This is a genomic window from Afipia sp. MLSD5-FHT05B12 (assembly GCF_058793355.1).
In genome coordinates this window covers 229,694-287,364 of sequence record NZ_JBXAFS010000002.1, presented here as the reverse complement: position 1 = coordinate 287,364, position 57,671 = coordinate 229,694, and the positions used below count along the sequence as shown (strand labels likewise).

50 protein-coding genes (2 of these 50 running past the window's edge) are annotated in these 57,671 nt (G+C 58.8%); 14 read left to right on the top strand and 36 right to left on the bottom strand.

The window, feature by feature from the left end:
* On the top strand, positions 1-1,145 hold the 3' portion of the coding sequence (locus AC1Q6J_RS03600) for an ArnT family glycosyltransferase (protein ID WP_492277964.1). The gene continues 295 nt to the left of window position 1, outside the view; 1,145 of the gene's 1,440 nt are visible here — the last part of the coding sequence; its start codon lies beyond the left edge, outside the window; it ends in the stop codon at positions 1,143-1,145.
* Between the two features lie 2 nt (positions 1,146-1,147).
* Here AC1Q6J_RS03600 and AC1Q6J_RS03595 read toward each other — a convergent pair whose 3' ends face one another.
* The 15 genes from AC1Q6J_RS03595 to AC1Q6J_RS03525 form a co-directional block, all read right to left on the bottom strand.
* A complete protein-coding gene (locus AC1Q6J_RS03595; RefSeq protein WP_492277963.1) occupies positions 1,148-1,876 on the bottom strand; it encodes a class I SAM-dependent methyltransferase in 729 nt (242 codons plus the stop codon).
* A gap of 44 nt (positions 1,877-1,920) precedes the next feature.
* Positions 1,921-3,360, bottom strand: coding sequence for a glycosyltransferase (locus AC1Q6J_RS03590; RefSeq protein WP_492277962.1), 1,440 nt, complete (start codon positions 3,358-3,360; stop codon positions 1,921-1,923).
* A gap of 92 nt (positions 3,361-3,452) precedes the next feature.
* A complete protein-coding gene (locus tag AC1Q6J_RS03585; protein ID WP_492277961.1) occupies positions 3,453-4,658 on the bottom strand; it encodes a glycosyltransferase in 1,206 nt (401 codons plus the stop codon).
* A gap of 4 nt (positions 4,659-4,662) precedes the next feature.
* Positions 4,663-6,597, bottom strand: coding sequence for an asparagine synthase (glutamine-hydrolyzing) (gene asnB, locus AC1Q6J_RS03580; protein ID WP_492277960.1), 1,935 nt, complete (start codon positions 6,595-6,597; stop codon positions 4,663-4,665).
* 54 nt (positions 6,598-6,651) lie between these two features.
* Entirely contained in the window at positions 6,652-7,575 is a 924-nt protein-coding gene (locus tag AC1Q6J_RS03575; RefSeq protein WP_492277959.1) for a class I SAM-dependent methyltransferase, read from the bottom strand.
* 2 nt (positions 7,576-7,577) lie between these two features.
* Complete coding sequence (locus tag AC1Q6J_RS03570) at positions 7,578-8,522, bottom strand: glycosyltransferase family 2 protein (RefSeq protein WP_492277958.1); 945 nt, start codon at positions 8,520-8,522, stop codon at positions 7,578-7,580.
* Positions 8,523-8,525: 3 nt separating this feature from the next.
* Positions 8,526-9,992 carry a capsular polysaccharide export protein, LipB/KpsS family gene (locus AC1Q6J_RS03565; protein ID WP_492277957.1) on the bottom strand — a complete coding sequence of 489 codons (1,467 nt, stop codon included), beginning with the start codon at positions 9,990-9,992 and terminating at the stop codon, positions 8,526-8,528.
* Positions 9,993-10,012: 20 nt separating this feature from the next.
* Entirely contained in the window at positions 10,013-11,236 is a 1,224-nt protein-coding gene (locus tag AC1Q6J_RS03560) for a polysaccharide pyruvyl transferase family protein (RefSeq protein ID WP_492277956.1), read from the bottom strand.
* On the bottom strand, positions 11,226-12,047 hold the full coding sequence (locus tag AC1Q6J_RS03555; RefSeq protein WP_492277955.1) for an SDR family oxidoreductase: 822 nt from the start codon (positions 12,045-12,047) through the stop codon (positions 11,226-11,228). Before AC1Q6J_RS03555 ends, AC1Q6J_RS03560 begins: the two co-directional genes overlap by 11 nt.
* Before the next feature lie 8 nt (positions 12,048-12,055).
* Positions 12,056-13,078: a nucleotidyltransferase family protein gene (locus AC1Q6J_RS03550; protein ID WP_492277954.1), complete on the bottom strand. Its 1,023-nt coding sequence runs from the start codon at positions 13,076-13,078 to the stop codon at positions 12,056-12,058.
* 26 nt (positions 13,079-13,104) lie between these two features.
* Entirely contained in the window at positions 13,105-14,271 is a 1,167-nt protein-coding gene (gene neuC, locus AC1Q6J_RS03545) for a UDP-N-acetylglucosamine 2-epimerase (RefSeq protein WP_492277953.1), read from the bottom strand.
* The gene (gene neuB / locus AC1Q6J_RS03540) at positions 14,268-15,269 is read right to left on the bottom strand and encodes an N-acetylneuraminate synthase (RefSeq protein ID WP_492277952.1); all 1,002 of its coding nucleotides are present in this window, start codon (positions 15,267-15,269) and stop codon (positions 14,268-14,270) included. The genes neuC and neuB overlap by 4 nt, the downstream gene beginning before the upstream one ends.
* Positions 15,266-15,886: an acetyltransferase gene (locus AC1Q6J_RS03535; protein ID WP_492277951.1), complete on the bottom strand. Its 621-nt coding sequence runs from the start codon at positions 15,884-15,886 to the stop codon at positions 15,266-15,268. The genes neuB and AC1Q6J_RS03535 overlap by 4 nt, the downstream gene beginning before the upstream one ends.
* Positions 15,883-17,043 (bottom strand): LegC family aminotransferase, encoded by a 1,161-nt coding sequence (locus tag AC1Q6J_RS03530; RefSeq protein WP_492277950.1) that lies wholly within the window; start codon positions 17,041-17,043, stop codon positions 15,883-15,885. Before AC1Q6J_RS03530 ends, AC1Q6J_RS03535 begins: the two co-directional genes overlap by 4 nt.
* Before the next feature lie 10 nt (positions 17,044-17,053).
* The gene (locus AC1Q6J_RS03525) at positions 17,054-18,055 is read right to left on the bottom strand and encodes an NAD-dependent 4,6-dehydratase LegB (protein WP_492277949.1); all 1,002 of its coding nucleotides are present in this window, start codon (positions 18,053-18,055) and stop codon (positions 17,054-17,056) included.
* 514 nt (positions 18,056-18,569) lie between these two features.
* On the opposite strand from AC1Q6J_RS03525, the gene AC1Q6J_RS03520 reads away from it, so the two are divergent.
* Complete coding sequence (locus AC1Q6J_RS03520; protein ID WP_492277948.1) at positions 18,570-20,069, top strand: capsular polysaccharide export protein, LipB/KpsS family; 1,500 nt, start codon at positions 18,570-18,572, stop codon at positions 20,067-20,069.
* Here AC1Q6J_RS03520 and AC1Q6J_RS03515 read toward each other — a convergent pair.
* Genes AC1Q6J_RS03515 through AC1Q6J_RS03505 form a run of 3 tightly spaced genes read right to left on the bottom strand, consistent with a single transcriptional unit; the run spans position 20,066 to position 22,756 of the window.
* Complete coding sequence (locus tag AC1Q6J_RS03515; RefSeq protein WP_492277947.1) at positions 20,066-21,088, bottom strand: GNAT family N-acetyltransferase; 1,023 nt, start codon at positions 21,086-21,088, stop codon at positions 20,066-20,068. The two genes, AC1Q6J_RS03520 and AC1Q6J_RS03515, sit on opposite strands and share 4 nt — an antisense overlap.
* A 31-nt stretch (positions 21,089-21,119) precedes the next feature.
* The gene (locus tag AC1Q6J_RS03510) at positions 21,120-21,842 is read right to left on the bottom strand and encodes an acylneuraminate cytidylyltransferase family protein (RefSeq protein ID WP_492277946.1); all 723 of its coding nucleotides are present in this window, start codon (positions 21,840-21,842) and stop codon (positions 21,120-21,122) included.
* Positions 21,839-22,756: a Gfo/Idh/MocA family protein gene (locus tag AC1Q6J_RS03505; protein WP_492277945.1), complete on the bottom strand. Its 918-nt coding sequence runs from the start codon at positions 22,754-22,756 to the stop codon at positions 21,839-21,841. The genes AC1Q6J_RS03510 and AC1Q6J_RS03505 overlap by 4 nt, the downstream gene beginning before the upstream one ends.
* Before the next feature lie 107 nt (positions 22,757-22,863).
* Between AC1Q6J_RS03505 and AC1Q6J_RS03500 the strand changes: the two genes are divergently transcribed.
* A complete protein-coding gene (locus tag AC1Q6J_RS03500; protein WP_492277944.1) occupies positions 22,864-23,574 on the top strand; it encodes a class I SAM-dependent methyltransferase in 711 nt (236 codons plus the stop codon).
* 67 nt (positions 23,575-23,641) lie between these two features.
* Positions 23,642-24,478 (top strand): class I SAM-dependent methyltransferase, encoded by an 837-nt coding sequence (locus AC1Q6J_RS03495; RefSeq protein ID WP_492277943.1) that lies wholly within the window; start codon positions 23,642-23,644, stop codon positions 24,476-24,478.
* Here the strand turns inward: AC1Q6J_RS03495 and AC1Q6J_RS03490 are convergent.
* The 4 genes from AC1Q6J_RS03490 to AC1Q6J_RS03475 form a co-directional block, all read right to left on the bottom strand.
* Positions 24,475-26,217 (bottom strand): ABC transporter ATP-binding protein, encoded by a 1,743-nt coding sequence (locus AC1Q6J_RS03490; protein ID WP_492277942.1) that lies wholly within the window; start codon positions 26,215-26,217, stop codon positions 24,475-24,477. The genes AC1Q6J_RS03495 and AC1Q6J_RS03490 overlap by 4 nt on opposite strands.
* A gap of 51 nt (positions 26,218-26,268) precedes the next feature.
* Positions 26,269-26,787 carry a transcription termination/antitermination protein NusG gene (gene nusG / locus AC1Q6J_RS03485; RefSeq protein ID WP_492277941.1) on the bottom strand — a complete coding sequence of 173 codons (519 nt, stop codon included), beginning with the start codon at positions 26,785-26,787 and terminating at the stop codon, positions 26,269-26,271.
* Positions 26,784-27,446 carry a winged helix-turn-helix transcriptional regulator gene (locus AC1Q6J_RS03480; RefSeq protein ID WP_492277940.1) on the bottom strand — a complete coding sequence of 221 codons (663 nt, stop codon included), beginning with the start codon at positions 27,444-27,446 and terminating at the stop codon, positions 26,784-26,786. Before AC1Q6J_RS03480 ends, nusG begins: the two co-directional genes overlap by 4 nt.
* Positions 27,447-27,580: 134 nt before the next feature.
* Positions 27,581-28,654, bottom strand: a complete 1,074-nt coding sequence (locus AC1Q6J_RS03475; RefSeq protein ID WP_492277939.1) for an acyltransferase family protein — start codon at positions 28,652-28,654, stop codon at positions 27,581-27,583.
* Between the two features lie 159 nt (positions 28,655-28,813).
* Between AC1Q6J_RS03475 and AC1Q6J_RS03470 the strand changes: the two genes are divergently transcribed.
* Positions 28,814-29,935, top strand: a complete 1,122-nt coding sequence (locus tag AC1Q6J_RS03470) for a glycosyltransferase family 4 protein (RefSeq protein ID WP_492277938.1) — start codon at positions 28,814-28,816, stop codon at positions 29,933-29,935.
* A 6-nt stretch (positions 29,936-29,941) separates the two neighbouring features.
* Here the strand turns inward: AC1Q6J_RS03470 and AC1Q6J_RS03465 are convergent, their stop codons facing one another.
* Positions 29,942-30,313 carry a hypothetical protein gene (locus AC1Q6J_RS03465; RefSeq protein WP_492278154.1) on the bottom strand — a complete coding sequence of 124 codons (372 nt, stop codon included), beginning with the start codon at positions 30,311-30,313 and terminating at the stop codon, positions 29,942-29,944.
* 237 nt (positions 30,314-30,550) lie between these two features.
* Between AC1Q6J_RS03465 and AC1Q6J_RS03460 the strand changes: the two genes are divergently transcribed.
* A complete protein-coding gene (locus AC1Q6J_RS03460; RefSeq protein WP_492277937.1) occupies positions 30,551-31,399 on the top strand; it encodes a class I SAM-dependent methyltransferase in 849 nt (282 codons plus the stop codon).
* Positions 31,400-31,417: 18 nt separating this feature from the next.
* Positions 31,418-32,431, top strand: coding sequence for an MraY family glycosyltransferase (locus AC1Q6J_RS03455; protein ID WP_492277936.1), 1,014 nt, complete (start codon positions 31,418-31,420; stop codon positions 32,429-32,431).
* A gap of 1 nt (position 32,432) precedes the next feature.
* Here the strand turns inward: AC1Q6J_RS03455 and AC1Q6J_RS03450 are convergent, their stop codons facing one another.
* The 4 genes from AC1Q6J_RS03450 to rfaD are packed head-to-tail and all read right to left on the bottom strand — an operon-like array spanning position 32,433 to position 38,121.
* On the bottom strand, positions 32,433-34,358 hold the full coding sequence (locus tag AC1Q6J_RS03450; RefSeq protein ID WP_492277935.1) for an SDR family NAD(P)-dependent oxidoreductase: 1,926 nt from the start codon (positions 34,356-34,358) through the stop codon (positions 32,433-32,435).
* Between the two features lie 2 nt (positions 34,359-34,360).
* Positions 34,361-35,632, bottom strand: coding sequence for an O-antigen ligase family protein (locus tag AC1Q6J_RS03445; RefSeq protein WP_492277934.1), 1,272 nt, complete (start codon positions 35,630-35,632; stop codon positions 34,361-34,363).
* Complete coding sequence (gene rfaE1, locus AC1Q6J_RS03440; RefSeq protein ID WP_492277933.1) at positions 35,629-37,101, bottom strand: D-glycero-beta-D-manno-heptose-7-phosphate kinase; 1,473 nt, start codon at positions 37,099-37,101, stop codon at positions 35,629-35,631. The genes AC1Q6J_RS03445 and rfaE1 overlap by 4 nt, the downstream gene beginning before the upstream one ends.
* 39 nt (positions 37,102-37,140) lie before the next feature.
* Complete coding sequence (gene rfaD, locus AC1Q6J_RS03435) at positions 37,141-38,121, bottom strand: ADP-glyceromanno-heptose 6-epimerase (RefSeq protein ID WP_492277932.1); 981 nt, start codon at positions 38,119-38,121, stop codon at positions 37,141-37,143.
* Between the two features lie 203 nt (positions 38,122-38,324).
* On the opposite strand from rfaD, the gene waaF reads away from it, so the two are divergent.
* From waaF to AC1Q6J_RS03420, 3 genes are all read left to right on the top strand, one after another.
* Positions 38,325-39,398, top strand: a complete 1,074-nt coding sequence (gene waaF / locus AC1Q6J_RS03430; RefSeq protein ID WP_492277931.1) for a lipopolysaccharide heptosyltransferase II — start codon at positions 38,325-38,327, stop codon at positions 39,396-39,398.
* 78 nt (positions 39,399-39,476) lie between these two features.
* Positions 39,477-40,070 (top strand): D-sedoheptulose 7-phosphate isomerase, encoded by a 594-nt coding sequence (locus AC1Q6J_RS03425; protein WP_492277930.1) that lies wholly within the window; start codon positions 39,477-39,479, stop codon positions 40,068-40,070.
* Entirely contained in the window at positions 40,067-40,594 is a 528-nt protein-coding gene (locus AC1Q6J_RS03420; RefSeq protein ID WP_492277929.1) for a D-glycero-alpha-D-manno-heptose-1,7-bisphosphate 7-phosphatase, read from the top strand. Before AC1Q6J_RS03425 ends, AC1Q6J_RS03420 begins: the two co-directional genes overlap by 4 nt.
* Positions 40,595-40,719: 125 nt before the next feature.
* On the opposite strand, the gene waaC is transcribed toward AC1Q6J_RS03420, so the two are convergent.
* On the bottom strand, positions 40,720-41,676 hold the full coding sequence (waaC, locus tag AC1Q6J_RS03415) for a lipopolysaccharide heptosyltransferase I (RefSeq protein WP_492277928.1): 957 nt from the start codon (positions 41,674-41,676) through the stop codon (positions 40,720-40,722).
* 211 nt (positions 41,677-41,887) lie between these two features.
* On the opposite strand from waaC, the gene galE reads away from it, so the two are divergent.
* The 3 genes from galE to AC1Q6J_RS03400 all read left to right on the top strand — a co-directional run bounded on the left by galE (position 41,888) and on the right by AC1Q6J_RS03400 (position 45,717).
* Entirely contained in the window at positions 41,888-42,901 is a 1,014-nt protein-coding gene (galE, locus tag AC1Q6J_RS03410; protein WP_492277927.1) for a UDP-glucose 4-epimerase GalE, read from the top strand.
* Between the two features lie 278 nt (positions 42,902-43,179).
* The gene (locus AC1Q6J_RS03405) at positions 43,180-44,982 is read left to right on the top strand and encodes an ABC transporter ATP-binding protein (RefSeq protein ID WP_492277926.1); all 1,803 of its coding nucleotides are present in this window, start codon (positions 43,180-43,182) and stop codon (positions 44,980-44,982) included.
* Between the two features lie 45 nt (positions 44,983-45,027).
* Positions 45,028-45,717 carry a fumarylacetoacetate hydrolase family protein gene (locus AC1Q6J_RS03400; RefSeq protein WP_492277925.1) on the top strand — a complete coding sequence of 230 codons (690 nt, stop codon included), beginning with the start codon at positions 45,028-45,030 and terminating at the stop codon, positions 45,715-45,717.
* A gap of 7 nt (positions 45,718-45,724) precedes the next feature.
* Here AC1Q6J_RS03400 and AC1Q6J_RS03395 read toward each other — a convergent pair whose 3' ends face one another.
* Positions 45,725-46,870, bottom strand: coding sequence for an acyltransferase family protein (locus AC1Q6J_RS03395; protein WP_492277924.1), 1,146 nt, complete (start codon positions 46,868-46,870; stop codon positions 45,725-45,727).
* A gap of 4 nt (positions 46,871-46,874) precedes the next feature.
* On the bottom strand, positions 46,875-48,236 hold the full coding sequence (locus AC1Q6J_RS03390) for an amidase (RefSeq protein ID WP_492278153.1): 1,362 nt from the start codon (positions 48,234-48,236) through the stop codon (positions 46,875-46,877).
* Positions 48,237-48,663: 427 nt separating this feature from the next.
* Between AC1Q6J_RS03390 and AC1Q6J_RS03385 the strand changes: the two genes are divergently transcribed.
* Complete coding sequence (locus tag AC1Q6J_RS03385) at positions 48,664-49,545, top strand: alpha/beta hydrolase (RefSeq protein WP_492277923.1); 882 nt, start codon at positions 48,664-48,666, stop codon at positions 49,543-49,545.
* 5 nt (positions 49,546-49,550) lie between these two features.
* On the opposite strand, the gene AC1Q6J_RS03380 is transcribed toward AC1Q6J_RS03385, so the two are convergent.
* The 6 genes from AC1Q6J_RS03380 to ahcY form a co-directional block, all read right to left on the bottom strand.
* Positions 49,551-49,976 carry a cupin domain-containing protein gene (locus tag AC1Q6J_RS03380; protein ID WP_492277922.1) on the bottom strand — a complete coding sequence of 142 codons (426 nt, stop codon included), beginning with the start codon at positions 49,974-49,976 and terminating at the stop codon, positions 49,551-49,553.
* 163 nt (positions 49,977-50,139) lie between these two features.
* The gene (locus AC1Q6J_RS03375; protein ID WP_492277921.1) at positions 50,140-51,609 is read right to left on the bottom strand and encodes a flavin-containing monooxygenase; all 1,470 of its coding nucleotides are present in this window, start codon (positions 51,607-51,609) and stop codon (positions 50,140-50,142) included.
* A gap of 208 nt (positions 51,610-51,817) precedes the next feature.
* Positions 51,818-52,027, bottom strand: coding sequence for a cold-shock protein (locus AC1Q6J_RS03370; protein ID WP_492277920.1), 210 nt, complete (start codon positions 52,025-52,027; stop codon positions 51,818-51,820).
* Positions 52,028-53,278: 1,251 nt separating this feature from the next.
* Entirely contained in the window at positions 53,279-55,282 is a 2,004-nt protein-coding gene (locus AC1Q6J_RS03365) for a GYF domain-containing protein (protein ID WP_492277919.1), read from the bottom strand.
* Between the two features lie 140 nt (positions 55,283-55,422).
* A complete protein-coding gene (rocF, locus tag AC1Q6J_RS03360) occupies positions 55,423-56,388 on the bottom strand; it encodes an arginase (RefSeq protein ID WP_492277918.1) in 966 nt (321 codons plus the stop codon).
* A 633-nt stretch (positions 56,389-57,021) separates the two neighbouring features.
* Positions 57,022-57,671 carry the 3' portion of an adenosylhomocysteinase gene (gene ahcY, locus AC1Q6J_RS03355; RefSeq protein WP_492277917.1) on the bottom strand. The gene runs 787 nt beyond the window's last position, so the window shows 650 of its 1,437 coding nt (coding positions 788-1,437); the start codon falls outside the window, past its right edge; it ends in the stop codon at positions 57,022-57,024.

Sequence of the window (57,671 nt, the reverse complement as noted above, 5' to 3'; positions counted from 1 at the left end):
CAGTTCCCTTTCTGATTTTCGGCAACACGCACGGCACCCTTGCCTATATCATGATGCAGGGCGTGTTCGATGCGGGGACCTGCGTTGCCGTATATGGCATGGCCTCCTGGATATCCGCCCGCGTCGCGATCGCCGCAGCCCTTATCGCCGTCATCAATCCCACGCAGGTCGTCCTCAGCGGGTTGTTCTACACCGATACTCCGTTCATCTTTTTCGTTACCCTGTCATTCTGGGCAGCGTTCCGCTGGGCCGGGACCCCTTCGTGGCGAAACGCGTTCCTGCTGGGTCTCTTCCTCGGATGCGCGGCGCTCATACGGGCGATCATCGTGCCGTGGGCTTTCTTCGCGCTGGCCCTGCTCGCCGTCTACGTTCTGTTCCGGAAAATCGCGTTACAGAAAATGGCCACGGTCGCCGCCGCCTTTGTTGTCCTGACCGCCTGCATTGGCATCATCGTCGCAAAGAATGTCGCTGTGTTTGGAACCGCCGGGCTGACGCCGCAGGGCGGCATTCATCTTGCGTTATGGGTTGTCCCCCTTGCCAGGGAAATGCAGGACAGAACGCCCTATATGACGAGCTACAACGACCTGGAGAAGCGAACCATCGAGAGGTTCGGGCCGCATTCTTCCAATCCATTCGAGCAATCGCGGCAATACACCATCATCGCGAAGGAAGCGCTGAAAGATATTCCCGTCAGCGCGATCGCGAAATCGTGGCTGTCCGGCATCACGATCAATCTCGTTTCGCCAGCGGTTCTGTTGTCGCCACCGGTCTCGCAACTTCCGCGACCGGGCTTCTACAACACGCCCGGCAACTCGTTTTTCGACAAGGCCTTCAACTACGCGTTTCACTCGGGCCAACCGGCCTACACATGGTTTCTGCTGACCGGCAGCGCAGGGCTGGCGGCGATGCGCCTGCTGCAACTCATCGGGTTCGTGACTTTGGCGCGGCGGGCGGCGAATTGGCCTGCGATTTTACTGGCGGCGTCGTGGTGCGGCTACATCCTGCTCGTCAACGGGCCAGTCGCATCGCCCAAGTACCGATTGCCGCTGGAGCCGCTTTTCAATGTGCTGAGCGGCGCGGGGTTGATCGCCATTCGCGATCGGCGCACGAAGCCTGATACCGCGAACGTCCATCAAGCGGCGTGAGACTATCGGCCTCGCTTTTCGACCACGGTCAACAAACGAAAGCCGAAATGGCGGCCAAGAGCGCCCTCGGCATGTTTCTCGAACCAGAGCATTGCCCGCGCCATCGGCTCGGTCATCAGCGACCACGGCCTGAAACCGCCGCTGAACGGATAAGCGACAAACGAGAACCATTGCGTTTCACTGATCGTCAGATCCGGAAATTTCGCGTGGAACTGATCGCGATAGCTCGTTACCAGCAATGTCGGGATCGCTTGATTGGAATCGTAGGGATCGCGACCCCGATCCGGCGCTCCCTCCACCAGCGGGTCGGCATCCATCTGCACCGGCTCATGATGCAGCAAGCGATAAAACAGCCCGCTTCCAAGCGTAATGCCCGGCTCCGCCATGATGATCCGGCCGCCCGGACGCAACACCCGCGACGCTTCGCGAAACAGCAATGCCGGAAATTCGATGTGGTGAAGCACATCAAGCATCACGATGTTCGACAAGGCTCCATCCGCTAACGGAAGCTTTTGCGCATCGGCCACAAGATCGAGCCATGGCGCGAACTGGATGTCCGACGAAATAAGATCGTCGATCCGTTCTTTTAGATTGCCGATGCCGCCGCCGATCTCAAGGGTCGTTCCCGGAACAGTCCGACTCGCGATCCGGTCGAAAATATCATTATAGACCGTCCGCAGAACCGGCTTCCGCTCCCAAACCGAACGATAATCGTCAAGAACATCGGGCATTGCACGTCAGTCGTTTGGACGCCGGACGAATCCCGACATCGCCATCAAATCGCTTTGATCTTGAAGAACGCGAAGACCACCATTCTCAGCAGCATCACACCGTGCCGGAAACGCGAAATCTGCGTTTCGCCGTAGGCGCGGGCGGCATAGCGGATCGGCAGATCGATCGTCTTGAGATTGAGCTTCGACGCGCCAAAGATGAGATCAAAGTCCCCGAACGGATCGAAATCTCCGAAATAGGCCTTGCCGTCGCGAAGCCGGTAATAATCCGATCGACGCATCACCTTGGTCCCGCAGAGCGTATCGGTATAGCGTTGATTCAGCAGCCAAGAGAACAGATATGAGAATATCTTGTTCGCGATCAGATTGAGAAAACGCATGGCGTCATCCTCAAGCGGGTAAACCAGTCGCGAGCCATTGATGAACTCACCCCGCCCCGATTTGATCGCCTCCCAGAACTTCGGCAATTGCTCGGGCGGCATGGTGAGATCGGCGTCGAGGATCATCAGAACATCGCCGCGAGCCACATCGTAGGCCGTGAACACCGCATCCGCCTTGCCCTTGCCTGGCTGGCGCATCAGCTTGATATCCTTGTCCGGATAGGCCGCCTTGACGCGTTCCATTTCCTCGAAGGTACCGTCCTTGCTGTGACCTTCGATGAAGATGATCTCGATGTCATCGCAAAACTGCGGCAGCCGCTGCACCGCTGGTTCGATGTTGCCGCGCTCATTGCGCGCAGGAATGACGACCGTCGCCGATTTCAAATCCTCCCTCGCCGCCGGCCACGACCGGCAGACGGAGTAATGGCGCAAGGCGAAGAAACGGAACACGGGGAGGACGCTGATGAAGCGATTGATCAGATGCCCGATGCCAAACAACGAGACAGGCATCAGCATTCGCTGTTCGGATTTCACCGGTTCATAATCTGCAAGTTGGGCAATGGCGGCGACATCCGCGGGCGCGAGAGCATTCTGCGGCGGCAGCGGCATCCGCTGGCCGATCCATTCCGCGAACTTGAGCACAGGTTGCCACAGATGCGAAAAATATCCGATCACAACGCGTGTCTCGCGCGTGCATAGCGGATGAAGCTGTTCAAGAAATTTCTGGCAATCGTCCAGCGATCCGATCGCATCGAGAACAAGGATATAGTCGAAGGGACCCTCTACCGACGCGATCGTGGCGGGATCTTCAGCGTCCCCAACGACAAATGCCAAATCCGGATGCAGCTTGCGGGCGACGTCAACCAGCGCGGGACTAAAATCAATGCCCACGCCGTGAGCGGGCTCGAGCGCCGCGAGCGTGTCGCCGATGCCACATCCGATTTCAAGAACACGCGCATTCTTCGGAATCAGGAACCGCAGATAGGCTTCATCCTCATGGTGAAAGAACGCAGCCTTGCTCCGCCACTCAGGGCGCGAGGCTGCGTATTCCTGCGAGTGAGACAGTATCTGCGCTTTGCGGGAAGGAGACGACGAAGAGGACATGGTAATAGTTTCGTTTCTAGTGGTGGTATTCTAGCGAGCCCTTCTGGCACGCAAACGTCCCACGACCAAGGGTGAAACCGGGTCGCGGCGGCTTAATTCGTTCTAACGAGCGGCAAATCCCCGCTGTCAATGACGGTCTGGATCGAGCGCACGGACGATGTCCTGAGCCCCCGATAAAGACGGTCATAGCGCGCAATGCAGGCATTTTGAGAAAACATTGCCAGGACCCGTTCCCTCGCCGCAGACCCCAGTGCTTGACGCTTCGATGGATCGGATGCAAGAGCAAGAACGGCTGCGCCAAGGGCGACAGGCTCTCCTGGCGGAGTCAACAGACCGGATTCACCGTCGACGACTGCATCCAGATTACCACCTACCGCAGTTGCGATGATCGGCAACCCCTGCCCCATCGCTTCGATCAAGGCGTTTGAGAAACCTTCCTGATGAGAAACGAGCAGCGCCACATCTGCCACAGGCAGGATCGTTTCAACATCGCGCCGCTCTCCGAACCAGAGAATTCGATCCGCGATGCCGAGACGCTCAGCCTGCGAGCGTAGCTGCGGACCTTCGCCCTCGTCGCGCCCGATGACGACCAGACGCCAGGGTTGGGGCAGCTGCGATGCAATCTTGCCGAGTGCGTCGAGGAGATCAGCGTGCCCCTTATAGTGAAACAGGTTGGCTACGATCGCCATGACAAAAGCGCCGGAGGGAATATCCATACTTGCGCGCTGTGCCGCGCGGGCCTGATCGTCGGTTAACCGGGCGATGGTGACACCGTTATGAATCAGACCGATCCTGTGACGGTCTCCCCCCTCGGCGACAAGCTCCTCGACGACGGCCTGCGAATTTCCCAACAGAGCCGTCATGCGACGATGGAGCATACGTTCAACGCGCCCAAACCAAGGATGGTTGCGCTGATAGTGCGCCAACGAGCGGCGGCTCATGATGCAGGTGCGGTGGCGAGCAGCAAACGCAACGGCCGCTCCGACAAGATAAGGCTCGGGCAGAAAGAAATGCAAAATATCTGGCCGCGTCTGACGGATGCGGCGATACAGCGCGACGGCGACCGTCAGCAAGTGCATTACCCGTCCGGAACGGCGTGACGGTCCGGAAATGGTCACGCCAGTTTTCATCAGCTCCGCTTCAAGTTCTCCGCCCCTCTCAAGCACGAACAGTTCCACTGCGAAACCGCGCGACATCAACGCGGGCAGCAACTGCGCCAGGTGGTGCTCGGCGCCGCCCATCACCAATTTCTTGGTGACAAAAAGGATGCGTGGCAGTGTCGATTGCTGGTTTTCCATGGCCTTAGACGTCCGCCCAGCGCCTGCGCCACGCCTCAAACATAAGAATAGTCCAAAGCGCGTAAGCCCAGTTCCTGCGGCCCGTCAGATGATCCGCCCACAAACAACGTGCAGCACTTACGTCGATAAAGCCCGCGCCCAGCCGCTTTGGGTCGAGTAAATCCTCTGCCCAGTCCCTCAAAGGACCACGCAGCCATTCGGCAAGCGGAATGCCAAATCCCATCTTGGGCCGATCCAGCAGTTGCCGCGGCACCATCTGCTCTGTCACCTTCCGCAAGACCCATTTCGTTTCACCGTCGCGGATCTTGAAACGTCGCGGCAGACGCCACGCGAATTCAACCACGCGATGATCCAGCAACGGCGGGCGCGCTTCGAGCGCGACTGCCATTGAGGCTCTATCGACTTTCTGAAGAATGTCGTCTGGCAGGTAAGTGACGGTGTCGAGCAGTTGCATCCGATCGAGAAATGTCGGCAATGCCCCGATTGCCCCTGTCGACCACGACGTCAAAGGATGCTCATCCGCCAACGGAGCAAGCGATGCAGGATCCTCGCATTGGCTTACCAGCCTGCGGTAGATGCCCTCAGAATCGAGCGTCATCACGCTGGCAAATTTGTGCAGCTTGTCGGCGACCTGCGACGGCAACATTCCGCGCGGCGCGAGCGATGCGAGACCATCGACCCACGCCATAGGCAGCGCCTGCAACGCGCCCGCCGCGAGACGCCGCGCACCGAGCGGGAGCCGTGTGAGCTTCTGGGACATGCCCTCAGCCAGCCGATAGCGATTGTACCCGCCAAACAATTCGTCGCCGCCGTCGCCGGATAATGCAACGGTTACATGCTGGCGGGTGAGCTTCGACACCAGATGGGTCGGAATTTGCGACGAGTCCGCGAATGGCTCATCATACATCTGCGCAAGCTGCGGAACTACACCGAGCGCATCGGACGCGGTAACAACCAATTCAGTGTGCTCCGTGCCAAGATGCCGTGCGACCGCGGCAGCGTCTTTCGACTCGTCGAAGCCAAACTCGGGAAACCCGATCGAGAAGGTGCGAACCGGCCCCCGCCCCGCAGCAACCATCAAACCCGCTACCGCTGACGAATCGATACCACCGGACAGGAATGCCCCAAGCGGAACGTCGGCGAGCATCTGCCGCGAAACCGCATCCCCGAGCAATTCCGAGAGCTGTACAACTGCTTCTTTGTCGGAAAGCTTCAGCGGGGAAGCGATCCCCTGCAACGCGACATCCGCCGCAGACCAGTAGCGGCGGCTGGCGCAGGAGCCACTGACCGAAAACGTGGCATGTTCGCCCGGCATCACCTTCTTGATACCGCGGTAAATGCTATGAGGCGCCGGCACGTAACCGAAACGAAGGAAACTCGCTACCGACGACGGATCGATTTCCAGGGCGAATGCCTGAGCAGCGTGGAAACTCTTCAGTTCGGATGCGAAGAAAATCTGTTCGCCACGATGAGCTACAAACAACGGCTTGATGCCAAGCCGATCGCGCACAAGGTGGAGTACCCGTTGCTCGCGATCCCACAGCGCAATCGCGAACATGCCATTGAGATCATCTAGCGTAACGTTCAATCCGCGTCGCGCAACCGACTCCACAATCGTTTCCGTGTCGGAATGACCGCGCCAAGCGACAGCTCTCAGTGCGGGATCACGGCGGATGTCCTCGCTGTTATAGATTTCACCATTGTAGCAGATCACCCAACGCCCGTCCGCAGACACCATGGGCTGTGCGCCAGCCTCCGACAAATCGACGATGGAAAGGCGGCGATGCGACAACGCCAATCCGACGGCATCATCCGTCCAGATTCCACCAGCGTCGGGGCCGCGATTGGCAATCGCATCAGCCATCACACGCGCGCGGCGCGCTAGTCCAGCATCATTGGATACAAGACTACGATCTATGAACCCGGCGATACCGCACATGGTTCTAAATCAGCCCACGCTGGCCAACGGCACCGAAGCGGCACATCCTGTGAGTCATGCCGCTGGCCGAGCGATAGATAACACCCGCTTCACCATGGACTTGAGTACCGTGACCGGTCGCCCAAATATGGCATACCGTAACGGCTTACTTTGGTGAGCGATACGGATCAGCCACGGATATACCGGAGGTAGCGGCCCGTTCGCACGCCGGGCCGCCATGAATATACTTCCGGATTTTTTCTTACAGAAGACAACCTGGAAGCCCTCAAGCGCCAATAGATAGCCCATGGAACTAGCTGTTGGATAAAAGCTATGGGAATAACCGGGAAGCCCGGGATCGTCAGACGACAGAAAATCCGCGAGGACTATACAGAGGAGCCCGTCCTGCGAAAGACGGTCACGCAACGAAGCAATAAATGCACGGACGTTCGTGACGAAATAGATAGCATGCGCGCTATGAATAATGTCGAAGCGATTTTCCAGATTCAGGGTTTCGATTTGCCCGATCATCGATTTGATGCCAATAGCCTCGTGAAAGCGGCTCATATTGGGATCAGCATCGACACCGAGCGCGTCCCACCCTCGTTCAGCGAATAACTTCACGGTTTCGCCCAGGCCACATCCGATATCGAGAAACCGTCCCGGCTGCTTCTGATAGAGGGGAGCAAAGAAATCATATGACCGCCGCGCGCCCTTCTCGCTGATGGCTTTCCGATAGCGCCATATCTCTTCTTCGCGAGCGCGATCGGTCTCCGAGAGATCGCGATTGCCCTGCCATACCCTTGCAAGCGCATTCAGACTTGGGACGAATGCCGGATACCCATTTCCGCATGTCCGGCAAAGCCACCAGCGATAGCTCATACCGGGACTGAAAGCGGAAATATCTGCCTCGATCTTGATATCCCGGTTGTGCTCGAACGGCCATTTGGTCGCTCCGGCACAGATCGGACACAGCACATCTTTCTCACCTAGTGCCATGATCAAGATTCCAAAACGCTTCTGGTTCGACTACGAATTTTGGCCAACTCGACGACCAAGGACGGCGGAATCAGACACAAGAGTTGCAACAGACGCCAGCGAAATCTGGAGATTTCCGTATCCGACGCCAGTGCGAGAAACCTTCGTGCGGCGCGTCTGTGCCCCCTGGTAAGGCAGTCCGTGGCATTTGCAATAGCGATGCGATTGTAGAGTTCTTTTAAGTTCCGCCTTCGGTCCGCGCCCATGCCATTGTCGCCCATCAACGTCACGTCAATCCTGCGCATCGCGATGTCGGGCTCCAGAACAGAGAGCGATGTCGTAAGGCTGTTGTCGACGCGACGATAGAGACATCCAACGTAGTCGGACATAGCAACGGGAAATTGCAATCCCATCCTGATCCACAAATCGATGTCCTCGCCTCGATTTTCTCCGGTCTCAAATCCGCCAATCGAGATGCATCGGTCACGATGAACCATCGCGGCGGACGTGAACACCCATGCCTGTCCCGCCGCAGCCTCCGCGATAAAATCCGCGACTTTTCGATACCCGACGGCCGATGCCGAGCCGCGGCTGGTTATGTTACTGACCTCCAGAAAGGAATTTGCCAGCAGACAGGCCTCAGGAAAAACGGTGTGTAGTTCCCAAAGATGCTTCAGATGATCTTGCTGCCAGACATCATCGGCGTCGAGGAATGCGACAAACTCGGCTGAAGATTCAGCAAGGCATCGATTTCGCGCGGCCGACACTCCGGCATTCGCCTGCGTGATCAATTTAAGGTTCGGCAAGTTCATCGCCTTGACGACCGATGCACCGTCATCGGTCGAACCATCGTCAACCACGATAATCTCATAATCCGCGAATGACTGTCGAGCTACACTCGCAAGGCTATCACCTACATACGCCCGCTTGTTGAAAAGCGGCATAGCAATCGAGATCCGCGGAGCCAACGCTTAACTCTTAGCCCGGGCAAATGGACCTAGCGGCGGGATTCTATCCGCGCCATCAAGTCTTCCGATATGATCCAGGACAGCGTGGATCATACGCTTCATGTTTTGGGCACGATTGCCGAAATGCCCTGGTTCATCCGCGGGCCGGAAGACGCATTCGTAGCGAACACTATGAATCTCGGCGAGCGCCGATAAGATTTGTTGGTCGCTCAACGGCGACGAAACGCTCGCTTCGATCCTAGACGGGAGCGCATCGATCGGGCAGACGCCACCCAAATAATCAGCAATGAAACATCCCCCAAGCACGAGAGCCGGACGCCCTAGAAGAAATGCTTCCAGCGTCGCACTCCCGGTCACGGAGATTGTCACTTGGGCTTCCTTGATCAACTCAATCGACGACATGGCTGCGTGAGCGATGTGAACGCCAGCTTTCTGACGCAAGGCACGATAGAAGGATGTGGGCCGGATACCGAGCGACGCCCTGTGTTCTTTCACAACCAGCATCCAGTCACTTGGCATCGCAAAGCGGATTGCATCGATCGCCCGCATCTGATCGACATAGTAAGGAGCCGGTGTATTAATCGAGGACTCTGGCGTTACCTGTAACGGGTAATAGATGAACTTGGACGGCAGCTCCGCCAGCTCCTTGCTGTCGTAGCATCGTTCGTTTCGGTAGGCACGGATTGCCCGAAAGCGCTCAAGCACCCAGGGAAATGTGTACTTCAGGTTCAGGAGAAATAACTCCGGCTCAAACATCCGCGGATTTCTCCAGGTCCGCGAGACAAATCCCCACACCCGTTTCGGCAACGACTTGCGACCGATCGGCAGCAACTCTTCACCAGATGCCGAGAACATGTCGGGCGCGAACGCGGGACCGGGCTTGGACCGAAACGCGGCGATCGTCTTTGCAGCCCATTCTTTGCCATTCGGCGTGACCTGCCGATAGTCGGGAATCTGCTCCTGCGCGTCCCGGCTGAAATATATACCGCCCAGATGCCGCAGATCGGTCGGGATCAACACCGGGATGTTCAGTTCCCGCGCAAGCGAAACCAGCACCTTGCCGTCGAATGTCTCGATATGAGCCATCAGAAGGTGCGTTGGCTTCAGACGAAGCAGAAAGGCCTTGTAAATTCGGTAGATCTGCACAGCGAGCATCAGCTGCTCTGCTGCCGGCCGATGCTTGAACACCTTCTTTTCAGCTTCGATATCAGTAAAGATATTCCCGTAATAGTCCGCGAGCTCAGCCTCACTCGGCATGCTCAAACTGGCGCGGCCTTGCTCGTGCTCAAGGCAAAGAATGCGATCCACACCCAGGACTCCGGAAACGACGTCCAGATGATGGGAGGTCGGCAGAAGCATCGCCCACTCAACGTGGGGGGCTTCAACTTTCGCGAATTCGATCATGTGCCGATACGAAATCGCATACGTTCCGTAACCATGCACGGCAATCAGTGGGGCGCGGTCAGTCATTCTTAAACTCTTCGGCGAGGCTACGGCAGCGCCGGCCGCAAAACAGCAAGACGAGCAGCCAATTGCGAGAAGTTTATTTCAGCGGCCTCTTCACATTTTGCGAGCAACGCAGGATCAATACGGGTGACCATCGCCCGATCAATTGCATTCATGGCATTCTCTGCCGAGAGTTGATCGAGTTGAACTACAGGCATTCCGAATAATCGGCAGATCGCATCGATCTTGTTATCGGCCGCGATACCGACGAAAGGTTTTTCGAAAATCGCAGACAAAACCTGTCCGTGAAACCGCATACCGCAATGAACGCTTATCTCCGAGAACACATCAAAGATTCCCGCCATGTTGGCAGCATCCAAACCCACCTGCCTGACCCGACGCCGGTGTTCAGGCGGCATACTTTCGGTTAGCTGCCTGAGAGCACTGTGATCCAGATAAGCATTCGAATCTTCGTGCTTGTGATGAAACGCCATGAGCACAACCCGCCACCCGCGGATGAGAACGCTCTCAAGCACATCTCTCATGATCGCGGAAACGCGATCGCCTGTCACCGGATGCAGAAGCGCAGGCGAATATACTGAGATGCCGACAACTGGCGCCCCCATCGGAGGCGATATTTTCCCTAAACCCCGGAGACTACCAGCCATTGTGAACACAAGGTCGGCGGTCAACACAACCCGGCGGCCTGCCCCCGCCTTGATGCACTCAGCCAGTGCGGCGTCGTCCCGAACCGCGAATAGATCTGACAACACGATGATGCGCCTCAGCAGAAATCTGCCAGCCATGGAACGCATCGTTGCCACGCCGACTCCAAGTGCCGCTATTCGCACGCCCATGAGCCGGGCCAGAAAGCAAACCAGAAACGTCATCGCAAGAGAGACAATCGACGATCGTTCATGGAAGACCGTCCCGCCTCCAAAGATGAACCAGTCGCATTGCTTTAGATGCCGGCGATACGCTTCGAGCGTGGAAACAAGGCGCCGAAATTTCGATTTCGTTTGATCCGCCGCAATCCTGTCGATTCCCGTCAATTCGACCGGGGCCGACAGCCCCTTCAATCCAGCGACATCACCCTCGTTGCGGATCACAAAACGCCGGGCGGGACCAATGCGGCAAATGCCCTCTATCGTTGCCCGCAACAGCAGATCGTCGCCAAGGTTCCCCTGTCCATAATACCCGGAAAGAAAGAAAGTTGGGGCGTTTTGCACCGACTGGGGAGACGACAGCCGGTTCCGATCACCAGGCACTCAATCCACCGTCGACAACTATGTTTTGTCCCGTAATGTAACTCGATGCATCTGATGCAAGAAACAGCAATGCAGACACCATCTCGTCGCTGTCCGCCATGCGACCCATCGGAACGCGCGCGCTATACCTGTTCCTGAACTCGTCGTTCTGTCCGCTGGAAACGCCGCCGGGAGTGATCGCATTGACGCGAATATTATGCTCGGCCCAGTGGGTCGAGAGATAGCGCGTCAACCCGAGCAATCCGGCTTTCGACGCCGCATAGACAGCTGGCGTGTTGATCTCGCGTCCAAGATAGTGCGAGCCTTCATAAATCCGCTTGTCCGCTCCGAGAATACCGTAGATGGACGAGGTGTTAACGATGCTACCGCCCCGCCCTTGTAAAATCATCTGGCGGCCGATCGCCTGCGACACCAGAAATGCACCATCAAGATTGACCGACATCACCTCGCGCCAGATGTCGAGTGATACGTCCTCGAAAGGCGCGAAAAAGCCGGCGAGATCCGCCGACTTTGTCGCTGCGTTGTTATGAAGAATGTCGACACCACCGAAGGTGCCGACCACCTTCTTCGACATCTCGACCACAGACTCGCGTTCTGCGATATTACAGCCAATACCAATAGCCTCGGCACCATAATCGGCCGAAAGCCGCGCAGCCAGTGCTGCCGCGCTCGCCTCATCGACATCGATAACAGCAACCTTGGCGCTGAACTCAGCCAGACCCGCGCAGAATTTCTGACCGAGAATGCCGGCTCCGCCAGTAACGACGGCGACTTTGCCTGCAAGGTTGAATTTATTGCGAAAGACGGTCATCGGCTCGCTCAAATGAGGAAATCCCGGTTAGCGCGCTCGTAGTCAGAGAAGCGCCCAATGTCGAGCCAGTATTCGTGGATAGGAAAGGTGCAGACGCCGCGCTTTCGATCAATGAGACCTTGCAGCAGGTTCGGCATATCAATCGCCTGCCCTCGCTGCATTTCCGAGATCACATCGGATTCAACAACATAGATGCCGGCGCTGACGAAGCATTTCTGAAGCGGCTTTTCGACAATCTCCTGCACATCATAGCCTTCAAACTTAACAACGCCGAATGGCACCTGATAGGCAAACTCCCGGCTGCAAATCGTGGCCGCGACGCCGTGCTCCTTATGAAATTTCAGAAGATCGAGATAATTCACCCGCGAAAGCAAATCGCCATTCATTACGATCACCGGGAGATCGCCGACATCGTCCATCAGGCTTAGACTGCCCGCAGTGCCGAGAGGCTTCTCTTCGTCGATATAACGTATGGTGACGTTCCAGTTCTCACCTGACCCAAAATGGTTCTTGATGACGTCCGGCATGTAGTGGACAGATACATAGAACTTGTGGAACCCCAGACTGATGAAGCTCTCGATGATCGATTGCAGGATTGGCCTGCCGCCAACATCAAGCATTGGCTTCGGACAACTGTCCGTCAAAGGACGCAAGCGGGTTCCGAACCCGCCAGCCAGCAACAGCACCCAATTGTCATGGCGTTGCTCCGAGATCGCAGCGTCGAGCATCTCGATGCCGACGACACGGCCGAGATCGTCCACGACGGGTATCTGCATCACGCGATGCTGATTCATCAATGCGACGGCCTTTTTCCGATCCAACGGACGTGTCACCGTCCGCGGATGCGGATTCATCACATCCGCGATACTTTCCTTCAGCGCCTTGTGACCAATGATCGCGCGACGGACGTCTCCATCCGTCACGGTTCCAAGCAGCTTTCCATCAGCATCGACCACCAACGCTATGCGCGCCCCCCCCTGATCGATCGTTTGGATCGCGGCCTCGATCGAAGCGTCCGGCCCGATCAGCAAATTCTTCCAGTCCACCATCTTCGCCTTCAAGCCTTCGGAATGTCGTAAAATGATTTCGTATGCAGCTTGCTGAGGTCCACCGCCTTGAGAACCTTTACAATCCGGGGGGTTGCGCCGCCGCTGCCATAGGGATTGGATGCTGACGCCACAACGCGCTGAAACTCCGCACTGAACAAGCGCGCTAAAGCCTTGCCGATGGACGGCCTATCAGGCGGGCAATCAATCACGCTGGCACTGCGCAGCCGGCCCTGCTGCCGAGGGCCAATATTGATCGTCCCGATGTGGAAACTGGGCGCCTCCAGCAATCCGCTCGACGAGTTGCCAATCACGCCCTTCACAAACTGAAGACATGAAAAATAGAGCTGCGAGCCAAGCGAGGGAAAACAGATGCTTCGGGTCGAATTGCGGGCGACGAACGCCTTAATCTGTTCGTTGACCCCTCGCCCTCCAGCATCGGCGTTCGCCAATGTAAACACAATTCTCAGATCCCGCTCGATTTCCAGCGCGGCCAGCATTTCGTCACACTCGAGGCCTGAATCTGCTGCCCCCGCCGTGGCTGGATGAATTGTAGCGAGCAGCGTTCGGTCATCGATAGCAAAATTCAGCCGGCGCTCGACCTCATCTCGGTCAAGCAGTGACAGACGCGACATGGCATCAACACCCAACCCACCCACCAGGAATACGCGGTCGGGGCTTTCCCCCATCTGGAGAACACGCACCCTATATGGCTCGGCCGCCACGAAATGCAGCGAGGCCAGTTTCGTGATGGCATGGCGAAAACTGTCATCGCTGGAGCCTTCAGTGATCTCCCCTCCGTGCAGATGTGCCACCGGAACTCCGAGAATGACCGATCCGAAGGCCGCCGCCAGCGCCTCGTAACGATCGCCAAGAACCACGACGATGTCGGGCTTCAACTCGGCAAGCACGTCTGCAAACTCGATCAGGCCCCTGCCCGCAGCCTTCGTGATATCGACGGCGTCATCGGAAGCCCCAAGAATGTCGATCCTCCGTGCAATCGGAATTCCGGCATCTTCGATCTCACGAACACTCATTCCGAAGTCGGCAGCCAGATGCGATCCGGTGACGATGAGTTGCAACTCGAGTTGCTCATCCTGCATCACCGCGCGAATGAGTGGTTGCAGCAAGCCGAAATCAGACCGCGCCCCGGTGAAAATGCAAACCCGGCGGGTCACAGCTCGATAGGCTCGTCTTCGGCGAAGTCCCGGCGCGCGACGCGACCGACAATATGGTCCCACAGCATGGGCGACAAACCTCGTTCCGCTCGCTTTGGAATGAGATTATCGGGTCCAAAAACCTCCCCCGCCTTGATCGTCCGCGCGGCCACGATTGACCGCCGCGCCACCGCACGATTCGGACGTTCGCTCGCAGTAGGAACCTTGCAGGCGCTCCCCATGGCAAGTTCAATATGGCGAATCGATTGCACGAGTGAGGTCAACTCGTCAGGCTCGAGACTTGCCTTATGGTCAGGGCCAGGCAAATTGCGATCCAGCGTGAAATGCTTCTCGATCACAGTGGCGCCGAGAGCTACCGCAGCACAGGCGATTTCGATTCCGGTCGTATGATCGGAATACCCGACCTGCATATCAAAGGCGCGGCGCAAGGTATCCATGACACGAAGATTCACATCGTGCCAAGGGGTCGGATAGTCGGTGTTACAATGCAGCAGTGTGACGTCCTGTCTTTTGGCGCCGGCTTGCTCAAGGGCATCGATAGACGCTTCGATCTCACCAAGCGTCGCCATCCCTGTGGACAGAATGATCGGTAGCTTCAACGCCGCGATGTGCCGCAGCAGCGGCAGATTGGTAAGATCGCCCGAGGAGATTTTGATCAGAGGCACCTTGATCGACGCCAGGAAGTCCGCGCTTTCCGCGTCAAACGGCGTCGACAAGAACATGATGTTCTGCGCCACGCAATGCTGTGACAATTCGCGAAATACCTCGTCACCGAGACTGAGCGCCGCCAGCATATCGTGCTGACCTTGATCGGACCCTGTTTGGACCTTTTGATACTGTGCTTTCTGGGCGCTGCGGGTCGCAAGCAGATCCGGACGGAAGGTCTGAAACTTGACTGCGTCCGCGCCGGCTCGCGCAGCAGTATCGATCAATGCGCGCGCACGCGCCACATCGCCGTTATGATTGACGCCGGCTTCAGCGATGATGAACGTCTTCATGCGGACCGCTTCATGAACGTCTCAGCAGCGCAGTCCGACATGACGACACATCCCGCACCGATGATCGAACCAGGCCCGACCGCAACACCATGGGATATGACCGCACCCGCACCGAGAAATGAGCCAGCACCGATGCGCACGCCACCGCCGATGACAACACCAATCGCAACATGGCAATGATCGCCGATCTCGGCATCGTGCTCGATAATTGCACCGGTATTGATGATGCAATTGACTCCGACCTGCGCACCAGCATTTACAATGACCTGATGCATCACAACGCTCCCCTGCCCCACCGATGCGTGCCGTGAGATGCGCGCGGTGCTGGCAGACACCTTCACCGGAACAATACCGTTAAGGACCAGCGTCTCATAGAGCTCAACGCGAACCTTGGGCCGCCCTATCTGCCCGACAGTAATCAATGCACCATCGCTGTCTTTCACCAGATCCAGCAACTCTGCATCATTGCCCAGCACTGGATAGCCGAACACATCGCTGCCAAGCATCCTCGTATCGCGATCGATCAATCCGAAAACGCGAAGACCAGCGCTTTCAATAACTTCAATACAGGATCTCGCATGCCCCCCCGCACCGATGAGCAAAAGACCTTTGCTCATGAGATCAATCCCGCCCCACTCGGAAGGCTAATCACACGCTGCTCGATATCCTCGGTTACGGTTAGCGGCATCCGCGGACAAGCCTCAAACATCGGCATGGTACTCATCAAACGCCAGACAGGACGCGCGGCATAACCCGCATCGTTCAACGCCTCGAGAACGACATCGCGCTCCGATACGTATTGCGGGTCCAACATGATCGACTGAAGCCAGTAGTTCGATTGCGTCCCGTCCGGCTCGCGAATGAGCCGCAAACCCGGATTCTTTTCGAATGCCGCTGCATAGAGTTCGGTCAGCCGGCGCTTGCGCGCGATGAACCCGTTCAGTTGCTCAAGCTGGGCACAACCGAGGGCCGCATTGATGTTCGGCAGGCGATAGTTGTAACCGACCATGTCGTGCAGAAACTGCCAGCGGTGCGCGACACGCGCTGTCGTCGACAGATGCTTGATCCGACCCGCCAGCACTGTGTCGTTGGTCAGGATCGCCCCGCCGCCGCCCGTCGTGATGGTCTTGTTGCCATTAAAACTTAGCGTTCCGACGGAACCCAACGTTCCCGCATGCCGCCCTTTGTCGTAACTGCCTATGGCTTCCGCAGCATCTTCCACAACGGGAAGGGAGAAGCGGCGAGCGACTTCGTTAAGCCCGTCCATATCGATCGGATGGCCGAAAATATGGACTGGCAGGAGCGCGGAAATTCGAGCGCCGGTCAGCCGATTGCGGCAGACGCCACCACTGACTACAGCGACATCAGCCAGATAACGGACAAGCGCATCCGGATCCACACCGAGCGTGTCAGGCGAACTTTCGATGAAATGCGGTTTCGCGCCGCAGTAAACGATGGGATTGACCGTTCCGATGAACGTCAGGGCCGGAACCAGCACTTCGCTGCCGGCTTCCACGTCGACGGCGAGCAGAGCTGCATGCAGCGCTGCAGTTCCATTTACAACTGCAATCGCATGACGCGCGCCCGTATACTCGGCGAGCTGTTGCTCGAAGCGATCCACAAACCGTCCAACCGACGAAACCCATCCGGTTTCGATGCACTCGCTGAGATACTTGATCTCCTGCCCCGCAAAAACCGGCTCGTGCAGTGCAGCTGGCGACGGTCCCACGACCTCGCGAACAGCCGCGACAATCCGATCGGAAAAAGAACTCATTGAAATCCGATCAAATGTTGTAGGTGTCCGCTTTGTAGCGGCGCTGGTTGTCTGGATTCAAAAACCACTCGATCGTGGCTTGCATGCCGTTGCGCAGCCCTTCTGCGCCCGAATTGCGCGGCCGCCAGTCAAGCAGTCGCTTCGCTTTCTCGTTGCTGGCAAGCAAACGGAACACCTCGCTGGCTTCCGGGCGGATTCGAACCTCATCACGGCCAATGTTGATCTTGACGTTCATGAGTTCAGCAATGAGTTGCGCTGTCTCACCGATGCTGATCTCGAAGCCGGTTCCGAGGTTAACGACTTCACCGAGACATCGATCCGAACGCAATGCCGCGACGAAACCCGCCGCCGTGTCGCCCACAAAATTGAAATCACGCGTCGGGCGCAAATCCCCGAGGTCGACGCGATCCCGACCAGCCGCAAGCTGCGTGATGATGGTTGGTATGACCGCCCGCGCGGACTGCCGCGGTCCAAAGGTGTTGAACGGGCGCACGATGGTGACAGGTGTCTCGAACGAACGGAAGAATGAGAGCGCGATCTGGTCGGCGCTGATCTTGGTTGCTGAATAAGGCGATTGAGCCTGAAGCGGATGCTCTTCATCGATTGGGACATAGCGAGCCGTCCCATAGACCTCACTGGTCGAGGTGTGAATGACGCGCCCGACATTCAGATCGCGCGCGGCTTGAAGAACATTCAATGTCCCGTTGATGTTCGTCTCCACGTAAGCCGCAGGCGAATGATATGAAAACGGAATCGCTATCAGCGCGGCGAGGTGTAGAACAGCATCACACCCTTTCATCGCGGACCTGACGCCGAAGGGGTCGCGGACGTCTCCGGCGATGACCTCGAATTTGCCCTCGACGTCAGCATCGCACTCGTCAAGCCAGCCCCACGAATTGAAGGAGTTGTACTGAACGAACGCACGAACGTCGTAGCCTTCCCGAACAAGCAGTTCGGTGAGGTGTGAGCCGATAAAGCCGTCGGCTCCGGTAACAAGGATGCGCGGGGGCATTGTGCTTTCTTGTGAAGAGCTGGGATATCGCGGCAACCGGACGCACCATGGCTACCGCAGTCCGGGTGAAACACCCGGACAGAAAATGGGAGACGCCGCTCTGCCCGGCGGATAACACCCTGACCCGCCGGGGACACCCTGTTCTGGGCACCAATCGACGATCTAACCCATTGAAAACAAACAATAGTCTTATGTTCACGAGATGAACAACGTCTTTTAGCAGACAGTTTGGCCGCCGCCAAGACTGAGATTCGATATGTCTGCGCTTCCCGAAGCTCCCATAACATAACATCCATTGATGATCCGAGGGCCGACCGTCGTTTATACACCCGCTAGACCTTAGCCGCAGCTCGTGGCCTTGCAGGTCTGGCAAATCAGAGACCACCGCGTGAATGGCGATTTGTTCAGCCCTCGGCGTACTACGGCAGCCTGAGCTCGTTGCGCCTTCGTATTAAAGACATCCAGCAGTGAAGTTTGCTTCCTGCCCGACGTGCGTTGACAGCGTAAGGGCCTCATGCGATCTGCCGATACCATGATCGAGAACTCAGATATTTCATCCTCAGCCCGGTATGACACTACAAGCCGCATAAAGCTCGCAATTTATGGGTTCGGTTCATTTCCGATCGTCTGCTGGCATCTTTTTAAGTTTGCCGAAGAGCGCGGCATCAAGATCGCTAACTGCGTAGTACTCACGACACCGCACCATCGTGATCTGGTTCGAACGTTCACAGATGATTCCGACGTGCTTGATGTTTTCGAGGCGTTGCCGCGCAAACCGGGCGATGGCGATGCGTCAGAACTAGCTAATTATCATGGCAATTTCGCCGAAGATCTCGCAGCGCAGAAGTTTTATATACCGTCGCAATCGGGCCAATGGTTATTCAATCGAGGCCTCGACTACTACCGGCTCTATAAGCGCTTCCTCCAGGACCAGAAGGCGACTCACCTTCTCGCCCCTTGGCCTGAGACCGCTGATGGGAAAATTCTCTTTGCGATAGCGGCGGAACTCGGTATCCGCATCATTTCACCAAATGACCTTCGTAACCTTTCCGGCTCTTTCTTCTCAACCAGTCCGTATGAAACCCTGCCAACTTATGCAGCCGCAACGACCGAACTGCTTGCGGTAGCTGACCGGTTTGTAAAGCGGTTTAGAGAAACCGGCGGCACAGCCGCGCTGGCTCCCGTGAAGCCGGAAGATCCAAGTTTGCTTGAACCATTTCGATCAACATTACCGGTCAGAGTTGCAGGAATGCTTCGACAAACGCTGCAGCGGCCCGACCTGTTTCAACCGGTCAATATCCGCATAGGATTGATGAACAGTTTTCCTCCCATCAGGGACGCTTATTGGTCTCTCAAAACACGGCGAAACGCTAAGCAGGCCGACATCAAGAACGTCTCGGAATTGCCGAAGAAGTTTGTGTTCTATCCACTTCACTCCACGCCCGAAGCGTCGATTAATACACCTGCGCCGTACTATGTCGATCAATTCCGAGCCATCGATGCCATTCGAATGGCGATGCCAAGCGATTACGTGCTCGTGGTCAAGGAACACTGGTCATTCGTGATGGCGCGGCCAACGCATTTTCTTAAACAGATTAGACGACTTCCTGCTGTGCTTGTTGCCGATTATCGGCTAAAGGCTTTCGATTTGATGCCGCGGGCTGCGGCAACAGTTACCGTGACCGGCACAGCTGGGTTCGAGGCGTTCCTGCTGGGTTATCCGGCTTTGGCGCTAGGCCGCGGTTTGGTGGCAAACTGTCTGGGCGGCGTGACTCATGAAGGTGAGATCGCCCAACATCTCCTGGATCGAATTGGGAAACCAGTTTCGACGGACGCTGTCGTCAAACGAGTCGCTGAGTTAATGAGCGCCCGCTATCCATTCTACTTTTCGTCTACTGGCTACAAAGGCGAACCGGTACTTCGTCACGGCAACATCAGAGCGATGCTCGATGCGTTGCTTGACCATATTGCCCGCGACAGCAAATCTAACAATGACGCAAGTACACCCAACTAGTCGGACTCGCGCGCCGGAGCAAAGATCTGGTTCTCTGATTTTACCTGCCACCGCCAGTCAAGGTAGGTTTCTGTATGTGTAGCAAAACCTCGCTTGAAATATCCGATTTGATATCTCTTGTCGTCCACCGCCCCCTGAATGTGAATATCGCCCAGCTGTAGACTTTTCATTCCACGTTCACGAGCACGCTCAATTCCATGCCACATCATGAAATGAGCAAGCGGCTTATCCAAATTACGATCATAGACGCCATTCATATAGAGAGTTACGCAGGTTCCATCTATAAAAAGAGAACCTGCGGCCAACTTTCCGTCGAGATTTGCAAGCAGCAACTCCCCGCGACCATCCTTTACTGCGCGATACATTTCATCCCAAGATTCGCGCGGACGCGTCACCCGGCCAGCAATTTCTGCGTGAAACATACGATAGACATCGAATGCTTCAATTGAAAAATTCTCCGCATTCAAGTAGCGGATCTCGAGGTTTCTTTTGCCCCAATTTATAAATTGTTGAAACCGCTTCCGAAGACTGCGCTTCCACACGGCAGGACCTGCTTCCAGATCAACCACACCGATCAAAGCAACGGCTGGCACGGCTTTACGTCGAACACAAGCCTCACCTATCGCTGATAAAATTGCGGATGCCCGTTCACGCACCAAAATCTCACGAAAGTTGTGAAGTTCTATCAGACGGTCGAACTGAGCAAACGCCTCTCCAATCGCAGCTTCAAAAAGGTTCGAATCCATGCCCGCTCGCGCAAATATTCGAAGCGGCAACCCGTGCAAGCCTAACACCCCTTCGACGGACGAACACAGCACAACCAGAATTGGCTTTTCCTGCTGGAGAATTGCAAAAGAATGAGAGCGGTGCCTTTCTCCATATACGGCAGGGTAGTAAGCGCGACCGTAAACACCTGCTTGCGGCTGTTGCTCGATCTCCGCAAAGGCGGGATCTTTCAAAATGATATCGAAGGCGTCTCTATCAATTTCTGACGAGACAATTTTGAAATTGCGGTCCATCGATCACTCAGCAAAAAGCACAACGGTCATACTATGAGCCCACGTGAAGAGCATCTGCAATACCAAGATGGATAAACAGAAACTCCACAACAGTGAAATCTAGCTCACTATCGATATCGTGAGATCGTTCAGACGGCATTTCGTACAAACGAGTGTCTGGATAGAACACTCTCGGATCCAGAAGGAAAGCGTCGCGACGCCATACATAAATCGACGCATTCATATCGAAACACGGCGGCGCATCTTGACGGCGCACCACTGTGGATGCGGGAGGCTTAGAGAGCTGGACAGAGCCGTCCCCCTGACGTTCGACGAGATTGAAGTAAGGCGAGCGGTGAGCCGGTGCGCCTGTAATAATACTGGTAGCGTGCGACTTCTCAAGAAGCGACACTGCACCCGTGATATCCTGCGCAAGGCGCAAGGGAGCAGTCGCATCGAGGTCGACAAGAATGTCGAATTGGATAGAACATCGCCGCTCGGTTTCAACCAGCGCATGATAAATTGCAGGCACCTTCGCGGCCGTATCGGTTGCCAGCGCCGCCGGTCGGTCTATCGCATCATCGGCACCGGCGTCGATCGCGGCAGCCAAAATTGCTTCATCATCGCTTGATACGACAATCTTGTCGAACATAGCACTGGCCTTCGCCTGCAAAACAGTCCAGGCGATCAATGGTCGGCCTGCCAACACTCGAAGATTCTTTTTCTGCACGCTTTTCGATCCAGCTCGCGCGCAAATCGTTGCTAGGCGCTTCATAGCGCAATCCAGGTCTTGGATCCTGCCGCCCGCTCGATTGCCCCGATCATATCAACAACTTGCAACCCGGCCTCCCCGCCGCAAGCATCCTCACCGCCACCATCAACGATGGAGCGGTGCATTGCTTCAATAGGTTCATCTCGACCGACCTTAAGGTCCGTGGTTTCCCCGTTGCGAACCAGAGTTCCTGCTACGAGATCCGCACGGATCGTCTGGTTGCGTGTTATCACAGTCATGGTTCTCTGTCCGATCCGGTCCAGATAGTTCAACTGCAGCGTGACAACGGAACATCGCTTAAATTGCCCCAGAATGCCCCAAGTATCGTCGCTGTCGACCGTCAGTTCGGACAGACGACCACCGAGTGCCGCTATCCAATTACACGCACCGAACAGCCAGACCGCGAGATCCAACTCATGGCTGAGGTCGCGCAACACTCCCCCGCCCCAAGCAGCTTTTGAAGAATAGGTTTGGTGGCTATCGCGATCCCTGCGCCACAAGTCAAGGTGCTGACCTACATAGAAGTCCGCAGCAATACAATCATCGCCAGCAATCAACTCCCGAAGTGCTCGCATGACCGGATGGAAGCGAAGCTGATATCCGACATAGATACTCATCTGGAACGACGCCGGAAATGCAGCGGACTGCGCGAACAAAGGCTTTTCTACCAGAACTTTTCCGCGATAGCCCAGCAATTCAAGTTTCTCAAGATTGGTCAGATGAGCAACTGTTTCCGTAGCAAGCACCACATAATCGTACCGGGCGGCTTGGAGGGCCTCATCCAACGATCTGAACGGTACGAACGGATGAGATACCTCCCGCCGGCTAACGACAGATACTCGCATTCCTAGTTTCGTCAGAACGGCCGAGTGCCTCCTGCCGATCGATCCATAACCTACGACAAGTGCCTCGCGCATTCATTCATCCCGCTCTGCATTGACAGACTAACACCATATAGCGAAATACACTATCTATCGGCTAACGGATCAGGGCGGAAGACGCCTGCCGCCTGGAGAGGGGTTTAATGAACGATACTGCCAGAGAGTTTCACGACGGCACCTACAAGGCGCTCGGCTTTGCCGCACAGCGCTTTTATCCGAACGAGGAATTGCTGCGTTTTCTTGGCAGCTACTATTTCTCGATGCCATCGGAGGAGCGAAAAGATGTACGTGTTCTCGAAGTCGGCTGCGGCTCGGGTGCCAACCTCTGGATGATTGCACGAGAGGGATTCGAAGCACACGGAATTGACCTATCCGCCGAGGGTCTCGAGCTTTGTCGTAAGATGCTTGATCGATGGCACGTTCCAGCCATCCTAAAGCAAGGTAACATGACGGCGACCGGATACCCTGACGCTTATTTCGATGCAGTCTTGGACGTATTTTCGGCGAACTGCTTCGACGAGAATGACTTCTCTACTTTTCTTGATGAAGTGACGCGTATCCTGAAGCCCGGTGGCCGCATTTTCTCCTATACGCCTTCGAAAAATAATGACAGCTTTCGTGATCCAGGCCCGTCGCGCCAGATAGACTCCAGTACGCTTGACGGAATCCATCGGACGACCTCTCCTTTTTATGGTCAGTTCTATCCGTTCAGGTTCACCGAGCCGGAGGAATTCGAAGCCCAGCTTACCAAACGTGGCTTCCTAGTCCTGCGCAACGAACGTATCGGGCGGACCTATCGCTCGCGTGAAGAATACTTCGAATTCACCAGCATTCATGCGCAGCGTGGCGCCTGAGAATGCATCGCATGCTTGCGCTTCGGTGCTGATTGAGCAAAAGAAAGCTCGACAAGGAACATATAGCGTGTCGAACGAGGCCCTCAAGAAACTGGATAGCCATTTCGCCTTCGGCGAAAACTGGGCGTCCTATGCAAAACTGATCGGAGAGCCGCAAATCGAGCAGGCCAGGAAAGGACTGCTGAAACTCATTCCGGCGGATGATTTCAAAGGACGTTCCTTTCTCGACATCGGCTGCGGATCCGGTCTTCATGCGCTGGCAGCGACGCGGCTCGGAGTAGCTCGCGTCGTCGGCGTCGATATCGATCCCAACAGTGCGGCCACGGCGAGGCACGTTCTGTCCGAACGCGGGCAGAACACACCCTGGCAAATCGAGAATGTCAGCGTCTTTGATCTCACCCCCGAGCAGTTTGGAGTGTTCGACATCGTCTATTCCTGGGGCGTACTGCATCACACTGGAGACATGTGGCAAGCACTCGACAAGGCGGCAGCACTGGTCGCCCCGGGCGGTCTCCTCGCGGTCGCGTTCTATCGCGAGACGTATCTGGACTCGTTCTGGAAACTCGAAAAGCGGCTTTACACAAGTGCTCCGCCGCTTGTCCAGAATGCAGTCAAGAGCGGGTATATCGGCGCGTTCCGGTTTGCACGAGCCGTGACCGGGCAGGGACCGTTTGCAGATTACATCGCAAACTACACATCACGGCGAGGCATGGATTTCGACCACGACGTTCATGACTGGCTCGGCGGCTACCCGTATGAATCGGCGCTTGCCCCGGAGGTCGATCGCCGGCTCGCAGCAGCCGGCTTCAAGGCAGAGCGCATTTTTGCCCGGCCGAAATCGAGCGGGATATTTGGTTCGGGTTGCGATGAGTATGTCTATCGGCTCGAACGGACAGGATCTTAGTCGGCGGCAAGTTGAATGAGCGGCGTTTCAATCCGCTCTGCCCTGCCGTTGCCGAGATTGATGACGAAATCAGCCTCACGCACCAAGGCCGGCCGATGGGAGATCGCGATAATCGTGATCCGGCCCTTCAGCCGCACCAGCGCCTTGGTTACGATTTCCTCGGTTTCTGCGTCCAGCGAGCTTGTCGCCTCGTCAAGCACAAGAAGGCGCGGCGACCCCAACAAAGCGCGTGCGAGCGCGATACGCTGGCGCTCTCCGCCGGATAACCGGCCGCCGTGGTCACCCACAATCGTGCTGAGCCCGTTCGGCAGAGCGAAGACGAAATCCGCGGCAGCAGCCTCCAGCGCCGCGTGAATTTCATCGTCTGTCGTTTGCGGCCGGATCCAGCGCAAATTCTCGCCGATGCTGGCATTGAACAACATCGGATCTTGCCCAAGATAGCCGATGCCTTGTCGCCAAGCGGTGTTCGGCAACAAATCCAGCGCGTATCCATCAACGCGTATCATACCGGACGTCGGCTGACGGAGACCGAGAATGCAGTCCATCAACGTCGTCTTCCCCGCCCCGGTGTGACCGGTAAACGCGACGAATGCCCCGGCAGGTATTTTGACATTGACGCCCGTCAGCAGCGCGCGCGTCCCGAGCGTCACTGATACATCGTCCAGCGCAATGGATGCAGGCACGGCCTCTGGCGGCCATCCATCCGGCTTGCCCACAGATGCCGTCTCGCGCTTTGATTCAGCTTCACGAAGCAGCGTCGATGCAATTCCAAACGCCGGAACGTGAAAATCGACGATCTGAAGATTCTGCCGCAGTCCCGTGATCTTGGGGAAAAGCCGCACGAAGATCGCCACGATGACCAGAATGGCACCAACATCGACTGACAAAAACTTGGGGCCCAGAAAAAGAAGCCCAACAACGAGCAATCCGCCGCTGTATTCGAAGATTGCGCGCACGACTTGACCATCGAATGCGTTGCCAAATGACAAAGCCTCCAGCCGGTTGACGGAGCCGGCGAAGCGGTCGAACGCGCGCGATTCCGTCGCGGTCGCCTTGACGAATTTCGCACCGCCCACGATCTCGCTCGTGTCGACAGTCAGATCTGCGTTGACCTTCGTCAGTTCGGTCCCGAAGTGCGCAGCCCGCACCGTCCACCAGCGCGTCATGGCGAACAACGACGCTCCGACCACAACCAGCAGCCCAACCACCACAGGCGCGATAAAAAGCGCAATGACGATCTGCACGAAGATAAAGAGCATCGCGGCAATGACGAGATTGACCTGCGAGAAAACCAGACCGATCCGCCAAGGTTCATTGGTGACAGCAGCAACCAGGTCGCCGGTCCTGCGCGAGACAAAGAAGTCGTAGTCAGCGGCCAGAAATGCCGAAAACATCCGGCGCTGCCAGGATGCCACATAGCGTGCCTGCAGCCGCGAGGCGACGTAAGACTGAATGATGAAAACGACCGCGCTAACGGCGATCAGAACAACAATCAATCCGGCGATGGTTCCAGCCGTTGCCGACAAACCGAACCAGCCCATGCCTTCATCGAGTATCTTGCTGATGCGATCCGGCTTGGAGGAACTCTCCCCGCCTATGCTGGTCAGCAACGGCAGCAATGCGGCAACAGTTGCGCCCTCAAGAAGCGCATTGGCGAATGTCAGCAGCGCGAGCAGCGGCAGCTTCCAGCGCAAGGTCGCCCACGCATCCTTGATGAAATCATATGATGTAGGGGTCACGATACTTTCCGCTTGTTGCGCATGTGACGGCAAGTCGCGAGCGAAGTGTCATCACGCCGGTTCAATCAGTTGCGCATCCGTCACGACACGAACCTTGCGGCCCAGCATATCAAGAAGAATCTCGACCCGCTCGTTGTCCGTCCGGGCCTGAAATATCCCGCGGCAAGAATCGAACGCACCGCGCAGGATACGAACGGCGTCTCCCGCCTTGAAGCGTACTGCCGGCGACACCATCGACAGGAAACCGTCCGCCTGCTCGTGCTCCTTGAGACCCTCAACCACGTCCGTCGCGATCCGAACTGGCGTTCCTTCGTGACCGACCAGACGCTTGACCCCGACCGTCGAGTTGATCGCGCGCCAGCGCTGCGTCTCCATGTCGATCCGGACAAAGATGTAGCTTGGAAACAAAGGGGCCTTGACGACATTCACACGCCGCGCGTGCCGCACAGTCCTGAGATAGCGCGGTACGTAAACCTCAAAACCTTGTTGAACAAGATTGGCGCCAGCCTTTGCCTCCGACTGGATTTGAGTCTGAGCGACGTACCAGGCGGCGTCCGAGGGTGCGGTCATGATGCTGAGCGCTCCTTCGCTTTGCGCGGCCGTAAATCGACAAGCTCCGGAATCAGAACGGCATCCGCACCGAATTTCTCTCGCGCGCGGCCGATCAGAGCGTCGATTGCAGGTGATGACACGAGCGTTGTCACGAGAACACCGTCCACGTGTTCTTCAATCGCGTCAAAGTCGGCAACGACAGGCAAGCCAACAAACCGAGCCAGCTTGTTCGATGGATCCACCGTACAAACCAGAACAATACCGCTCTCGATCGCACATATCGCCGCAATTTCCGCGAGATCCGAAACGCCGACCAGAACAAGCCGCTTGAGATGGCGCTCCTTCGCCGTCTCAAGGGCTTTGATGCAGTCCGCCTTCGCCTTTCGGAAAAATCCAAACGACGACGAGAGGTACTCGACCGTGAGACGAGATTTTTCCGCGAAACCTTGCGGTGTGAGATAATACGCGTACCGGCGCGCAGGGGCCTGGCTGGCCTTGACCAGTCCCTTCTTAATGCAGCGATTGAGATACGCATTCACGAGACCGAGCGCGATTCCAAGCTCCGCTGCGAAATGCCGCTGCGAGCGCGCACCGTCCTGCTCCACGGAACTCAGAAGACCGAGAATGATCCGGTCGCTGTCTTCCTCGCGCTCGCTTTCGGAAAACGCTCGCTCCATTGCCTCACTCCTGCAACGGCCTCCTTACCGTGTTCACTCGATGAACGTCAAGTTTAGCAACCCAGCCATCCTTCAAGCCATTGATAATTATAATTAATTAAGGGAGCTGCGATCGCAGGCTCGGAGTAAATGAATCAGGGCACCGCGCGTTCACGGCGGCGCATCCACAAGTCCTCGTGCTTTTTGCCGAAGACGACCATCGGAACCTCGACCAAGCTATATGAAATGAAAGCAATGACAGTTGTCAGAGCGATCACCAGCATTGCGATCAATAGATTGAAAGCCGGCACGTCCGATGCGGGTAACAGAGCCAGAAAAACGTAACCTGCCGCCGTGTGATAGAGATAATGGCTGTAAGAGATACGACCGAAGAAGCCGAGGATCGAGCTCGATATCCCGATACGCAGGAATGCAATCAGCATGGCGGCTTCGCCAATGACGTAGGCCGCGGACCATTTGCCATAGTAAATGTCGAAAACAAGAAGGCTCGCTGCAACGACCAGGATCACGCCGGCAACCTGCAACATAGCCGAGCGACTCCAACCGGCTGACTCAGCCTGCCTGACCTGAATGCCAACGTAGAACACCGGAAAGAATGTTAACAACAGGCTTGCGTGTCCCCGCGCGAACCACACCGCAGCATTCATGCAGATCAGCACAGCCAGGACGATAAGGATACCGCGATCCCGCAGAAGAAAATGCTGCAATGCTAAAAACAGGTAGAACTTCACTTCGATCAGCAGCGTCCAGTACACACCGCTCAAGGATTCCTTGTGAAAAATATCCTGCACCATGAAGAAATTTCCGAGTACAACATCGAGCGGGAAGATTTCCTTGCCGATCAGAAAGCTGAAGACTGCTATCAGTACGACGTTGACCCAATAGGCTGGAAAAATCTTGAACAGCCGCCGGGAAATGAAGGTGATCGTATCTTGCTTCTCGATGTTTCGGAAAACGAGATAACCGCTGAGGAGAAAAAACAACAACACGCCACCGCGCCCGAGCGAGCTTACGTGATAAGATGCGTCGCCTAACGCTACCCGGGCGGGAATGAAGTGGCCAAAAATGACCATCAATATGGCGATACCGCGCAACGCATCGAGCGACGGAATTCGGCCGGTATCCAGCTTTAGCACAGGCGCTTGCGCCGAGCCGGATATGGGCGCCATGTATGCTTCTGGTGCCATAAAACGTCGCCTAACGAACAATCTGACGAAAATGCATCGCGGCTGGAAACAAAGCCCGCCATCATGGCTTTAGATGTTATCCGGGATGAAAGCCATATTTCACAGCCCGTGGAAACGATATAGCTTCCTGATGTTTCGCACCCCGTGCCCCCACCAATGACGGCCCCGTTTTCACCATCCATGAAACTCCTCTACGTCGTGACCGAGGACAAGGCCTTCCTGTCCCATCGGCTTCCCATGGCCCGCGCGGCGCGTGAGGCGGGTTTTGACGTTCACGTGGCAACGTCGGTCGGATCGAACGCCGAGGCCATCCGCGCCGAGGGTTTCACACTGCATGCCATGCCATTCCGGCGCGGCGGGCTGTCGCCGTTCGGCGCGATCTCGACCATCAGGGCGCTGCGCCGGATCAAGCGCGAACTCTCCCCCGCCATCGTGCATCATGTCGGCATGCAGATCTGCGTGGTGGGCGGGATCTCGTCCCTCGGAATGACGACCCCGCAGATCAATGCGATGACGGGCCTCGGCTATGCGTTTACCTCGACAACAGCCAGGGCGCTTCTCCTTCGCGTCGTTATCGCGATCGCGCTGCGGTTCCTGCTCAACCGGGATCACGCGGTCTTTCTGGTCCAGAATCCGGACGACCGTGCTGCTCTTGAGACGATCGGGATCGACCCGCGCCGCCTCGCTCGCATTCCAGGCTCCGGTGTCGACACGGATCAGCTGGCACCCATCCCCGAGCCCGGCGGCCCGATAACCGTCGGATTTGCCGGCCGGCTGCTGACCTCCAAGGGTATTCGCGCGCTGGTTGCCGCACATCGCATTGTGCGGACCCAAGGTGTGGATATCCGGCTCCTGATCGCAGGCACTCCAGATCCGGCCAATCCAGATTCAGTGACGCTCGAAGAGGCGCAGCAATGGAGCGGCGAACCAGGCATCACATGGCTGGGCCATGTCAACGATATTACGTCGCTATGGCGAGACTCTCATATCGCGGCACTCCCGTCCCACCGCGAGGGCCTTCCGAAAAGCCTGCTGGAAGCCGCAGCCTGTGGCCGGCCGATGATTGCCACCGACGCACCCGGTTGCCGGGAAATCGTGATACACGAAGAAACGGGCTTGCTGGTGCCGATTGAGGATCCGCAGGCGCTGGCCAAGGCGATCGGGGAACTGGCCGCGTCGCAAGAGCTGAGGACCCGCTATGGAGCGGCGGCCCGGCAACTCGTCGTCGAGAAGATGTCCGCTCAGGCGATCGGCGCTGCAACTGTCGCCCTTTATGAGGAGCAGGTGCAGCGCATTCGGTAGCTTCAGCTACCTTTGCTCCAACGGCGCAAAATTGCGCGTTTCGCATTTGTCGTTGATGACGGCGGGCCGCCAGTTGGCCACGGTTTCACCTTTCAGAAAAAACGTGAAGTAACGCAGTTCGCTGCCGAAGCTGGCGCGTGAACACACCGTCCATTTCTCCGGCCCCGATTGCGCCTCATTCGGCCCAATGTTGGAAACTTCCGAAGAACCGACCTGTTTCATCGATTGCGTAATGCGCAGGATCTCTCTGAAGATGACCTGCAATTGCCGGGAATCCGGCTCGGGGTCTGCCTGAACGGAGTCCTGCACATCAAAAAAGAAAGTACACCCGCTGACCAGCGCGGCCGCGAGCAGCGTTTGAAGCAACCGGATAGCCACCAAAGCCACTCACTCCCCGACAGTCCGGGTGCCTTACTATCGCTTTGACGTGCCGATGAAAAGCGCCGCCGGGGACTTGAAAAAGCGCCACGGCTGACAGGGAACGGCCCATCCCATGATTTTTGCTGGAGCCGTTGTATGCCTGAGGACGTTGTCACCTCTTCCGAGTTTGATTAAACACTCCGCAGCCTTGTACGCATTCGATACGTCCTCGCGTCGGCAACCACGTGAGAGTTCATGCCCGATCGTCCGCCCAGCAATGTCGACCCCGCGGTTGCCGCCGGATTCGGCCATGAATGGTCGACCTTCCATCAGGGAGAGGACGCTTTCTCCGCGGATGACAGAGCGGCCATTTTTGAGTCCTATTTTCATATTTTCCCCTGGGACCGCCTGCCGGCCGGGTCCATCGGCATGGATGCCGGGTGCGGCAGCGGCCGATGGTCCGTCATGGTGGCCCCGCGCGTCGGCCACCTCCACCTTCTCGACGCCAGCGCCGATGCGCTGAATGTCGCGCGCGCCAATCTTGCAGCAGCGACGAACGTGACCTTTCATCACGCCAGCGTCGGAGAGCTTCCCCTGCCCGACGGCTCGCTCGACTTCGCTTTCTCGCTGGGCGTGCTGCACCATGTGCCCGACACCCAGGCCGCGATTTCCGAGATCTCCACGAAGCTCAAGCCCGGCGCGCCTTTCCTGATCTATCTCTACTACGCACTCGACAACCGGCCGGCCTGGTATCGTGCGCTCTGGAAATTCAGCAATCTCTTCCGGATCGTGATCTCGGCTCTTCCGGAAAAGCCGCGGCTGTGGATCAGCCAGATCATCGCGGTGGCCGTATACTGGCCGCTGGCCCGCTTTGCTGCGCTTGTCGAACGGCTCGGATTTTCCGCCGCGGCCCTGCCGCTGGAATCCTACAAACATCGCGCGTTCTACGTGATGAGAACCGACGCATATGACCGGTTCTGCACGCGCCTCGAACAACGCTTCACGCGCGTGCAGATCAACGACATGCTGACAACCGCCGGATTTCAGGACATTCGTTTCTCGGAACGCGTACCCTACTGGTGTGCCGTCGGCATCAAGCGCTGACCGGATGGCCTTCGTTTCATGAATTCCTTGCTGATTATGGCAACGCCGCTCGCAGCCTGCGCCATTTGCGCAGGGCTGATTGTCGTACTGCGCCCCCTGCTCGCGCGCTACGCGCTGGCGCGGCCGAACGCGCGTTCTTCGCACAGCATACCGACACCGCAGGGCGGCGGCGCGGCGGTGATCGCTGCGGTCATCGCGTCGGTCGCCATATCGGCTTCCCTTTTTGGCGTAGTGAGAGATTCTTCTCTGATCGCGATCTTCGCCGCGACTGTCTTGCTCGCCCTGGTCGGCGCCTATGATGACCTGCGGACGGTGCCTGTCCTGCCTCGGCTTTTGATGCAGGCGGTGGCTGTCGGGGTGGTCCTGGCAACACTTCCTGCCGAGTTCCACCTTGTGCCGGCTCTGCCGGTCTGGACGGAGCGATTTCTCTTGCTGATCGGCGGGCTATGGTTCGTCAATCTCGTGAACTTCATGGATGGTCTTGACTGGATCACGGTCGCGGAGACAGTTCCTGTCATGGGCGCGCTGGCGCTGTTTGGGTTCTACGGCGAACTATCGCCTGGTCCGACAATCGTCGCACTCGCGCTGTGCGGTGCGATGATCGGTTTCGCCCCGTTCAACAAGCCTGTCGCGAAGCTCTTCCTTGGCGATGTGGGTAGCCTGCCGATCGGTTTGCTGATGGGCTGGTGCCTGCTTCAGCTTGCGGGACACGGCCACATGCTCGCTGCGCTGTTGCTGCCGCTGTACTACCTTGCCGACGCGACGCTCACCCTCCTTCGCCGCCTGATGAAAGGCGAAGCGGTTTGGGTCGCCCACCGGTCTCATTTTTACCAGCAGGCGACCAGCAATGGCTTCAGCGTCATGCAGGTCGTCAGCGAGGTCTTTATCCTGAACGCCATCCTTGCGATTTTTGCCGCGGTGACGATTTGGCTGAAGTCGCCCTACGTCCAGGGGATGACGCTTGCACTGGGCTTAAGCGCAGTGGCGCTGGTGCTCAGCCGGTTCTCCCGGCAACGCGAACCGCTCGGATAAGTTACGCGGCCCCGCTTTTGAACTCCGGGATGGCGTCTTTCAATACGCCGACAATGACGCTGCGTTGTTCGCTCACCACGGCCTTCTCAAGGGTGGACAGCCATCGTTGCAGCGTGTCGAGCGGAGGCTCGTTAGGGCGCGCAGCGACGATTCCGGCGATGCCGATGTCCGCGGTTGGCTCCTCGTGAGCAAACAGGATTTCGTTCAGGCGCTCACCCGGCCGAACGCCCGTGAAGACGATCTCGATGTCATAACCCGGTTGAAGCCCCGACAACCTGATGATGCGCTCGGCAAGATCGACGATCTTCACCGGCTGCCCCATGTTCAATACATAAACCGACACATCGGGCCGCACCGGATCGAGCGCATGGGTAGCCGCGGTTACCACCAGATCGCACGCCTCGCGTATGGTCATGAAATAGCGGACCATGTCCGGGTGTGTCACGGTCACCGGACCGCCGGCCTCGATCTGCGCCTTGAACTTCGGCACCACCGATCCGTTGGACGCCAGCACGTTGCCGAAGCGAACGGAAATAAGCCGCATCGGTGCCTTGCCGTTGGCCTTATGCGTCAGGTCCCGGTCGAGCGCCTGGCAGTACATTTCGGCAAAGCGCTTGGTCAGTCCCAGCATCGACACCGGCTCGATTGCCTTGTCTGTGGAAATCATCACCATCGCCTCGGCGCCGGCGCTCACCGCGGCATCCGCCACATTCACGGTTCCGAAGATGTTGGTCTTGACGCCCTCGCCCCAGTCACGCTCGAGGATCGGAACGTGCTTCAGCGCCGCGGCATGAAAGACGATGTTTGGCTTGAACTCAGCCATCAGATGCGCAATGCGCGCACGGTCGCGGATGTCTGCGATGCGGCCTTCGATCACAGCCGTCGGAAACTTCACCGTCAGGCCTTCCATCACCGCGTGCAACGCCGGCTCTGCATTCTCGACGATCAGCAGCCGTGATGCACCGAATGTCACCGCGCGGTCGCAGATTTCCGATCCGATCGACCCGCCGCCACCAGTGACGACGACGGATTTGCCCTTCACGAAACTTTCGAGGCGCTGATAATCGATCTTCACACTCGGCCGCAGCAGCAGATCCTCAACCGCAACGGGTGCAAGACGCGGCGCCTCACCGCTACCCTCCAGTGACGGCAGGCGGCTGACGGTCAGTCCAAGCTTACGGGCTCGCGTCAGCACCGACTCAGGCGACGCATCCGCCTCGAAAGCCGAAGGCATCATGACCAGGCGCTCAAGGGGTCTTTCCCGGCGCGAGAAATCGTCGACGATATCGGCGAGGTCGTCGATCCCACCGAGCACCGGAATGCCACGAATCGACTGCCCGCGATCCGATATGGAGGGCGACAATACGCCGACCGGCCATGTTCGCTTCACCGCGCCGCTCTCAATGCCGCGCAACAACACTTCCGCGTCGGCAGCGCGTCCCACCAGCAGCGTCGGAGCAGCATCGAGACCACGCGCCTGATTCAGCGTTCGTGTGTAGCGGAAATAGCGATAGGCAATGCGTAGCGCCCCAAGCGCGAAGTTCTGAAGAAACCAATAGATGATGATCGTCGTCTTGCCGAAGAAGAACGTGCCGTAGACGTTCGGCGCGATGAAAATGTAGTCCAGCACCAGCAGCATCAATGCCAGCACCGTCGATGCTTTTACGATGTTGAAGAAATCCGGCAGCGAGATAAACCGCCACTTCGTCGTCGTCAGCCGGAAGACGTAGCAGACGACAATGCTGAAGATCACAAAGTAAGGCAGAATGCGCAGCAGGAGCGGCAAACGCTCCACGAGGCCACTACCCTCGAACCGGAGATAGAAACTCGCGACCACTGCGAAGATCGTTGCCAGCACGTCATGAATGACGATCAGCAGGTTCCGCCAGGTGAGGCGCGGGAATCTGATCCGGGACAAGCCAGCCATGATCAAGCCTGCTCCGCAGGTGCATCGCCACGAGCGCGAGCGACCATTCCGCCCGCGACACCGACAGCCAGCGCGTAGATCCATCCCTCGTGAAAATCGAAGAGATGCGAGTTCAGCAGGGAGCTGACGAAATTCTCAACGACGGCAACAAGGCCAACCCAGGCTGCGAGCCCCGCGCCTGCGAACATTTTCAGGTGCGCAAACCACATCGCGTACAACACGACGGCGCCAATGAGTCCCCATTGCACTGCTACATTGAGCGTCTGGTTATGCGGATTACCGATGATTTGAGCCGATGCACCGCTCTGCCCGACCGCGTCCTGCGTAAACAGTGTTTTCGTCGACCCCGTTCCGTGACCCGCCAGAGGCGCTTCCGCGACGAACTTGATCGACTTGCGCCAGAATTCGAGCCGCTCGCCGACTGACGTCACAGCATTGCTTTCATGATAGCTCTGATATTCGCTCCCGATCATCGCCACCCGCATCCGCAGGTAAGGCGATGATGTCCACGCAATCGCGCTGGCCGCAATCACACCCGCCATTAACAGCAAGAACCCGCGGCGGCTGAAATGCTTCGCGGCGAAAATAACGAACAGAACCGGGATGCACACCAGAACAGTCCGCGAACTTGCCACGAACATCATGTTGGCAAGAAAACCGATGCCCAGAACAACCAGAAGCGCAGCCCACATCTTCAGTTGCGCTCTCAGCAGGTAGACCGCGGCCCCGAATGCCGCGAATGCGCAAAAGGCGAATTCCTGACTCTGCGCGATGTAATTCTTGACCGGCACACCAAGGGAGCGCGTCGGATCAAATACGATTCGATGATCAACGAACATCAGCCACGATGTCAGCATAACCGCTGTACACGACGCCAGAAATCCGGAAGCAACCCATAAGCCGCGACCGGACTTCTCAAAGTGACGGATCAGAATCGGAATCGCGATCAGCTTGGCGACCGGATTGATGCCCTGCAGCCGCGCCGCCCATGGAATATCCGTCGCCCACAGTGTCCCGACAACGGCCAGCACAAAAAGCAGGACTGGGAGAAAGCAGGCCGGCCGCCGTAGCGTTTCGGTGAAATCGCGCAATTCAATCGTAGGAATCAACAGCAGCAGCCAGACCACCGCGAAGATCGCGACCAGCGACGTCGACCATGGCAGCGAGGCGGCCATGAGGACCACTGCGACGTCAGCCGCCTTTGTCCAGGCGGCTGTGTTGCGCCAGATCGACGGAGAGACGCCGGCCGCAAGATTGGACGCGTTCGCGGTCATGCCTTGCCTTCTCGCGCGCGTTTGACCAGCGATGTGGTGCTGTGACCCGGTAGAATGTCGACAAGCACAATCTCACCGCCGTTGGCAGTGACGATCTCATGGCCGACCACCTGCTCGCGGGTGTAGTCTCCGCCCTTGACCAGCACGCTCGGTTTGATCTGTGTAATCAGCTCAAGTGGCGTGTCCTGTTCGAAGATGACGACCAGATCGACCGCCTCGAGCGCCGCCAGCACTTCGGCCCGCGCGCGCTCATCCTGCACCGGCCGCTCGGCGCCCTTCAGACGCCGCACCGAAGCGTCGCTGTTGAGCCCGACGATCAGGCGGTCGCACGCGGCGCGCGCCTGCGTCACCACGCGCACATGGCCCGGATGCAGAATATCGAAGCAGCCATTGGTGAACCCGACGCGCAATCCCTGCCTGTGCCACTCGGCAAGATGCGCATCGAGGTCCGCGGCGCTCGCAGCGATTTTTTCCTCAGCCGCGAGCGAGGCATGCGGCAAAATCTTCCGCCGCAATTCGGCAAGCGACACCGTCGCCGTACCAGGCTTGCTGACGGCCACCGCGGCCGCGGCCGTGGCACAGCGAAGCGATGTATCCCAGTCCGTTCCAGCCGCAATCGTCACGGCCAGAACCGCGGCCACCGTATCGCCGGCACCGGACACGTCGCGGACCTTCGCGGGCTGCGCCGGAACATGAATCAGGGTGCCATCGCGATGGGCAAGCGTCATTCCGTCTTCGCTCTGGGTCACCAGCACGGCTTCGGCGTCTGCGGTGCGCAGCGCCTCAATCGAGGCATCGGCGATATCGGCGTCTGACTGGATGCGTTTACGGGTTGCCTCTGCAAATTCCTTGCGGTTCGGCGTCAACAGCGTCGCGCCGCGATAGATCGCCAGATTTGCGCTCTTCGGATCAACGATCACGGGCTTGCCGAGCTTGCGCGCGGCATCGATCACATTGCGGATCACCCGCGCGGTCAGAACGCCCTTGGCATAGTCCGACAACAGCACGATGTCGGCACGCGGCAGGGCGGCCACCACCGCATCGATCAGCTTGCGCTCGGTGACCTCCGAAGCGGGCGCCGACAACTCCCAATCCGCCCGCAGCATGTGCGTCGAGAAATGCTCGGACACAAAGCGTACCTTGCGCGTGGTCGGCCGCGCCGGGTCGGTCACCAGAACCGGCTCGATCAGCTTTTCCTTGGCAAGCTCCGCTTTCAGCGTCTCGCCCGCGACGTCATTGCCGACCAGACCGATGAAAATGCATCTTGCCCCGAGCGAGGCGATATTGCGGGCCACGTTGCCCGCGCCGCCGACATTGATTTCGCTGCGCCGGGCCGCGATCACCGGCGCGGGCGCTTCCGGCGAAATGCGCGACACTTCGCCGTAAACGAATTCGTCCAGCATGAGGTCGCCGACGCACAGCACCGTCTGGCGGACAATCGCTTGCGACAGCGCGTCGAAATCGAACATGAGAACGCCTGTATCCCTAGTGGACCACTGGTTGCACGATCAGCGGTAGCGATCGGGCCGGTCGAGAAAATCCCTGACATAGCTGCCGACGGCATCTTCCAGCGCCGTGAAGCCGCCATTGTAGCCTGCGCCGCGCAGATGATCGACCTCTGCCTGCGTGAAGTACTGATAACTGCCGCGAATTTGTTCCGGCATATCGATGTATTCGATATTCGGCTTTGTGCCGAGCGCCCCATAGGCAGCGAGGATGAGATCGCGAAAGCTGCGCGCTTCGCCGGTCCCGACATTGTAGATGCCGTTCACCGAACGCGTTGCCAGCAGCCACATGATGACGCGCACCACATCGTCCACGTGAATGAAATCGCGGCACTGATCGCCGTCCGCGATGCCATCGCGGTGAGACTTGAAGAGCTGCACCACACGGCCGGATTTGACATCGTCGAAGCGGCGCGCCAGCACGCTCATCATCGTGCCCTTGTGATATTCGTTCGGGCCGAACACGTTGAAGAACTTGAGGCCGGCCCACTGCGGCGGCATCTTCCCGCCCTTCGCGACGCGTTCGATCACGGCCATGTCGAACAGATGCTTGCTCCAGCCGTAAAGATTCATTGGCCGCAGTTTTTTCAGGGCGTCGAGCGAAGCATCGTCGCGAAATCCCTGCTCGCCGTCACCATAGGTCGAGGCCGACGAGGCATAGATGAACGGGACTGCATTGGCCGTACACCAGTCGAGCAGCCGCATCGAGAGGCGGAAATTGGTTTCGATCACAAGATCGCCGTCGGTGGCGGTGGTTTCCGAGATCGCGCCGAGATGAACGATGGCGTCGAGCTTGCGGCCAGCCAGCCATTGCATCAATTCAGCCGGCGGAACCACGTCAGCGAGCTGCCGCTTGGCGAGATTGCGCCATTTCCCGTCGTTCCCGAGAAAGTCGCATACGGCCACGTCCGCGCGGCCCGCATCGTTGAGGGCGGCGACGACATTCGATCCGATAAATCCGGCTCCTCCGGTCACCAACAGCATTGAGGAATCCCGCCCAATTGACGCGGGTCACCTTTGCCTCACTCCCGCCCGGCAGGCAACTCACGTCCGGCGGTGTGGTGAAGGACCCGGCGTTGCCGGGAGCAACAAAAACGCATCTGGACGCCGTGCAGATGACGCGGTAACCGGCTGATCATGCGCAACTCTCCTGGACCGCATAAAATAACTGCAAAGCCCCTCAATAAATGAATAATAATTCATTTCTAAGCGATATACGGGTGATGCCCGATCCCACGGAAACCAGCCCGATTCTGGTGATTCCATATATGTGGATCGGCGATTTCGTGCGCGGGCATACGGTTGTTCGGGTGCTGAAGGAGCGCTGGCCGAACCGGCCGGTCGACCTCCTGGTGACAAGCCTGTGCGCACCGCTGGTGGACTACATGCCCGGGGTCCGCAGGGGCATCGTTTGGGACCTGCCGCGCGGACGGCTGGCCCTGAAGAAGCAATGGGCGCTGGCCCGGCAGTTCCGGGCAGCCGGTTATGGCACCGCCCTTGTGATGCCTCGGACATGGAAATCCGCCATTGCCCCGACGCTGGCCGGCATCCCGCAGCGGACCGGCTTCGTCGGCGAGGTCCGGTTTGGACTGATCAACGACTGGCGCTGGGGCGAGCGGAAGATGCCCCGCTTTATCGACAAGAACGCCGCCCTTGCCCTGCCCGCGGATGCCCCGTTGCCGAAGCAATGGCCGGTGCCGCAACTTGTGGTGCCGCCGGCGGAGGTCGCGGCCTGGCGGCAAGCCAACAACCTCGGCCACAGCGCCGCCGTTGCACTGGCCCCGGGATCGGTCGGCGCCTCGAAGCGCTGGACCTATTACGCCGACGCGGCGCGGATGTTCGCCGAACAGGGACTGGACGTCTGGGTGGTCGGCGGCCCCGGCGAAAAAGCCATCGCAGCGGATATCGTGAACTTCGCAGGGCCACGGGTGCGCGACCTCACCGGGACGGACCTCCGCAACGGCATCATGGCGATGGCGGCGGCCAAGACGGTGATCTCCAACGATTCCGGCCTGATGCATATCGCCGCCGCGATCGGCACGCCCGCGATCGGAATTTTCGGCCCGACCAGCCCCTATCACTGGGCGCCGCTGAACGGCCTCGCTGCAACCATCAAGCGGGCCACCGACCTGCCCTGCCAGCCATGTCATAAGCCGGTTTGCACCCAGAACGATCATCACTGCATGCGCGATATCCTGGCATCGGAAGTTGTGGCGACAGCGCAGCGCGTGATGGCCGGCGCCGGCGCAGCCGCTCGTTAATCTCGAAAGACGGCCGCACTTGCGCCCCTATCGCGCTGTGACTACCACTGAGGCGAATTCGAACCGACACGGTGACATGTGAGCCAGGACCGGATCGCGGCACATTTCCAGAGTTCAGTCGACGGCTTGACCAAAGCTGTCGAAAGCACCGAGCTTCTCGCGACGACGCATACCATTGCGCGCGTTGTCGCGGATGCGCTGAAGTCGGGAAACAAGCTCCTCCTGATCGGCAATGGCGGCAGCGCCGCCGATGCCCAGCACATCGCCGCTGAAATTGTCGGGCGCTACAAGCAGGAGCGGCCCGGCTGGGCAGCGATCGCTTTGACGACGGACACTTCGGCGCTGACGGCGATCGCCAACGACTACGGCTTTGAACAGGTCTTCGCCCGGCAGGTTCAGGGCCTCGCCCGTCGCGGCGACGTGCTGTTTGCGCTCTCCACGTCCGGCCGCTCGCCCAACATTCTTGCCGCGCTTAAGGTGGCGCGCGATATGGGCGTCACCACCGTCGGCTTCACCGGCGCCAAGGGCGAGGGCATGCGCGCAGCTTGCGATCATCTGTTCGTTTCCCCCACCGCCGATACGCCCGTGATCCAGCAGATTCACATGATGGCAATGCATGCGATCTGCGACGAGGTCGAGCAGACAATGATCGGCGCGACAAAATCCAAATGACGGCGGGCAGCGGCGCGACACAAAAACCCGCGGCGTTTCTCGATCGCGATGGCGTCATCAATCTTGACGACGCCTATGTCGGCACCCGCGACAGACTCCGGTGGATGCCGGGGATTGCCCCTGCAATCAGGGCGCTGAACGCCGCAGGCTATTACGTCTTCGTTTTTACCAATCAATCAGGCGTCGCGCGCGGGTTCTTCTCCGAGGACGATGTTCGCGCGCTCCACAACTGGATGCGCGATGAACTGGCGCGCGATGGCGCACGGATCGACGACTTCCGCTATTGCCCACACCATCCAGACGGCATCGTCCCGGCCTATACGCGTGAGTGCGACTGGCGCAAGCCGCAAGCAGGCATGGTTCTTGATCTGATGAAGCACTGGCCCGTGGACAGGGAGCACAGCTTTGTCATCGGCGACAAGCAGCGCGATCTCGATGCTGGCAAGGCTGCCGGGATCGAGGGCTTCCTGTTTTCGGGAACGGATATCGCGGGCTTTGTTGAGCAGGTTTTGGCGAAGCGATAAATTCGCTGCGGTTTGTCACCGTCATGGCCGGGCTTGTCCCGGCCATCCACGTCTTTGCTTGCAGCACGATTTTTAAGACGTGGATACCCGGGACAAGCCCGGGCATGACGAACATAAACCAACTTTTACGTTGAGACTCCCAAACGCAATTTTTCCGCCGCCTCGATCACCCGCTCGAAGGACGGATAGACGTCCTTTCCTCCGACCACCGTGATCGATCCGTTGCCGACAGGACCCGTCAAACCGGGATCGGTGGCAAGGAACACCGCGATCAGCGGGACGCTGTAGGCCGCGGCAAGATGCAGCAACCCGGTATCGACGCCGACCACCAGCGCCGCGTTCGCGATCACCTTCGCGGTCACGTCGAGCGGCTGACGATCGAGAATCCGGCTTCCCGGAATCGCAGCAGCGAGGCGTTCGCAGCGCAAGCGTTCGCGTTCGTCTCCCCACGGCAGCACCACATCGATGCCCTGCCCGCGCAGCCACTTGCCGGTGCCGATCCAGTCGACCTCGCGCCACTCCTTCGCGGCGCGCGATGTTCCGTGCAGCAACACCGCGTAAGGCGCACCACCGTCCTTTGGAGGCTTGACCAGCCCGTAGTCGATGGCCTGATCAGGCCGATAGCCGAGGCTCAAACCGGTCAGCAGCCGATTGCGCGCCACCGCGTGCTGATCGCGTGCGACCTTGTGTTTGACGTCATAGAACATCGACGCCATCGGCTCCCGGATGCTCGACGCGTCGTAGCCATGTCGCTCGCCCGCGGCAGTCCTTGCGATCAAGGCCGAACGGATCAAACCCTGCGTGTCGATCACCTTCTCAGCGTTGACCAAGCGAAGTTTTGCCTTGAACGCCGAGACCTCGCGCCAGGTCTCCGAACGGAAAAGCTGAGATCGCCAGCGCCGGGTCGAAACCGGGATCACTTCGCTGACGGCGGGATGAAGCCGCGCCAGCGGGGCGAATGCTTCCTCGACCACCCACGTCAGCCGCGCATCGGGCCGGTGCCGGTGCGCATCGGTGACGGCCGGCATGTGATGCACCACGTCGCCCAGCGATGATGTCTTGATGAATATGATACCGGGCATCGGAGCGGTCGGGCTGGAACTCATGAACAAGCGTTACGTTTTGGAAACCATAAAGCGGTTTCGGCCGGGAAAAGCGAAGCCTTTTGGCGCCAGAGCCCGGCTTTATACCCCATTTCCATCGTTTCTCTGCAAGCTTCCGGCAACATCTTCGCTCCACATTCCGCGCCACGGCGCGCCAGTGGAGCGCGGAAGAAATGCAGGTAGGAATGCCATGACAGTCTTGGTCACCGGAGGCGCGGGTTACATCGGCAGCCATACGGTTCGCGCGCTGGTGGATGCGGGCGAAAACGTCGTCGTGGTCGACAATCTCTCGACCGGCTTTTCGCAATTCCTGCCCGAGGGCGTGCCCCTGTTCATCGGCGACGTCGCCGACGAGAACCTCGTCGAGGGCGTGATCGCCGCGCACAATGTCAGCTCGATCATCCATTTCGCAGGCTCGGTGGTGGTGCCGGACTCGATGCGCGATCCGCTTGGCTACTACCGCAACAACACGATGACCACGCGCAATCTTCTGAACGCGGCGGTCAGATGCAACATCAGCCGTTTCATTTTTTCATCGACAGCCGCGGTTTACGGCAATCCCGACCAGATGCCCGTTGCCGAAGAGGCGCCGACACGTCCGCTGTCGCCCTATGGCTCGTCCAAGCTGATGACCGAGATCATGCTGCACGATGTCGCCTCGGCGCACGGCATGCACTACGTCGTGCTGCGCTACTTCAATGTCGCCGGCGCCGACCCGGAAGCCCGGATCGGCCTTGCAACCGTCGGCGCGACGCATCTGTTGAAGATCGCCGTCGAAGCCGCGACCGGACAGCGCGCCAAAATCGACGTCTTCGGGACGGACTATCCGACCGTTGACGGAAGCTGCATCCGCGACTTCATCCATGTCAGCGATCTGGCGCAGGCGCATTGCGCAGCGCTTGCCTATCTCGAAGGCGGTGGTCCCTCAGCCACGCTGAATTGCGGCTATGGCCGCGGCTATTCCGTACTCGAAACCATCGAAGCGGTGCGCCGGGCGTCGGGCCGCAACTTCGCGATTCAGTATGCCGATCGCCGCCCCGGCGACATCATGACCATGATCGCGGACACGGCACGCATTCGCGCCACGCTGGACTGGACGCCGCGATACGACGACCTCGACACCATCGCCCGCCACGCGCTGGCGTGGGAAGAAAAACTGCTGGCGGACCGGCTCCGGGACGGCCGGCAGGCCGTTTCAGCGTAGTGTAGAATTGACCGAAAAGCTCTGGTGTGGCGGTTCGCAAGTCCAAATGACCTTTGACGCGCGTTCCTTTGCGGACTTGCGAGCCAAAGCCACACCAGAATCATAATTTCCAGTGCCCTTTTGAATCCGAAGTTCGCTCTGAAGTACGCTGCAAAATGAGGCGAACTTCGGATTCAGGACACTAGTTTCACTTGAAAATCCGGTCCATAGCGGGCAAGAGACGGACATCGCAGAAACCCTGACGGGCGCCGGTTGCGCCGGCCGTCAATGGAACGCGGATGACCGAGCTTCCACGAAAAATTACTGACGACCCCTATGGGGCGGCTGCCCTTATTCGCCGCCTGATTACCGAACAGGGCCTCCAGCACTGGCGGCGCTACGCGGTCGCGTTCACACTGATGGCTATCTCCGCCGGCGCCACGGCAGCATCCGCGTGGCTGCTTGGCGAAGTGATCAATCAGACCTACGTCAATCGCAGCATCAACGGCATCGTGATGCTGTCGCTGGCGATCATCGTTCTGTTCACGCTCAAGGGTGCGGCGACCTACGGCCATACGGTCATCCTGTCGAAGATCAGCAACGCCATTCTCGCCAGCAATCAGCGCCGATTGTTTGCCAAGCTGATGCGCGAGAATGTCGGCTTCTATTCCGAACGCCATTCCTCCGAGTTCCTCGCGCGGCTGACCGCGGGCGCGCAATCCGTGACCCAGGTTCTCAGTCTTTTGATCAATGCCGTCGGCCGCGATTTCCTGTCGCTGGTCGGACTGGCTGCCGTGATGGTGATTCAGGACCCGTGGATGTCGCTATCCGGGCTGCTGATTGCACCACCTGCGTTGTTCATCATCCGCAAGCTGGTGAAGCGGATCAAGCGCCTCGCTCACGACCAGTTCACCGGCACAGCCGACATTCTCGAAACCATGCAGGAATCCCTGCAAGGCATCCGCACGGTCAAGGCGTTCACGCTTGAAGACACCATGCAGGCGCGGATCGACAGGAATATCGGGCTGGTCGAGGCCAACGCCAACAAGATGGCGCGGGTGCAGAGCCGTTCCAGCCCGCTGATGGAAACACTCGGCGGCTTCGCGATCGCAGGCTGCCTGATGTATGGCGGTTATCGCATCATCGCGACCGGCGCGACGCCGGGACAGTTCTTTTCGTTCATCACCGCGTTCCTGCTGGCCTATGAACCGGCCAAGCGGCTCGCGCGTCTCAACATCGAACTCAACAGCTACCTGATCGGCGCCCGCAAGCTGCTGGAAATCGTCGACAGCCCCGCGACCGAGCCCGATGACAGCGACAAGCCCGTGCTGCAACTGACCGAAGCCAAGGTCGAATTCCGCGATGTCACCTTTGCCTATCGCGGTAACGAGACCGTCCTCAACCGCATGAGCTTTGTCGCCGAGCCCGGCAAGGTCACCGCGCTGGTTGGCCCATCCGGCGGCGGAAAATCCACCGTGCTGGCGCTGCTGCTGCGGCTGTACGAAGCCAAGTTCGGCGCCATCGTGATCGACGGCCAGATCATCTCCGACGTGTCGCGGCGCTCGCTGCGCCAACAGACGGCTTATGTCGGACAGGACGTCTACCTGTTCCGCGACACCATCCGCGAGAACATCGCGTTCGGCAAAGCCGGGGCGTCGGAAGAGGAGATCGTCAACGCCGCGAAGGCCGCCTGCGCCCATGATTTCATCACGAGTTTCCCGCTCGGCTACAACACACCGGTCGGCGAACACGGCACGCAGCTCTCCGGCGGCCAACGCCAGCGCATCGCCATCGCCCGCGCGCTGGTGAAGGACGCGCCGATCATCCTGCTCGATGAAGCGACTGCCGCGCTTGACTCCGAGTCCGAGAAACAGGTGCAGGAAGCCATCGAGCATCTGTGTCAGAACCGCACCACCATCGTGATCGCCCACCGCCTGCACACCATCATGCACGCCGACCAGATTCTGGTGGTCGAGAACGGCACCATCGTCGAGACCGGGCGTCACGACGACTTGCTGCGGCGCGGCGGACGCTACGCATCGTTCTTCCGCTTGCAGCATCGTGAAGCCAACCCGCTGGCTCCTGTCGCCGCCAGCGCGTAAGGTCGCCTCTCCCGCCTCGTTGCCCTCCCAGAAACCGGAATTCCCATGAGCGCCAGCTTCGTCATTCCCGCACTCACGCAGCCATCCATTCCCGTCGCCGGTGAATCGAAATCGTTCCCGGTGCGCCGCATCTGGTGCGTGGGCCGCAACTATCTCGAGCATATCCGCGAGATGGGCAACGACGAGCGCCAACCGCCATTCTTTTTCGCCAAGCACGCCGACATGATCACCGGCGATGGCGCGACGATTCCCTATCCGTCGCTGACCAAGGATTTCCAGCACGAGGTCGAACTGGTGGTTGCGCTGAAGAGCGGCGGCGCCAACATCGATCCGGCCAAGGCGCTCGATCACGTCTACGGCTACGGCGTCGGCATCGACCTGACCCGCCGCGATCTCCAGATGGCGTCGCGCAAGAAGGAGCAGCCCTGGGAGATCGGCAAATCGTTCGATTTCTCCGCCCCGTGCGGCGCTCTCCGTCCCGCCGCCGAGATCGGCCATCCGGTGAAGGGCAATATCTGGCTCTCGGTCAACGGCACCGAGAAGCAGAAGGGCGACCTGTCCGAGATGATCTGGAACGTCGCCGAGATCATCGGCAAGCTCTCGCTCCAGGTCTCGCTCGGCGCCGGCGATATCATCCTGACTGGCACCCCTGCCGGGGTCGCCGCGCTCTCGCCCGGCGACAAGATCGAATGCGGCATCGACGGCATCGGCACGCTGAAGGTCGCGATCGGCTGAAATCGGCCTAAGCGGATTTGGCTGCGACGGCTGACGCCCTCGCAGCGCCGTGCGGCATCTCGCCGGCCGCATTGCGCAACCTGATGCGAAGCGGCCGTTCGACCAGATAATACAATACCGCAGCAGCGGCGACGCAGACACCTATCGCGAAAGCATAAGCCGCGATCGCAGCAAGCGGCCCCATCGCCGCAAGCCGATCCGGCCTGAAGACGATGCCCAGCGTCCGCAGCACCGGAAAATGCACCATATAGAGCGAGTACGAAATCTCGCCAAGCCAGACCATCGGTACGAGCGAGAACAGCCGCGCGGTGACACCACTCGACATCGCGAGCGTCGCAATGAAAACCGCAAGCAGAGCGACCAACGCAAAATCCGGTACGCCGAATGACGGCAAGACCAGAAACGCAGCCAGCGCCACCATGGCCATCGCATCGTTGAACGCGGACCTGCTTTCAAGCGCACGGCGCAACACGGCATAGCGGCACAGCGCCGCGCCGCAGACGAACGACCCGGCAATGCGCACCAGCGCCGACGGCGCAATCCACGCTCCGGAGAGGCCCCATCCCGCCCATGAGAAAACCAGCGCTCCAGCGCCGAGACTTGCAGCCGCAATCATCAGCAGCATCCGTGGATCGCGAATTCGGCCAAGGCCATAAGCGACGAGCGGGAAGCACAGATAAGCGAACCACTCGGCACTGATCGACCATGACGGCACGTTCCAGCTCACCTGATCGGTCACACCCCAGGCATGCACCAGCAAGACCTGCCACGGCAGCGCGCTGAACGTAAATGCTTCCGGCGACCGGAGATTCAAACCGAACCGCCCGGCGCCCAGCACGACAATCACCAGCGCTGCCAGAACCGCGATATGCACCGGATAGAGCCGGATGAAGCGATGCCACATGAAGATCGCGAATTTGCGCCCCGTAGGCTGTTCCATACTTTCGAAATAAACGTAGGTGAGAATAAAACCCGACAGCAGGAAGAACAGATCGACGCCGAGATAACCGCGCGACACCACGCCAACATGTGTGATGCCGATGGGAACATTCTGGTCCGCATGCAGGAACAGCACGAGAAATGCGGCCAGCGCGCGGATACCGGTAAGCGAGGCGATCGCCGGTTTTGCCTGCGTGCTGGCCATAACCGTCATCAGGTCACGCCCCCAACTGCTTTTCCACCGCCGCCGCGATGGCGAGCAGCCTGCGGTCGCCGCCGTGGCGGCCGACCAGCATCAGGCCGCAAGGCAGCGCGTTGCCGAGCCTGATCGGCAGCGAAATCGCGCAGGTGTCGAAGAAATTCCAGATCGCGGTGTTCATCAGCGCCTGGACGTTGCGCTTGTTGAAGCTCTCCATCGTGGAAATCTCATCCATCGCCGGTGCGACGATCTGCACCGTCGGCATCACCAGCACATCGACCTTGTCGAACACCGCGTCCATCTGCGCGATGCCGCGCTCGCGGTCGCGCAGGGCCAGGATGTAATCCGCGGCGCTGACCTTCTCCGAGCGCAGCAGGCGTGCCCGCACGTTTGGATCGACGCCCTCGCCCGCCTCCGCCAGCAGCGCGCGGTGAATCGCATAGGCCTCGGGCGGGGCGACGCCGCCGCGCTCGTTGGCCGCGTGCATGATGCTCAATGCATCAAGCGTGATGTCGGAGCCCTTCCAGTGCGAACTCAGCTTCGCCAGCGCCAGCGGATAGGCCTTGCCGACGATGTCATCCAAGCCCTCGATGGGATAGCCCTGCACCAGACCAACGCGGACATCGCCCAGCACCGGCGGCGACAGCGGCGACGGCGTCTCACCGGCCAGAATGGCGTCGGCATTGGCGCAATCGGCAACGCTGCGTGCGATCGGCCCGATGGAATCCAGCGTGAACGACAGCGGAAAGGCGCCTGTGCGCGGCACGCGCTTCACTGTCGGCTTGAAGCCGGTGACGCCGCAGAACGCCGCCGGAATGCGAGTCGAGCCGCCGGTATCGGTGCCGATGGCGATTTCGCCGATGTTATCGCCCACCGCGACAGCCGCGCCGGAGGACGAACCGCCAGGCACGCGCTTGCGGTCCGCCGGATTGCCCGGCGTGCCGTAATGCGGATTGGCCCCGAGGCCCGAATAGGCGAACTCGGTCATATTGGTTTTGGCGGCGATCACGGCTCCCGCCTCGCGCAGCCGCATGACGATGGCGGCGTCCGCCGTGGCGGGCTTGCTGCGCGTCGGCAGCACCTTCGATCCGGCGCGGGTGACTTCGCCTTTAACGTCGAACAGATCCTTGATGGTGATGACCGCGCCGTCGAGCGGGCCGCGCGAGCTGCCGGATTTGATGCGCGCGTCGGCGGCGTCGGCGGCCTTGCGGGCGTCGTCGGCATAGACGGTGAGGCAGGAGCGCGCGCCTTCCCCGGCTGGGTCGGCGATTTTCACAAGGGCTTGTTCAAGGCGATCACGGGATGAGGCTGTCATTGAGGCTGTCTTGGCTCTTTTTGATTTACGGGAAACGGGCCGGGAGAATGTATTTTCCGCAGCCAGAAGGCAATGCCTCTAAATTTTCGCATTCTCCGGGCGCATCGCGCGAAACCTCTCCCGGTCAGGTGAGTACGGTGCCCTCGTTATCGGGATGGCCGGAACAGGTTCGGCCATGACATTGGTTATGTGGGCGACGTCATCACCCTTCGCGGTTTTTCTCCATGTCGTCCCCGCGCAGGCGGGGACCCATAACCACCGAACGTCGTGATGGTGGCGAGAAGATCGCTCCGGCATCTCCCCTCAAATCGAGAACCCAGGGAGTATGGGTCCCCGCCTGCGCGGGGACGACATCGGGTGTGTGGCGCAGTCCCGCTTCACGCGTAGCCCGGATGGAGCGAAGCGCAATCCGGGACGAACAACGCGCCCGGCCCCGGATTGCGCTTCGCTCCATCCGGGCTACGATTATCCATAGCCGTGGGAGCTTCACACCATGCCCTCCTCCGAAATCGACGCCATCCGCGCGCTGTTGACAGCAAAGGCCCGGCCGGTCGGCTGGGCGCAGCGGCGTGAGCGGCTGGACGAGATCGGCTCGGTGTGGCCGGTCGCCGATGACGTTCAACTTTCAAGCGTCGATATAAACGGCGTGCCCGGTGAATGGTCGCTCGCGCCCGGCAGCGATGCCTCGCGCGTGCTGATGTTCTTCCACGGCGGCGGCTATTGCTCGGGCTCGATCACAAGCCACCGCCGCATGGTGACCGAAGCCGGACGCGCGGCCAAAATCCGCACCCTCGCGGTCGGCTATCGCCTCGCGCCGGAACATCCGTTTCCCGCCGCCCTGGATGACGCCATGACCGCGTGGCGCTTCCTGCGCAAGCAGGCCTATCTGCCCTCGCAGATCGCCATTGGCGGCGACAGCGCGGGCGGCAACCTCACCGCCGTGCTGATCAACGCGCTGCGCGAACAAAGCGAACATCCGTCCTGCGCGTGGCTGGCGTCGCCCTGGACCGATCTCACCATGTCAGGCGCATCGCTCGCGACAAAAGACGCTGTCGATCCGATCATCCACAAGGGATATCTCGGCGAACTCGCCGACGCCTTCGCGCCCGCGGGCATTGCGCGCAACGATCCGCGAATCTCGCCGCTGTTTGCCAATCTGCGCGGATTTCCGCCGGCGCTGATTCAGGTCGGCTCCCACGAGACGCTGCTTGATGACGCCACACGTTTCGCGGCAGCGCTGGGTGCCGCCGATGCCGATGTCACACTGGAGGTGTGGCCGGAGATGATCCACGCCTGGCCACTGTGGAACGCGCGTCTCGAGCCGGGCCGCCGCGCGCTCGCGAGCGTCGGTGCATTCATCCGCCGCCACATGTGAGCGGATTACTTCTGCAACACCACGTTGGCCGCGCCCTTCTCGACCATGTCGATCACCAGCAGCTTCACCGGCGCCTTGCCCTTGTTGGCGCCGAAGTGCCACTGATCGACCGCCTCCAGAATGAAATCGCCGGTCTTGAAGGTTTCAGTCTTTCCGGTATCGAGGTTGGTCACCTCGATGGTCCCCGCCTGCACGTAGCCATAGCGCGGAAACGGATGCTTGTGCTTCGGCAGCACCGCGCCCGGCGGAATCTCGTAGGTCGAGACGATGACCTGCGCATCCTTTTGCGGCAGCACGATGGGCTGGCCGCTCGATGTCGTGGTGGCGGACAGCACCGGCTTCACGACGATCTTGCTTATCGCAGGCTGCGTGTCGGCATGCAGCGGCGACGCGACCAGCATCAGGCCGAGCGCGAGGGCAAGAGATTTCATTGCAGTGAACTCCAGTGTTTCGTCATTCCGGGGCGCAAGCCGCGCGCGCGAACCCGGAATCCATAACCAGAATAAAATGGATTCCGGGTCTGTGCCAAGAGGCGCATCCCGGAATGACGTGTTGAGAGATCAAAGGTCCATGCCCGGAATAACGGCGGCGTACTTACTCATACACCATCACGCCGTCATCGACCTTGCCGTAGCGTAGCGAGACAATATCGAGGGCATAGTTCTGGTAGAGCTTCCACGGCCGCTTCGAGCCCTGCTTCGGCATCTTCGCCACCGAGCGCTGCACATAGCCCGAGGTGAAATCGAGCCAGTTCTCGCGCTGCACCTCGGGATCGGCATTGCGCGGGGTGCATTGCCTGTAACCATGCCTGTCCATGTAGTTGATCAGGCGGCAGACATACTCGCAGGTGAGATCGCATTTCAGTGTCCACGACGCATTGGTGTAACCGAACGACGAGGCGAGATTTGGCACGTCGGAATACATCATGCCCTTGTAGTTCAGCGTATTGGCGAAATCGACCGCGCGGCCGTCGACGCTGACCTGCATGCCGCCGAGCACCTGAAGATTGAGTCCCGTCGCGGTGACAATCAGATCGGCTTCGAGCTCGCTTCCGTCGGCAAGACGAATGCCCTTCGGCGTGAAGGTGTCGATGGTGCTGGTCACCACCGAGGCGCGGCCCTCCTTGATCGACTTGAACAGGTCGCCGTCCGGCACAAGGCATAGCCGCTGCTGCCATGGATTGTAGCGCGGCGTGAAATGCGTGCCGATGTCGTAATCCGGCCCGAGCGCATGGCGCACGCCGCCCAGGATCAACTGCTTGGCGCGTTCCGGCTTGCGGCGGCAGAGCTGGAAGAAATACATGCCCCACAAAACATTGCGCCAGCGGATCATGTGATAGGCGAGCTTGGCCGGCAGCTTCTCGCGCAGCTTGTTGGCGAGCGCGTCTTCGGCGGGCCGCGCGACCACGTAAGTCGGCGAACGCTGGAGCATGGTGACGTGCGCAGCGGTCTTGGCCATTTCCGGCACCAGCGTCACGGCGGTGGCGCCGGAGCCGATCACCACCACGCGCTTGCCGGCGTAGTCGATATCGCTGGTCCATTTCTGCGGGTGGACAATGCGGCCCATGAACTGATCGGCGCCGGGAAACTCCGGCGAATAGCCGCCCTCATAGGAGTAGTAGCCGCTGCACATGAAGAGGAAGCCGCAGGTGAAGCGCACGGGCTCGCGCTCAGGCCCCCGCTCCGCTTCCACCGTCCAGCGCGAGTCCCTGGAGGACCACGACGCGCTTTTGACGTGGTGGTTGAAACGGATCTTCTGCTCGATGCCGTTGTCGCGCGCGGTCTCGCGCACATAGTTGAGAATGCGCGGACCATCGGCGATGGCCTTGGGCTCGGTCCACGGCTTGAACGAATAGCCGAGGGTGTACATGTCGCTGTCGGAGCGGATGCCGGGATAGCGGAACAGATCCCAGGTGCCGCCGATGGCCTCACGCCCTTCGAGGATCGCGTAGCTCTTGCCGGGGCAGTTCTGTTGCAGGTGATAGCCCGCGCCGATGCCCGACAGGCCCGCGCCGACGATCAGCACATCGAAGTGGTCGTTGTTGGTTTTGGTCTTGTCGAGCATGTCGGTCTCCCTGCCGCGGATTAAACCGGCAAGCGGGGCGATCTGGCAATCGGGATTTCCGGTTTAAAACAGCAAAAAGCCCCATCATTGCTGACGGGGCCTTGTGATCCGCTTCGAAGCGACGTCCGTTTCAGTACATCCGTGAAACGAGCGAAAAGCTGGCGCAGGTTATCGGTACATCCGCGATAACCGCGCCTGGCTCTTTTTCTTACAGAACCTGCAGGTTTTCCGCGCTGGTCTTGCCGCGCATCTTGTCAACCTTGGCTTCGAACGAAACCTTCTGTCCTTCGGCGAGGCCGGTCAGGCCAGCACGCTCGACAGCGCTGATGTGAACGAACACATCGGTGCCGCCATCGCTCGGCTGAATGAAACCAAAGCCCTTTTGGCCGTTGAACCACTTCACAGTACCAGTCGTCATAACAAACAATCCTTTAGGCGCGTACATGCGCAGTTCCGCACGACGTCGCGCGGAGCCATCCAATCTAGCGATGTCTTAGGGTAAGGAGCCGGAGGGGACCGAAAAGGTCCAAAGGGCGCTTTAACAAAAGCTGTGCCGCAAATCGAATGCGCGGCTTGTAGCAGGTGGCTGGCTGATAGCAAGGACTCAATTGTGTTCATGTGGGGGCGTAACCGTCCGATGGGCGGGCGTTAACTCTCATCTCGTCGTCCCCGCCAACCGGTCCGGCTTCGCCGGCCCGATGACAGGCCAGCGGGGACACCCCATCAATCGCCGAACGTAATGATGTCGCGTCATCCTGAGGTGCGAGCCGCGCTTGCGGCGAGCCTCGAAGGATGCGCGGTTGCCTGTCGCCGCCGTCCTTCGAGGCTCGCAAGGGCTCGCACCTCAGGACGACGCAGACACAGTGCTCGGTCGCTATGGGTCCCCGCCTGCCGGGGACGACATCCGAAGTTTTGCGTGATCGTGCATGACTCCTTCTCCGATTCAATTTTCAAACAGCGGCGCGCGTGGGGCTTGCCCCATTCGCGCGAACAAAAATAAAGGCAAGGGTTCGCGATCTCGCGGCGCATTTTCGCGTCCGAGGTATGAGGTACGTTTCGTCGCCCTCGAAACAAAGGGCGCGCGGAACGCCGGATGCGCGAGCGCATCCGCAGCCCCGTGTGCAAAAGTAAAAAGCACACGAGCATAGTCACCACGAACACGCCGAAAACATCCGGCGTTCCGCACGCAATGGGTTACGGCTTGCTTCGTGCTCTCCCCGGTGATCGATCGCTTGATTGTCACCGTCGTCCCTGTTGAGGGTTTCCGCTCCGGTTGAAGCGGCTCTCTACCGGACTTGACGCCTGCGTATCGGGCGTCAGGACCACACGACTTGGGCCGTCCGGGCAACGTCGTCGTCAGCGCTTCATCGGCACCTCACGGACCCTTTACGGGGAATCCGCCCTGTTGCCTCATCCGCGCCTGACGCTGCCGCGTCCACCGCATCCCGCCCCGCGTCCGTGACGATCGCGAGCCGCCCCTCTTGGGACGGGATAAATAGGAATATATACCTTTAGAAACGAATGTCAATCCACAACGTTACCAATGGCAGATGCAGCCACATGCATCCCAGCGGCGAATAGCGGGGGTTGGCTAGGTAAAGTGCTGGCAAAGAATTGCGCGCGAACCGCGCGGAAGAATGTCAGGCAATCTAACCGACTAAAAGTAATTTCACTTGGTAGAAAAAATTTCCCTAAGAACAGAAGCGCTTTCATTGCTGGGGAGATTTACAATCTCGCGGTACAGTTTGACGACCAACCAGCAGTATTTTGCGTGTTTCGCAGGATCGAGGTTTTTAACATCAATTATTTTCAGATCGTCTGCAGAAAATCCACGACCAGTCAGCCTATCTCCCACCTTCTTCCACGCTAGAGTAGTGTCTAAAGCTGGAGGTCTTTTCGCCGCCGATCTTATTATTTGCTCTTCTAGACGAAGCTCCCGCTGCTTCATCTCTTCGGAAAGATACGAAAGGTGACTTCCAACGATCTCGCCTGAGGCAAAATTATAACAAGCTTGCACATTTTTTTGTCCAACCGCTTCATACTGATCCGCAGCCAATCTCCCAAAATCGATAATCACCACATCATCCGCAAGTGGTAAAAGCGATTTAACATATCCCCCTAGTTTCGACCGCAGCCTCCGGGTGAGATCACCTCGATTCTCACCCTTCGACAGTCCATTAAAAAAATCTTCGACTAGATCACCATACAGTTTTGGAAACCTCTCCTTTAACGCTACATAGACTCCAGAGGCTTTTTGTAGCGCCTCATCAACCGACTCTCGAGATTGATCGCTTCCGTAGCCAGACATCGCGAATTCCAAACCTGAGGAAACGCGGGTTACAACACCAGCAGAAACAAGTACTTCCGAACTCGGCTTCCACATGTCTTTATTTGGCGTGGAAAGCGCGCGATTAACAAAGCTAGGCTCGAAGCCAGATTCTCGGAAAATCCTACGCTCTATGCCGTCTGCGCGATCGTCTTGCTGATCCTCGCCACCGAAAGCACCCCGGTGAAAGCCCAGGACCGCGCCCTCTTTTAGTATTCGTTGAGAGCCACCAGCAAACGCCAATGTGCAGGCCGACATACACTTCGATGAAACATACGTGTTCAAACCATATTCTTTAATCAGACTGTTAAGCGCCGCTCCCTCTCCGAGTCGCCCTCCAACACTATCGAGATGAATTACTTTTACCTGACGTGAGGCTTTCAAAATTTTCCGCAGATCGTCGCTTAGGCCAAATTTAATACCACCAAAAACCTCAACCTCCGTTCCATTCGCCAGAAGCCGGATCGAGTAATCTGGTATGTCGGGGTCGTCCAAAAACGCGATACGAGCAGCCTCAGTTAATTGAGGAGCAGCGCTTTTCGCAAAAATGCCGGCAACCTGAATGAATCCGACAATCACCATGAATTTTGCGACACCCGACCATAAAGCCCTTTTACCCATCTCCGCTCGTTCTTCAATTCGAGCGTTCGCCGAACGCCAAATACCAACGAGTTGCCAGATAGACGCTGCAGCAAGAGTTACCCATAAAAGAACAAAGAAAATAAAGATCGATAAAGGACCAAATCCTTGTTTTGGTTTAATCACCTCGGCAAAAACAAGAGGCACGAATGCTGCAATAACAGTCCATCCAAAACCTATGACCCAATAAGAGACCCATAGCGGGAGTTCACCTCTCCAATTTTTCGCTATGAAGTTGTTGTATTTATGCTTCCGTATTCTTTCGGATTCACCTAGCTCAAGCGCAAGACTTGAACTGCGCTGCATTCCACCTTTCTTTGGTGACAACAAAACTCTAGCAAATGCACCAATTAGGAGGCCCACGATCGCCAATGAGACCGTCGTGCCGAACACGTAACCAATATTATGAGCAAGCCCATTCCCATTCCACGATTCGAATTTCTTTCCTCTCCATTCGAACAACAAATCACAAGCGCAAACAAAAAGGCCCACGACTAGACCGGACAACGCCCATTTCTCGATTCTTATTTTTTTGTATTTTGGATCAGTACCGAATACCTGAGATGCAGGAAGCCAATCCGAAAATCCTTCACGCCAGACAAGAACGTGATTTAGATCGACGTACTTTCTCAACCGCGCGACAAGCTCGGAATGCTCAAATGGTCCGTGCTGACCTTGCGAATCCAGCAAATACCAATTCTCGCCCATTTCGCCCCCACGAAATCGGTTAATCGGTCGCATAACCAGCCAGTTGGATTTGGCGGCATCAAACGGTGATGGGCCATTGTATGTTTGGCAGCTGGCACCGCAAGTAAAAAACATCTCAGACGATTTTACGATACTCGCCCCTACACCACCGCGTTTGTCGGCGTCGGGCGGTCCGTCGTCTGCTGGCCGAACAGCGAGCCGACAAGCTCGACCACCGTGCGCGCGGTGAGGCCGCGATTGTCCAGAAACGGATTGAGCTCGACCAGATCGAGCGAGCGCACCAGCCCTGAATCCTGAAGCATCTCCATCACCAGATGCGCCTCGCGGTAGGTCGCCCCGCCCGAAACTGTCGTTCCGACGCCGGGCGCGGACACCGGATCGAGAAAATCCACATCGAGCGAGACATGCAGCACGCCGTCGCGTGCGCTCACCCGCTCGATGAACTCGCGCATCAGGACGCTGACGCCGAACTCGTCGATCCTGCGCATGTCGGCGATCCAGACGTCGCGTTGCGCGAGCAATTCCTTTTCCAATCTGTCCACCGAGCGCAGGCCGAACAGGCCGAGCTGGCGCGGCGCGATGGACGAGCGCTCATCGCGCGGCAAGAGATCGTCCAGCCCGGGCTCGCCGCACAGGAACGCGCCGGACATGCCGTGCATGTTGCCGGTGATCGTCGTCATCGGCGTGTTGTAGTCGGCGTGGGCATCGAGCCACAGCACGAACAGCTCGCGCCCCTGTTCATGCCAGTGCCTTGCTACGCCGTTCACCGAGCCCATCGACAGCGAATGATCGCCGCCGAGAAACACCGGAATCGCGCCGGACTTCGCCATGGCGTAAGCGCGCCGTGAGGTCTCGCCGATCCAGGCCTTGATCTCGCGATAGTGCTTGGCGTTCGGTGGCGGCTTCTCGTCGCTGAAGCGAAGCTCGCGCGGCGCGATGTCGCCGTGATCCTCGACCTTGAAGCCGAGGCTTTCCAGAAGCTGTGCGATGCCCGCCGTGCGCAGCGCCGCCGGCCCCATCAGCGCGCCCTTTTGCGACGCGCCGACTTCGATCGGCACGCCGAGCAGGGAGATTTTCGTCGGGTATGTTTCGGAGGAATTGGGCACGGCGGGCCTTTCGGTGTGTCACCTTTCAGTCGGGCGGCGCGGCGGCGGCGGTTCCGCGCCAGACGAGCCTAACACATCGCTGCCATCCTTCGAGGCTCGGGCTTTGCCCTCGCACCTCAGGATGACGGATCACGTAATGATGCATCTGTCACCTTGGTTATGCAGTCGCCGCGCCGTCATCCTGAGGTGCGAGCCCTTGCGAGCCTCGAAGGATGACACAAACAGGAAAGCCCCGGATTGCTCCGGGGCTTTGCATTTCTCTCTGTCGTCATGGCCGGACTCGTTCCGGCCATCCACGCCTTTGATCGCCGCGAAGGAAGACGTGGATCACCGGGACAAGCCCGGTGATGACGAAGGGGCTTATTGTCATTCCGGGGCGCAAGCATCGCGAGCGAACCCGGAATCCAGAAGTTCCTTTCAAACTCATCGAGATTCCGGATCGGCCTGCTTCGCAGACCGTCCGGAATGACGTGAAAACAAAAAGCCCCGGATCGCTCCGGGGCTTTTGTGCTTCGCGTCATCCTGAGGCGCGAGCGCCGCGTAGCGCGCGAGCCTCGAAGGATGCGAACCGGATGATGTCATCCTTCGAGGCTCAGGCTTCGCCCTCGCACCTCAGGATGACGACATCTTGTCTCAATAGCGATAATGATCGCTCTTGTACGGGCCTTCCTGCTTCACGCCGATGTAATCGGCCTGGTCCTTGCGCAGCTCGGTGAGCTTGACGCCGATCTTGGCAAGGTGAAGCCGCGCGACCTTCTCGTCCAGCGACTTCGGCAGCACGTAGACTTCCTTCTTGTACTTGCCGTCCTTGTTGTTGGCGAACAGCTCGATCTGCGCCAGCGTCTGGTTGGTGAACGACGCCGACATCACGAAGCTCGGATGCCCCATCGCGTTGCCGAGGTTCACGAGGCGGCCTTCCGACAGCATGATGATGCGGTGACCGTCCGGGAACGCGATTTCATCGACCTGCGGCTTGATGTTGGTCCACTTCAGGTTCTTCAGGCTCGCGATCTGGATCTCGTTGTCGAAGTGGCCGATGTTGCAGACGATGGCGCGATCCTTCATCGCGCGCATATGATCGAGCGTGATGATGTCCTTGTTGCCGGTCGCGGTGACGAAGATGTCGGCCTGCGGCGCGGCGTCTTCCATGGTCACGACCTGATAGCCTTCCATCGCCGCCTGCAATGCGCAAATGGGGTCGACTTCCGAGACCATCACGCGGCAGCCGGCCTGGCGCAGCGAGGCCGCCGAACCCTTGCCGACGTCGCCGAAGCCGGCGACCA

Bases quoted from the DNA above. Each gene is read 5' to 3' on its own strand.
- AC1Q6J_RS03595 (WP_492277963.1), bottom strand. From the start codon at position 1,876: ATGCCCGATGTTCTTGACGATTATCGTTCGGTTTGGGAGCGGAAGCCG.
- AC1Q6J_RS03590 (WP_492277962.1), bottom strand. From the start codon at position 3,360: ATGTCCTCTTCGTCGTCTCCTTCCCGCAAAGCGCAGATACTGTCTCAC.
- AC1Q6J_RS03585 (WP_492277961.1), bottom strand. From the start codon at position 4,658: ATGGAAAACCAGCAATCGACACTGCCACGCATCCTTTTTGTCACCAAG.
- asnB (WP_492277960.1), bottom strand. From the start codon at position 6,597: ATGTGCGGTATCGCCGGGTTCATAGATCGTAGTCTTGTATCCAATGAT.
- AC1Q6J_RS03575 (WP_492277959.1), bottom strand. From the start codon at position 7,575: ATGGCACTAGGTGAGAAAGATGTGCTGTGTCCGATCTGTGCCGGAGCG.
- AC1Q6J_RS03565 (WP_492277957.1), bottom strand. From the start codon at position 9,992: ATGACTGACCGCGCCCCACTGATTGCCGTGCATGGTTACGGAACGTAT.
- AC1Q6J_RS03555 (WP_492277955.1), bottom strand. From the start codon at position 12,047: ATGACCGTCTTTCGCAATAAATTCAACCTTGCAGGCAAAGTCGCCGTC.
- neuB (WP_492277952.1), bottom strand. From the start codon at position 15,269: ATGAAGACGTTCATCATCGCTGAAGCCGGCGTCAATCATAACGGCGAT.
- AC1Q6J_RS03535 (WP_492277951.1), bottom strand. From the start codon at position 15,886: ATGAGCAAAGGTCTTTTGCTCATCGGTGCGGGGGGGCATGCGAGATCC.
- AC1Q6J_RS03530 (WP_492277950.1), bottom strand. From the start codon at position 17,043: ATGAGTTCTTTTTCCGATCGGATTGTCGCGGCTGTTCGCGAGGTCGTG.
- AC1Q6J_RS03525 (WP_492277949.1), bottom strand. From the start codon at position 18,055: ATGCCCCCGCGCATCCTTGTTACCGGAGCCGACGGCTTTATCGGCTCA.
- AC1Q6J_RS03520 (WP_492277948.1), top strand. From the start codon at position 18,570: ATGCGATCTGCCGATACCATGATCGAGAACTCAGATATTTCATCCTCA.
- AC1Q6J_RS03515 (WP_492277947.1), bottom strand. From the start codon at position 21,088: ATGGACCGCAATTTCAAAATTGTCTCGTCAGAAATTGATAGAGACGCC.
- AC1Q6J_RS03510 (WP_492277946.1), bottom strand. From the start codon at position 21,842: ATGAAGCGCCTAGCAACGATTTGCGCGCGAGCTGGATCGAAAAGCGTG.
- AC1Q6J_RS03505 (WP_492277945.1), bottom strand. From the start codon at position 22,756: ATGCGCGAGGCACTTGTCGTAGGTTATGGATCGATCGGCAGGAGGCAC.
- AC1Q6J_RS03500 (WP_492277944.1), top strand. From the start codon at position 22,864: ATGAACGATACTGCCAGAGAGTTTCACGACGGCACCTACAAGGCGCTC.
- nusG (WP_492277941.1), bottom strand. From the start codon at position 26,787: ATGACCGCACCCTCGGACGCCGCCTGGTACGTCGCTCAGACTCAAATC.
- AC1Q6J_RS03480 (WP_492277940.1), bottom strand. From the start codon at position 27,446: ATGGAGCGAGCGTTTTCCGAAAGCGAGCGCGAGGAAGACAGCGACCGG.
- AC1Q6J_RS03470 (WP_492277938.1), top strand. From the start codon at position 28,814: ATGAAACTCCTCTACGTCGTGACCGAGGACAAGGCCTTCCTGTCCCAT.
- AC1Q6J_RS03460 (WP_492277937.1), top strand. From the start codon at position 30,551: ATGCCCGATCGTCCGCCCAGCAATGTCGACCCCGCGGTTGCCGCCGGA.
- AC1Q6J_RS03455 (WP_492277936.1), top strand. From the start codon at position 31,418: ATGAATTCCTTGCTGATTATGGCAACGCCGCTCGCAGCCTGCGCCATT.
- AC1Q6J_RS03450 (WP_492277935.1), bottom strand. From the start codon at position 34,358: ATGGCTGGCTTGTCCCGGATCAGATTCCCGCGCCTCACCTGGCGGAAC.
- AC1Q6J_RS03445 (WP_492277934.1), bottom strand. From the start codon at position 35,632: ATGACCGCGAACGCGTCCAATCTTGCGGCCGGCGTCTCTCCGTCGATC.
- rfaE1 (WP_492277933.1), bottom strand. From the start codon at position 37,101: ATGTTCGATTTCGACGCGCTGTCGCAAGCGATTGTCCGCCAGACGGTG.
- rfaD (WP_492277932.1), bottom strand. From the start codon at position 38,121: ATGCTGTTGGTGACCGGAGGAGCCGGATTTATCGGATCGAATGTCGTC.
- waaF (WP_492277931.1), top strand. From the start codon at position 38,325: ATGAATAATAATTCATTTCTAAGCGATATACGGGTGATGCCCGATCCC.
- AC1Q6J_RS03420 (WP_492277929.1), top strand. From the start codon at position 40,067: ATGACGGCGGGCAGCGGCGCGACACAAAAACCCGCGGCGTTTCTCGAT.
- waaC (WP_492277928.1), bottom strand. From the start codon at position 41,676: ATGCCCGGTATCATATTCATCAAGACATCATCGCTGGGCGACGTGGTG.
- galE (WP_492277927.1), top strand. From the start codon at position 41,888: ATGACAGTCTTGGTCACCGGAGGCGCGGGTTACATCGGCAGCCATACG.
- AC1Q6J_RS03405 (WP_492277926.1), top strand. From the start codon at position 43,180: ATGACCGAGCTTCCACGAAAAATTACTGACGACCCCTATGGGGCGGCT.
- AC1Q6J_RS03400 (WP_492277925.1), top strand. From the start codon at position 45,028: ATGAGCGCCAGCTTCGTCATTCCCGCACTCACGCAGCCATCCATTCCC.
- AC1Q6J_RS03395 (WP_492277924.1), bottom strand. From the start codon at position 46,870: ATGACGGTTATGGCCAGCACGCAGGCAAAACCGGCGATCGCCTCGCTT.
- AC1Q6J_RS03385 (WP_492277923.1), top strand. From the start codon at position 48,664: ATGCCCTCCTCCGAAATCGACGCCATCCGCGCGCTGTTGACAGCAAAG.
- AC1Q6J_RS03380 (WP_492277922.1), bottom strand. From the start codon at position 49,976: ATGAAATCTCTTGCCCTCGCGCTCGGCCTGATGCTGGTCGCGTCGCCG.
- AC1Q6J_RS03375 (WP_492277921.1), bottom strand. From the start codon at position 51,609: ATGCTCGACAAGACCAAAACCAACAACGACCACTTCGATGTGCTGATC.
- AC1Q6J_RS03370 (WP_492277920.1), bottom strand. From the start codon at position 52,027: ATGACGACTGGTACTGTGAAGTGGTTCAACGGCCAAAAGGGCTTTGGT.
- AC1Q6J_RS03365 (WP_492277919.1), bottom strand. From the start codon at position 55,282: ATGGGCGAGAATTGGTATTTGCTGGATTCGCAAGGTCAGCACGGACCA.